The sequence below is a fragment of the Emergencia sp. 1XD21-10 genome (genome assembly GCF_009936045.1).
Lineage (GTDB): Bacteria > Bacillota > Clostridia > Peptostreptococcales > Anaerovoracaceae > Senimuribacter > Senimuribacter intestinalis.
This window is the reverse complement of record NZ_QWEQ01000005.1, coordinates 57,672-115,342: the sequence shown is the minus strand read 5'-3', so window position 1 is coordinate 115,342 and position 57,671 is coordinate 57,672. Positions and strand designations below refer to the sequence as shown.

Below are 57,671 nucleotides of genomic sequence, written 5' to 3'. Positions count from 1 at the left end.
ACATGCTGGAAAAAGAGTATTATGACAAAACCGATGAGATCATAGCGTCCCATGGGCGAACCCAAAAGGACCTAATTCCAATTATACAGGAGATACAAGAAGAGTATCGCTACCTTCCGCCGGAGCTACTCAGTTATGTTGCAGGTAAGCTGAACATACCGGAGTCCCAGGCCTACAGTGTAGCGACTTTTTATGAGAACTTCTCATTTGAGCCAAAGGGCAAATATTTGATTAAAGTCTGTGACGGAACTGCCTGTCATGTGCGCAAGTCCATTCCAATTCTGGAAGCGCTGTACAGTGAGCTAGGGCTTTTTAAGGGAAAGCAGACTACAGAAGACATGCTGTTTACCTTGGAAACCGTATCCTGCCTGGGAGCATGTGGTCTTGCGCCGGTATTGACAGTCAATGATAAGGTGTATCCGGCAATGACGCCGGAAAAGGCAATCGATTTAGTCCGCGAATTGAGAGGAGTGTAACATGAATAAAATTACAGATAGACAGTCTCTTGCTAAAGTTCGTGAGGCTTCGAAGAAAGAAATAGAAAGCAATAAGTGCAGAATTTTAATCTGTGCGGGCACCGGCTGTATCGCAGGCGGCTCTGCGGAGATTTACGATAAGATGTGTGAGCTGGTCGCACAGAACCCGGATGTGGAGGTAGTATTTGAACCGGAGGTTGCTCATGGTGATGGAGACGTTGTAGTTCGCAAGAGCGGCTGTCACGGTTTCTGCGAAATGGGTCCTCTGATGAAAATTGAGCCGCAGGATATCCTTTACACGAAGGTGAAGCTTGCTGACTGCGAAGAGATTTTCCACAGAACCATCGAAAGAGGGGAACTGATTACCAGACTGGTGTTCCAGCAGGATGGTAAGGAATGTCCAAAGCAGGATGAAATCCATTTCTACGAAAAGCAGCACAGAAGCGTACTGAAAAACTGCGGTTCCATCGATGCCGAACATATTCAGGAATACATTGCGATCGGCGGCTACACGGCTTTGGAGAAGGCTTTATTTGAAATGAGCCCGCAGCAGGTCATCGATGAGGTGCTGGCGGCAGGTCTTCGCGGCAGAGGCGGTGCAGGTTTCCCGACGGGTAAAAAGTGGACCCAGGTTGCTAGACAGGAAGAGAAGAAACGTTACGTTGTCTGTAACGGTGACGAAGGCGATCCGGGCGCATTTATGGACAGAAGTATCATGGAAGGCGACCCGCACAAGATGATCGAAGGTATGGCGCTGGCAGCTTACGCTGTAGGCTCTGATGAAGGTTATATCTACGTTCGTGCAGAATATCCTCTGGCAATCAGCCGTCTGAAAAATGCTATTGCACAGGCGGAAGAAGCAGGACTTCTGGGCGACCATATTATGGGCACAGATTTCAGCTTTACGTTACATATCAACAGAGGTGCCGGCGCTTTTGTATGTGGTGAAGGAAGTGCTTTGACCTCCTCCATCGAAGGAAACCGCGGTATGCCGAGAGTAAAACCTCCTAGAACAGTAGAACAGGGGCTCTTTGACAAGCCGACTGTTTTGAACAACGTAGAAACCTATGCCAACGTGCCGATGATTATCGCAGACGGCGCTGAGGCTTTTGCAAGCATTGGAACAGAAAATAACTCCGGAACAAAGGCGTTCGCCCTGACCGGAAGCGTAAAACATACAGGGCTGATTGAGGTGCCGATGGGAACCACTTTGCGCGAAGTTATCTTTGATATCGGCGGCGGCATTAAGGACGATAAAAAGTTTAAGGCGGTACAGATTGGCGGTCCGTCCGGCGGTTGTTTGACGGAAGAACATCTGGACATGAAGCTGGACTTTGACTCCCTGAAGAAAATCGGCGCGATGATCGGTTCCGGCGGTATGGTAGTCATGGATGAAAATACCTGTATGGTAGAGGTATCCCGTTTCTTCATGAACTTTACCCAGAACGAAAGCTGCGGTAAGTGCGTTCCATGTCGTGAAGGCACCAAGCGTATGCTGGAAATCTTAGAGAGAATCGTTGGCGGCAAGGGAACACTGGAAGATCTCGACATGCTGGAAGAACTGGCGGAAACTATTACGGATACAGCACTTTGCGGTCTTGGAAAGTGCGCGGCACAGCCTGTTATGAGTACGCTGAAATTCTTCCGTGAAGAATATGAGCAGCACGTGCTGGAAAAGAAATGTATTTCCAGAAACTGTACTGCGCTGCAGAAATTTATTATTGACCCAGATAAGTGCAAGGGCTGCAGCAAGTGTGCAAGAAACTGCCCGGCAGGTGCGATTTCCGGTCAGATTAGAAAAGCATATCATATTGACACTGAGACTTGTATCAAGTGCGGCGCATGTCTGTCTGACTGTGCGTTTGATGCAATTCATATCGAGTGGTAGGAGGAAGAAAAATCATGGGATTTATGACAATCAACAATAGAAAAGTAGAATTTACAGATGAAAAAAATGTCCTGACGGTCATTCGTAACGCAGGCATTGACATCCCTACTTTCTGTTATCACTCCGAGCTTTCTACCCACGGCGCCTGTCGTCTGTGTGTAGTGGAGGATGACAAGGGAAAAGTCTTTGCTTCTTGTTCCGAAAGACCCAGAGATGGCATGAAAATTTTTACACATACCCGTAAAATTCAGCACCACAGAAAGATGGTCATCGAGCTGTTGCTTGCTGCTCACTGCAGAGACTGCACAACTTGTGCTGCAAACGGTGTCTGCGATCTGCAGAATCTGGCAAACCGTCTGGGCGTAACTGACATTCGTTTTGAGAATTATAGAGAGCAGTATCCGATGGATACCACATCTCCTTGTGTTGTGCGGGATGCAAATAAGTGTATTCTCTGCGGTGACTGCGTGCGTATGTGCCACGAAGTAGAGGGAGTCGGTGTTCTGGGCTTCACAAACAGAGGCTCCAATATGCTGATGACAACACCGTTTATGAGAGATTTAAACGAAACCAATTGTGTTGGCTGCGGACAGTGCCGTGTGGTTTGTCCGACCGGCGCAATCACCATTAAGTCTGATACAGAACCAGTTTGGCAGTTATTGGAGGACAAGAACGTTCGCGTTGTCGCACAGATTGCGCCGGCAGTTCGTGTGGCAGTTGGCGAAGCTTTTGGCATGGAAAAAGGCGTCAATGCGCTGGGACATCTGGCAGCTGCAATGCGTTATATCGGCTTTGAAGAGGTTTACGATACAGACTTCGGTGCTGACCTGACGGTCATCGAAGAAGCAGGCGAGTTTGTAGAGCGACTGAAATCCGGCGAAAATCTGCCGTTGTTCACTTCTTGCTGTCCGGCATGGGTGAAGTTCTGTGAGGACAAATATCCGCAGTTTGCAAAACATATTTCTACCTGTCGCTCTCCGCAGCAGATGTTTGGGGCGCTGATTAAGGAAGAGGCAAGAATGAAGAAGGCGGAGGATTCCAGAAGAACTGTTGTGGTTTCTATCATGCCTTGTACTGCGAAGAAAGGTGAAATTATCCGTCCGGAACATTTCACCGATGGCGAACAGAATGTGGATTACGTTCTGACTACAACCGAGATTGCCAGCATGATTAAATCCACTGGTATCAACATGGCTGAAATCACACCGGAAGCTCTCGATATGCCGTTTGGAATGTCCTCCGGTGCAGGTGCAATCTTCGGAAACACAGGAGGCGTAACAGAAGCGGTGCTTCGTTATCTGACAAAGAGCAGCAGACCGGAAGAACTGGATGAAATCAAGTTCTCTGGCGTTCGCGGCAATGACGCTATTAAGGAAGCAACGGTGAGCCTTGATGGCAAGGATGTAAGAATTGCTATCATAAACGGTCTTGGCAATGCAAGCAAGATTCTTGATGAGATGGAAGCAGGTAATGTGAAATATGACTTCATTGAGGTTATGACTTGTCCTGGCGGCTGTGTAAACGGCGGCGGTCAGCCGGTTTCCAACGGTCAGGAAACTACCAACAGTGCGGCAAGACAGGCGGGACTTTATCGTTTTGACAGCCGTTCCCAGATTAAGTCATCAGATCAGAACCCGGTGGCATTAAGCCTGTATGACGGCATTCTCAAAGGAAAAGAACATAAACTTCTGCATAACGAGAAATAAAATGTAGAACGCTATGAAAAATGCCGGGGCGGCTGAAAAGATTTCAGCCGTTTCGGCATTTTTACGCGGCCTTTGGAGACAAAAGTGTGAAGGTGGCCAGCGCAAGCAGCATAAAACGAGTTTTTGTCTGTAATCGCAACAGAGTGCGCCGAAATTTTCGGTGCACTCCGCGATAAGACATAGTTATTTTTTAACGGTAATAGATTTTCGATTGCTGTAAGGTCCTGTTATTTTTTTGCCATCGATTATTTTATACGCGCGCACTTTATAGTAATATTTTTTTCCAGGGGCTTTTTTGGTATCTGTATAGCTAGTTTTGGAACTACTCTTGATGGTGGTTATTTTTTTGTAGCCACTGGATGGGCTGGTAGATCTGTAAATTTCATAGCCGCTGGCAGTCACGTCCTTCTTCCAGCGAATGGTTACTTTCTTTGCGGAAGAAGAGATGCTGCTGATTTTAGATTTTAAGACGCCAGTGGTTCCTGTTACCGTTTTGGAAGGAGTTCCATGGTGCAAAAATCCGACATACTTTGCAGCGGGTACTACATAGTAATAGTATGTTCTGTTAGGAAGACCTTCGTCAATCCAGTATGTGGAGACTTCCTCTCCAGGAAAAAATTCATTCACAGTTCCCATTTCGTAATATTTACCTTTTAAGCTCTTTGCGCGGTAAACGATATAATCGGATGCGCCCTCAATAGGATCCCAAGATAGAAGTACTTCTGTAGAACTTAAAGTTTTCGTTTTTACGACGGGCTTTTTCATATTCAGGTATAGACCGCCGCCGGTGACCCACTCTGTGTAGAATTCTCCTTCTTCCCAGTCGTCCCTGTAGCAGGCGCGGACTCTGAATTCGTAATACCCTCTTTTGGTAACTGGAAAGTCAAATCCGTAAGCATCCATTTCTGCCCATCCGTCTTCATCATCGCCATATTCGTCTTCAACCTCAACTGGGACCCAGTACTGATATTCTTCGTCATCACTGGCAATTTTTTTAAGAAATACAAACTCATCGCTTTCAGGATATTTGACAGAAACCTCGTAGTGGAGTACATCGTACTCGTTGAATCCGTGCTTAGGTACCCAATAAACAAATAACTGTCCTTTTTCTTCGGTTGCGTCAATAAATTCGATTTCGTAATCGTCGCCACCTAATTCATCATCATCGTAATCGTAATCGTAGGCAGGACTAAAATCAGCATAAGATAGGAGCATATTACCTGGAATGCATGCAACAATCAGTGCAAGTGAAAGAAAAATTACAAAGATTTTCTTTTTCATCATGTTGATTCCTCCATATTTATAATAATTAATCGTCTTTTTAATTGTATTATATCATGTGGCTACTTGAGTGACAATCCCTTTTCATTTATTGAGTATTTTCTATAAAAAACAGTGGGGGCTTTACAGATGTGATTGGCTGGAATATAATAATAAGTAATAAGACACAACGAAAGAAAGGAAGAATGAAATGAAACGAGCCATTGTGATTGTATTATCTTTGATGATGCTGCTTTGCAGTTTCCCTGCGGGTATTTTTGCAGAAGATGCAGGGGATGAGACACAGTCCCCTGGACAGGAAGAAGTGCAGAAGATAGATATATCCAGGGATTCATTTATGCGTACAGATCCATCGACTTTTACGTATACAGGGGAAGAGCTGGTTGCGAACAAAGTAGAAGTATGGGTGGCGAATCACAGATTGACGGAAGGTGTTGATTATACACTGGAGTATAGAAACAATGTGATGCCGGGCAAAATGGAGGTTATTGCTAAAGGAATTAATGATTACTGTGGAGAACTGCGTAGTGAGCTAGACATTTACCCGAGATCAATCGGAACTTATTGCAAGTTTAACTTTCCGGAATTCACAGAAAAGGGAGAGCGGCCGCAATTTACCATTACCTATGGGAAAATGCTTTTAGAAGAAGGAAAAGACTATACTGTTGGTAATTATACTGATGAAGAAACCTGGGGCTATATTGAAATTCGCGGTATCGGAGGATTTTCTGGAAAAGTGAATTATCGTTATGAGACACGTATCAACATCGCAAAAGCTGAAGTGCAATACGAACCTAAAAAAGTTTATAACGGTAAGCGCCAAAATGCCGAGCCAATCATTGTAACTTATCAAGGAAAGAAATTGAGCGAGCTTAGTGATTATGTTCTTAAATACTCTAATAATATAGAAGTTGGTACGGCTCGAGTAGATATTATAGGGAGAGGCAAATTTCACGGCACTATTACCAGATACTTTGAAATTGCACCGAAAGAACAGGAAATCACAATTAAAGAAAATACATTTGATTTGTTTCCGAAAAGTGATCCGGTGCAAATAAAGGCGAAGGCTTCGGGAGATGGTACAGGCTTTTCTTATACGTCGGATAATCCTGCTGTAGCGACAGTAGACGCCAACGGAGTGATTCGGGCAAAGGCGCCGGGGACTGCCATTATTACTGTAAAGACAGTCGGCTCGAAAACTTTTGGTGAGGTATCTACGACTGTAACTGTCAATGTGGGGCAGAGCAGTACGGAGTTCTTTCTTGTTATTGCAGAAAGAAAAGGAATGGGGGCATTTATCAGTAAACTCCCCGATGAGAAAATTGTAAAAGCAACAGTTACGGTAGGCGGCGAAACATACCCGTGTAAAATTATTGATGATGAAATTACTGTTGCGCTGGATGCCCCTTATCCGCAGCAAAAGTTGGGCGAAAAGATAATTATCACGGCGGAAGATGATTCCGGAAAGGTAATTACAACAGAAGGAACTGTTGAAAATGCAGAAGTTTATATTAAGGTCAATCAGATTTACGATAAAACCAGCAAGATTATCGGCGAAGCAGCTCTTGGCGCAACGGTAAAGACGGTTCTGAACGGCAAAACCTACAAAACTGTCGCTGATAAACGAAGCGGTGAGTTTGAACTAAAAATTCCAAAACAAAAATTTGGAAAGAAGATTAAAATTACTGTAACCAATGATTATGGAAGCAGTACCAGTATCACAAAGACGGTGAAAAAAAGAAAGTCTGCCAATCTTGAGATTTATAAATATGTATATAAATCATCAAAATATGCGTATGTGGAGTGTTCAAATGTTTCTGCAGGCGATATGATAAAAATAAAGATTGGTGGAAAGACATATAAGAAAAAAATTAATCAATCGAAGAAATTGCTGAAGACTAAGGTATATATCGGCACCCATGCTGCTGGCACAAAAATAAGTGCATCGTTATATAATTCGCGCGGGCAGAAATTGGATTCTTATAGCGATATGGTGTATTTTGGGAATAAATTATATGTCGGCATGACCAGTAAGCAGGCGCTCTTGACAACTTGGGGGAAGCCTGTCAGCAAAGCGACTTACTACGGCATTAAAGAGTGGGTTTACAGAAGTGGAAATCAAGTGGTGTACGTATATATCTCAGGTGGAAAAGTAATAGACTTGATACAATTTGTTTATTGAACATAGGCAGCAGTTTTGTAGAGAATTGATGCAGCACGCCGAACGGCAGGTTCGGCGTGCTGCGTTTTTTGTTATGATAAAACCCATAAAATTCGTTGCATATACATTTGGATTTTGTGGTAAATTCACAAATCTTACTTTAATGTCATAAAATCTTTTATTTTTTATCTGACGAAAAGTTGACAAATCAGAAAATTTGTTATAAAATGAAAACGATGGTAAAGGTTAAAAAATTAACCAATTCGGGTTAAAAATTTAACGGGTGGTTGCCATCTTATGGAATTATATCTATATCTATATCTATATCTATCATTTTCGAAGGAGAAAAACATGTGTAACTGCAAAGAAATGACTGCAAAGTTTGCGCAGCTTGACGAAATCATCGAAAAGCATAAAGATGAGCGAGGCGCGCTGATTCCAATCCTCCATGAGGCGCAGGAGGTCTTTGGCTATCTGCCGTATGAGGTGCAGGAGCGAATTGCCGACGGGCTGGGCGTTTCCATGGCGAAGGTTTACGGCGTCGTAACATTTTATTCCCAATTTTCCCTGAAAAAGAAGGGAAAGTACAAAATTAATGTCTGTATGGGAACGGCGTGTTACGTAAAAGGTGCTGGAGACATTTTGGGAAAATTCCTGGAACGGCTTTCCATTGATGTTGGAGAATGTACGCCGGACGGTAAATTCTCCCTGGATTCCTGCCGGTGTATTGGCGCTTGCGGTCTGGCGCCTGTCGTCACCATCAACGATGAGGTTTACGGAAGACTGACCCCGGAACAGGTAGACGAAATCATGAATCAGTATGAGTTTATGGAATAACGGGAGGAAACGATGGTTAAGACAATCAAAGATATCCAGAAGATTAAAGATACAACACTGCAGTCTTTTGGCAACAGAATCGGAAACGATGATAACAGAATTTACATAATGACCTGCTGCGGTACAGGCTGTACTTCATCAGGCGCAATTAAAAATCGGGAAAAACTCAATGAACTGATGGACAGAGACGGGCTGCATGATCGTGTGCATATCGTGCAGACGGGATGTTTTGGTCTTTGTGCGGAGGGTCCGATTTTGATGGTTTATCCGGAAAACGTCATGTACACCAATGTTACACCGGATGATATTAACGAAATCTGGGAGGCTCACATCAGAAACGGCAGAGTAGTAAAACGTTTACAGTCTGAGAATGAGCTGGATTTTTTCTCCAAGCAGATGCGTATTTCTCTGAGAAACTGCGGCAGAATCGATCCAGAAAACATCGACGAATATATCGCTTACGGCGGATATGAAGCGTTGGCAAAGGTGCTGACAGAGATGGAGCCGGAAGACGTCATCAAGACGATGAAAGATGCAGGACTGCGCGGCAGAGGCGGCGGCGGATTCCCGACCGGCGTAAAGTGGCAGTTTGCTGCAGATCAGCAGGAAAAGGAAAAGTATGTCGTATGTAATGCTGACGAGGGTGACCCGGGCGCATTCATGGATAGATCTGTTCTGGAAGGCGATCCCCATGCCGTCATTGAAGCAATGGCAATCGCAGGATATGCCATCGGCGCGTCCCAGGGCTATGTATATGTTCGTGCGGAATATCCAATTGCAGTACAGAGACTGGCCCTTGCCATCGAGCAGGCGAGAGAATATGGTCTTTTAGGAGATAATGTACTGGGTCTGAAATTTAAATTCGATTTAGATATCAGATTGGGTGCTGGCGCTTTTGTATGCGGTGAAGAAACTGCGCTTTTGACTTCCATCGAAGGAAACCGCGGCGAACCAAGACTGAAACCGCCATTCCCGGCAGTAGAAGGTCTCTTTGCAAAGCCCACCATTATCAATAACGTGGAAACGCTTTCTAATATTCCGCAGATTATCATCAAAGGCGCAGATTGGTTTGCCGGCATCGGTACGGAGAAATCCCACGGCACCAAAGTCTTTGCCCTTGGCGGAAAGATCAACAATACAGGACTTGTAGAAGTCCCGATGGGTACGACGCTGCGTGAAATCATTTACGAAATCGGCGGCGGCATTCCAAACGGAAAGAAATTTAAGGCAGTGCAGACCGGTGGACCTTCCGGTGGCTGTATTCCGGCAGAATTCCTTGATAGCCCAATCGACTATGACTCTCTGATCGAGCTGCAGTCTATGATGGGCTCAGGCGGTATGATCGTCATGGATGAGGATACCTGTATGGTTGATATTGCAAAATTTTATCTGGAATTTACCGTAGACGAATCCTGCGGAAAATGTCCTCCATGCCGGATCGGTACGAAGAGAATGCTGGAAATTCTGACGAAGATTACCGATGGAAAAGGTACGTTGGAAGATCTGGACGAACTGGAATATCTGGCGAAAAACATCAAGAAGGGTGCACTTTGCGGTCTGGGTCAGACGGCGCCGAACCCGGTACTGTCTACGCTGAAATATTTCCGCGACGAGTATGAAGCCCACGTGGTAGACAAAAAATGTCCGGCTGGCGTATGCGTATCGATGCTGCGGTTCGTGGTGCATGATGAACTTTGTAAGCATTGTGGTCTTTGCGCGAGAAATTGTCCTGCGCAGTGTATTTCTGGCAGCAAGACAACACCTTACGTCATCGACAATGAAAAATGTCTCAAATGCGGCGTCTGCATGGAAAAATGTCCGTTTAAGGCTATCATGAAGAACGCATAAACTGGAGGGCGAAGTGATGAAGAATAAGAAAAGAGTACAATTAACCATAGATGGCATGGATGTCAATGTGCCAGAGGATTACACGATATTACAGGCGGCAAAACAGGTCAACATCAAAATTCCTACCTTGTGTTTTTTGAAGGACGTCTGCGAAATCGGTTGTTGCCGTATGTGCCTTGTCGAAGTGGAAGGTGCAAAGAACTGGCAGGCTTCCTGCGTGCAGAAGGTTGCGGAGGGTATGGTGGTCAAAACCCATACGCCGGACATTCTCAACTTTAGAAAAAAGAATTTGGAGTTGATTCTGTCCAATCATCCTGCTATGTGCCAGAGCTGCAATAGAGGTTCTACGGGATGCGAACTAAAGACTTTGGCTAACACCATGGATACAGAGTTTGCCAATTATGCAAAGAATCAGGAAGTGGTGACAGCCAATCAGGTTATGGATATCGACAACGGTATTTCCATCATGCGTGACCCGAATCGGTGTATTTTATGTAGAAGATGTATCAGTGTCTGCCACAATGTACAGACAGTTGGCGCAATTGATGTCATCAACAGAGGTTTCGGCACGGTTGTTAGCACAACATTCAATCGTCCGATTGACGAATCTAAATGTGTCAACTGTGGACAGTGCATTAACGTTTGCCCAACCGGTGCGCTGCAGGAGCATTCCAGCCTTGACGAACTTTGGGAGATTATGAAAGATTCGACAAAGCATGTCGTGGTTCAGACTGCGCCAGCTGTTAGAGCGGCTCTCGGTGAAGAATTTGATATGCCGCTGGGCATAGATGTAACAGGAAAGATGGTAACTGCACTGCGCATGATCGGGTTTGATAAAGTGTTTGATACGGATACTGGCGCTGACCTTACGATTATGGAAGAAGGCACCGAACTTCTCAATCGTCTGCAGAACGGCGGAAAACTGCCATTGATTACTTCTTGCTCACCGGGCTGGATTAAGTTCTGCGAGCATTTCTTCCCGGATATGTTGGATAACCTTTCTTCGTGCAAATCTCCGCACGAAATGCTTGGTGCGATGATCAAATCTTATTATGCGGAGAAGGCTGGTATTGATCCTGCTAATATTGCAGTTGTTTCTATTATGCCTTGTACGGCGAAGAAATTTGAGGCACAGCGAGAAGAACTTGCAGCAACAGGCTATCCTGATGTAGATTTGGTGCTGACTACCAGAGAACTTGCCAAGGCAATTCAGGCATTTGGTATCGACTTTCCGGCGCTTCCTGACGGCGATTTTGACAATCCGCTGGGCGTTTCCACCGGTGCTGCTACAATCTTTGGGGCAACCGGCGGCGTAATGGAAGCTGCTCTGCGTACAGTAGCAGATATCATTACAGGGGAAAGTTCTGACTCAATCGACTATATGGATGTGCGTGGAAAAGAGAAAGGCATTAAAGAAGTGGAACTGCAGATTGGCGATATAACCATCAAAGCAGCGGCGGCTCACGGTCTTGGCAATGCAAGAGCGCTGATGGAGCGGATTCGTGCTGGAGAACATTTTGACTTTGTGGAAGTGATGGCTTGTCCTGGTGGATGCGTCAATGGAGGCGGTCAGCCTCAGCAGCCGTCTTCTGTTCGCAACTGGATGGATTTAGGAGAGGAAAGAGCCAAAGCCCTGTACAGAAGCGATCATGAAAGCTTTGTGAGAAAGTCTCATAAGAATCCGGTGATTAAGGAACTGTATAAGACATATCTGGAAAAACCGGGCAGTGAGAAAGCGCACCACCTGCTCCACACCCATTATCATGCTAGATAATAATTCTAATAAACATTCTCCTAAACGCCCCGACTTGTAAAGTTGGGGCGTTCTCCTTACAAGCGGGAACGGGATTGTGATGCAGTGCAGAGATATGCCTGCGCGCCACTTTTGAGGAATTATTTTTGAATTCTTGCGCGGGTGTCTGCAAAAACGCCATCCTTGGTTTAATTTTTGAGGATTCCTGCGGAAAGAGCAGGAAGTTGTGCCTTTTCTGGGGAGTTTTGCGCCGAAAAACATTGAAAAGGGCTTCAAGGTGGCGCTTGGCGCCGCTATGCTAAAAATTAATGCGGGAAAGTGGCGTTTTTTATTGGGCGAACGCAAGAATTGCAAAAAAATCGGGTGAAAGTGGCGAACGCCAACTCCGTGGCGAACTATTCTTGCACGTTGTTTGCGCTAGCCGAACTATGGTATGCTTTGCACCTTCTTACTTTCCAGTAAAAGTGCAAAAGAAAACCCCTCGCCAACAGAATGGCAAGGGGAAGTTTTTGCAAAAAACTTATTTTCTCTTGAAATCTTTCGGAGTTACGCAAGTACCAGTAGCTCTTGCAACTACGATTGGTTCTTCTAAGAAATCAGCAGCGGAAGCGTTGATGTCTTTTCTGGAAACGATAACTTTTCTAGCTTCGAAAGTCATCTTTCTGGAAGTGTTTCCGATTTTAGTGATTTCGCCGTAAGCTTCGATGTAGTCTCCAGCGTAAGTAGGAGCTAAGAATTCTACGTTGTCGTAAGCGCAGAACAGACCTTCATCTCCGTCTAGCTTGATTAACAGTTCAGTAGCAACATCGCCGAACAGGTGAACCATATGTGCGCCGTCAACCAGCTCTCCACCGTAGTGAGCATCTTTAGCGGACATTCTGACTCTGATTAATGATGTGATTTTCTCTTCCATTTTAATTCTCCTTATCATGTAAAAAAGTTACTTTTATTATATAACCAAAAAGATTATCTGTAAATAATAATTGCAAATTATGTGCCAATGGGTTATTATTGAAATTACAAAGGAAATGAACCGAAATGGGTTCGCATGAAAAAGGAGTGAATCGAAAATGACCCATAATTATGGAACCAATCGTGTATTGGAGCCACAGCATGTTTTGCCGACTTCGGCATGGCGACTTGACAACGGACGTAAGCTGTCGCCGGCAGAAATTAGGGTGGATATTAAGCGAATTCATATAGAGGGAACCAGCTTTAAACAAATTTGTCTGGAAGCCAATGACAACGACCAGCGAATCAAGCAGAAAATAATGGACATTGTAATCAGACGTGGCAAGCTGCACAATCCAGTGACGGATACAGGCGGACTGGTGTATGGTACAGTGTCAGAAATTGGACCTGAATACGACAACAAAAAGAATTTTGTGCCCGGGGAAGAGGTTGTCTGCAATGCATCTTTGGCATCGGTGCCAATCTATATAGATAAAATTCTGTCTATAGATAAAGCTTTTGGGCAAATAGAGGTAGAAGGCTACGCTATTTTATATGATGAAGTACCGCTGGTTCGAAGACCTGTAGGGATTCCGATTAACCTGCTGCTTTTTGCATTTAATGAGTCGGGAACCCTTTACAGAATCAGTAATACGGCGGTTGGCAAACGAAAATTTCTTATCGTAGGAAACAATCTTTTGTCTAATTTGCTCTTTGGCTATGCGGTACGTAAAGTGGCGCGCGAAGATGCAGAGGTTGTGTGTTTACTGGACAAAAAAACCGACGCAGTGCTGTGTGGAAAGTCCATTGACGATTTGATTGCAAAAGTATTTACTAAAGTTCATTATGTGGATATTTTAAAGCCGATGGAGTGTCTTTCCGGTCTGCAGGCGGATTCGCTATTTGATTTATCTATTAACTGTGCGGACATTCCGGGAGCGGAAACAATCAATATTCTTGCTACAAAAAGCGGTGGAACTGTTGTATTTGCGAACCTGATTAACAATTATAATATCGCCCTTTATATCACGGAATCTATCTCCAGACAGCTAGATATCAGATGTGCTGACGGCTATTTGGAGGCTTATGATGAATTCGATATTGAAATTGTCAAGGATTTGGTGCCGTATATCGAAAAGGCTGAAACTACGGACAGAAGTGTGGACGACGACCCATCCTATCCGATTAACAGGCAGACACGTCTAATGGAGGTCTCCGGGATGAGACAGACTTTGCTGGAGGATTTTGTATGTGAAAGCAGAGCCATGGCAAGCGTTTTGGACGAGATTCTGACCGTTTCAAAATACGACTGTAACGTGCTGATTACAGGAGATACCGGCGTTGGTAAAGAAAAAGTTGCCAATATCATTCACAAAAACAGTAACCGGAAGATGCAGCCCTTTATCAAAGTGAACTGCGCATCAATTTCCCCAACCCTGATAGAATCTGAATTCTTTGGATACGAGAAAGGGGCCTTTACTGGCGCTAACGCTGCGGGGAAAAAAGGCTTTTTTGAGCTTGCGGATAATGGGGATATTTTTCTGGATGAGATCGGCGAACTGCAGGCGGACATGCAGGCAAAGCTGCTTCGTGTCATTCAGGATGGTGAGTTTTTCAGGGTCGGTGGCACTACGCCAATTAAGACCAATGTGAGAATTCTGTCGGCGACCAACCGGGATCTTGAGGATATGATAGAAGAACAGCGCTTTCGTCGGGACCTTTACTACAGACTCAACGTAGTGCGCCTTAAAGTGCCAAATCTGAGGGAACGTTCCGGAGACATTCCGGCTTTGGTGAACCATTTTCTTAAAAAATATAGTGATAAGTTTGAAATTCAAAGAAAGATAGACGACGATGCTGTGGAATATCTGAAACAGTGCGAGTGGCCGGGTAATATCAGGGAACTGGAAAACATGGTGCAGAGGCTGATGATTTCGGCAAAAGGAGAGCAGATTACCCTTCTTGATGTCATGCGAGAACTTCACGCGGAGGTCTTTGAAACCAGCAGCTTGGACTTTGCTTCTATGCAGGAGGAGACTGGAAAGGTGATGGATTTGGAGAAGATGGTAGACAACTTTGAAAAAAACATTATCAAGCATGCCTGTGAAAAGTACGGGTCGACCAGAAAAGTTGCTAAAGCTATTGGAATTAGCCAGACACAGCTGGTGCGCAAGAAGAAAAAGTATGAGCTTTAAATGAGTTCTCACCACAAGCGAACACAAAACGGTTCGCATAAAAAGCTTATGAACACAAAACGGTTCGAAAAATAGAAAAACTAAACAGGAAAAACTGCAAACCCATTGGTAACAGTGGGTTTTTAGTTTTGGCACGACTTTTGCTTATTAGAATGATCGTTGCACAAATACGTTAATATAATGAAAAAGGAGATATATATGGAAAGCAAAACTTACAAAAAAGGCGACCTTTATGGCACCCACAGAGTCATCAGTCCGAAAGGAGCACTTCCGCAGCCGGCTGACATCATCGACAATACAATGGAGATTTATGATAACGAGGTTTTAATCGATGTTCACACACTGAACATTGACTCTGCTTCTTTTACTGAAATTGAAAAGAGAGCGGAGGGTGATGTAGAAAAAATTAAGGAAATCATTCTGGGCATTGTAGAAAAAACAGGAAAACACAAGAATCCTTGGACTGGTTCCGGCGGTATGCTAATCGGTAAAGTAAAGGAAATCGGACCGAACTACAAAGGGGATCTGCGCGTTGGCGATAAAATCGCAACACTGGTATCCCTGTCTCTGACACCGCTGAAGATTGACGAGATCAAAGAAGTGAGAGCTGACATTGACCAGGTTGATATCAAAGGTCAGGCTATTTTGTTCCAGTCTGGACTTTTCGGTATTCTGCCGAAAGATATGCCGAAAGAACTGGCATTGTCTGTTCTGGACGTAGCTGGTGCACCTGCGCAGACTGCAAAGATCTGTAAGCCTGGCGACACTGTTGTCGTAATGGGCGGCGGCGGAAAATCCGGTATCCTGTGCTGCTGGCAGGCAAAGAAGCAGGTAGGTATCAACGGCAAAGTTATCTGCGTTGACGGCTTCAAGAAATCCCTGAACAGAGCAATGTCTGTAAAATGTGCTGACGAATACATGGTAGTCAATGCAACTGACGCTGTGGAAATGTATAACGAAATCATGGAAGCAACTGACGGTGAACTGGCTGATGTTGTGATCAACGTAGTTAATATTCCTAACACAGAAATGGCTTCCATTATGGCATGCAAAGATGGCGGTATGGTATACTTCTTCTCCATGGCGACCAACTTTACAAAGGCTGCTTTAGGTGCAGAAGGTGTCGGCAAAGACGTAAACATGCTCATTGGTAACGGTTATACAAAGGGACATGCCAATGCAGCTCTTCAGGTTCTTAGAGAAGACGAAAGAATCATGAGACTGTTTGCTGAACTTTATGCATAAACGAATGAACCGAAAGTGGTTCTGTTCTTTTGAAAAACGAACACAAATCGGTTCGATTGTTAATTTAAAAATTATTTAGAAGTGAGCTAAAATTGGACTATGGACACTAAGCGGCAACAGTTTTATAATATAGATAGTCATAAATTATGCCTTGGCATAAATTTTAAAAGAGTTAATATTTTTCTAGGAGGATGATTATTATGAAAAAAGGATGCCCTTACGGAACCCACAGAGTTATTTCACCAAAAGGTGTTTTACCACAGCCAGCAGATGTGATCGATAACACTATGGAAATTTACGATAACGAAGTACTGATTGACGTTAAGACTTTAAACGTTGACTCTGCTTCTTTCACTGAAATCGTTAGAAGATCCTGCGATGGCAAGAAGCCTGCAGATATCGAAAACTCTCCTGAAGATCAGGAAAAAGTAAAGCAGACAATGATGAACATTGTTGCTAAAGCTGGTAAGCACAAGAACCCTTGGACTGGTTCCGGCGGTATGCTGCTTGGTACTGTTAAAGAAGTTGGTCCTAACTACGTTGGAGAACTGAAAGTCGGCGACAAGATTGCTACATTAGTATCCCTGTCCCTGACTCCACTGGTAATCGAAGAAATTCTGGAAATGAGACCAACCATCGACCAGGTTGATATCAAAGGTCAGGCTATCCTGTTCCAGAGCGGTATCTACGGAATCATTCCTGACGATATGCCGGAAGGACTTGCTTTATCCGCATTAGACGTAGCTGGTGCTCCTGCACAGGCTGCTAAACTGTGCCAGTCCGGTCAGAAAATTCTGGTTATCGGTGGCGGCGGAAAATCCGGCCTGCTGTGCTTATACGAAGCAAAGAAGAGAGCTGGCGTAACTGGTAAAGTTGTTTGCGCAGCTGGTTCCCAGAAGTCCGAAGACAGAGCGAGAGCATTAGATTTAGCTGACGAATATTTCCACATGGACGCTACAGATGCAGTTGGCATGTACAACAAAGCTATGGAATTAACTGACGGCGAACTGTTCGACGTAGTTATTAACTGTGTAAACATTGAAAACACAGAAATGGCCTCCATCTTAGCTACTAAGGATGACGGTGTTGTATACTTCTTCTCCATGGCTACTTCCTTCACTAAGGCAGCTCTTGGTGCAGAAGGTGTTGGTAAAGACGTGAACATGATCGTTGGTAACGGTTACACTAAGGGTCACGCAGCAATCACTCTGCAGTGCCTGAGAGAACACGAAGGACTGAGAAAGTTATTCGAAGAAATGTACGCATAATCAATCGATGATGTACATCAAATTATAAAATCAACATAACACAAACTTTACTGCCACGGCTTCCTTTTCGGAAGCTGTGGCTATCATAAGAAAAACTTCAATTTAATTTATAATCATACAAATTTAAATCACGAATTTAAGGAGATTTATTATTATGGCAATCAGAAATTGGAAAGACATTCCTCTGTTTAAGGATGTTACCGATGAACAGTGGAATGACTGGCACTGGCAGGTATCTCACAGACTTTCTACTCTGGAAGATATCGAACAGGTATTAAACCTGACTGACCAGGAAAGAGAAGAAATCCAGAAAGTTATCGGTGGATTCAGAGTAGGTATCACTCCTTACTATGCTTCCCTGATGGATCCAGATGATCCGAGAGATCCAGTTAGAATGCAGGCAGTTCCTACACTGGCTGAAATGCACAGATCTGAAGCTGACGATGCTGACCCTCTTCACGAGGACGCTGACTCCCCGGCTCCTGGTCTGACTCACAGATATCCGGACAGAGTACTGTTCCTCATCACTGACCAGTGCTCCATGTACTGCAGACACTGCACTAGAAGAAGACTTGCAGGTGAAACTGACGGTGCTAGATCCAGAGAAGATATCGATGCATGTATCGAATACATCAGAAAGACACCGGTTGTTAGAGACGTTCTGCTTTCCGGTGGTGACGCTCTGTGCGTAGAAGATGATACATTAGAATACATCATCAGCGAACTGAGAAAGATTGACCACGTGGAAATCGTAAGACTTGGTTCCAGAACTCCGGTTGTAATGCCAATGAGAATTACTGATAACCTGGTTAACATGCTGAAGAAGTATCACCCAATCTGGCTGAACACTCACTTCAACCACCCACAGGAAATCACTGAAGATGCAGCAGAAGCATGTCGTAAGCTTGCTGACGCAGGTATTCCTCTTGGTAACCAGTCCGTACTGCTCAGAGGTGTTAACGACTGTAAGCACATCATGAGAGAATTAGTACACAAGCTGGTTAAGAATAGAGTAAGACCTTACTACATCTACATTTGCGACCTGTCTGTTGGTATCGAACACTTCAGAACATCCGTTGCGAAGGGTATCGAAATCATCGAAGGTCTGAGAGGACACACTTCCGGTTATGCAGTTCCTACATTCGTAGTTGACGCTCCTGGTGGTGGTGGTAAGACTCCGGTAATGCCTCAGTACATTATTTCCGAGACACCTGATAAGGTAATTCTCAGAAACTACGAAGGCGTTATCACTACTTACACTCAGCCTCGTCTGCCGGATCTGAAGTGCACTTGCGACTACTGCACTGGTAAGAAGACTTATAAGTATCAGGGTGTATCTGCATTAGGAGAAGGATTACAGATTAAATCTATGGAACCTTCCAACCTGGCAAGACACGAAAGAAACAAACACTAATTGGTGTATGCGTATAGGGAGGCTTGGGTCTCCCTATACCTTTATAACGAGAAATACAGAAATTTTAGAACAAACAGGGATAAGAAATGGGTTTACTTTACGATTTGTCACAAAAATATAAAACGCTTTCCATCGTTGGCATGGCGAAGAATGCAGGAAAGACTACAGCGCTCAATTATCTCATTGAAGAAGCTGATGATGAGGGTATTACTCTGGGCATTACTTCTACCGGCAGAGACGGGGAAACACAGGACTTAGTAACGGGAACCGAAAAACCAAAGGTGTATCTCTACGAAGATACCATCGTGTCCGTTCCGACACAACTTTATGATTTGGCGGAAGCAGGACTTGAAATCGTAAAAAAATCAGATTACAGAACTTCTATTGGAGATTTGCTCCTTTGCAGAGTCGCTGATAGCGGCTATGTGCAGATAGCAGGACCTGTGGCGACTGCTCACACGAAGAAGATGTGTGAGGAGATGTTTGAAATGGGCTGTGAACTGATTCTCATCGACGGAGCTATCGACCGAAAGTCTATCGCTTCGCCGGAAACATCAGACGCGATTATCTTGTCCACCGGCGCAGTTTTGTCCCGCAGCATGAAGAAAGTAATCGAGGATACAGCGCACATCATCGGGCTTTACAGCCTCCCCGAATTGGAGGAATGCAAGGCAAGAGCGCTCATTGCAGAGCATATGAATCTGGACAAGATTTTGCTTATCAAAGGTGATAATATAGAAGCCTTAGACCTTGCAACGGGTCTTGGATCCAGCCGCTTTATCGATGAAGCAATTGATGATGAAACGGAATATGTATACATTCCGGGCGCATTTACAAACAGCGTAATTGCAGACATCAACCCAAGTAAGCTAAAAAGAGTCCACTTTGTTCTCAAAGACCCGACTAAGATTTTCATCAATCAGATGGATTGGGGCAAGCTTCGCAAGAAGAAGTTTAAGGTCAGTGTCATGAAGAACATCAAAGTTGCGGCGGTAACGGTCAACCCTATTGCGCCGAGCGGCTACTCTTTCGACCACAAAGCTCTGCGAGATGCTATGCAGGAAGCGCTTCCGGATATTCCGGTCATTGACGTTAGAATATAAACAGAAGGAGGATTTATGAAACACGGTTCAAACAGGCGGCTTGCCAATGTCAAGACTAAAGCAGAAACTGGTCTTGACTATGTCATGCAGCAGATTGACTTAAATACCCCTTTTGGTAAAAATATATTAAAAGAAACCAAACCTTTTTTTCCGGGTGAGGAAGAGGAACTTCGCGCAGAACTTGATAAAATCGAGGACATGATTGCCTTTGCGAAGGAAAATCAGCGCTGCGTAGAGCTGCTTTCAGAAGCCTTCATGGAAATCAAGGATACTACATATACCATCGAGCGAAGCAGTAGAAATGCACTTTCCGTCGTAGAACTCTACGAAGTAAAGACTCTGCTTCTGATGATGAGAAAAATTGAAAAGATTTGCGGGGAAACGACCACGAAAGTTCCGGTGGAGTTTACGCTGGAACCGACGGAAGCTCTTTTGGACGAGCTGGATCCAAGCAAAGACAGAATTAATACTTTTTATATCTATGATGACTTTTCTGAAAAGCTGGCGCAGCTGCGAAAGGAAAAGCACAGCATAGAGGTTTCTATCAGAAAGACGCAGAAGGCGAAAAAAGCGGAGATTCAGAGAGAATACGGTATCATTTTAACGCCGAAGTTTGACTGTGCAGTATCGAAGACCGGCGGAGAGCTGGAAAAGTATAAAGCCGTGCCGGATTTGCAGCAGGTGGATGAAGATTACATGACCGTAACCTTTGAATTAAAACCTGATGAAAAGATTTATGCACTGACAGAGCAGATGGAAAATCTGGTTACCGAAATTGAGGAAGAAGAAACCGTTGTAAGGCAGCGTCTTTCCCTAAAAATAGCAGAGTTTGCAGATGTGCTTCTGCGTAACTGTAAACGAATTGGACTTCTCGATGTGGCATTGGGCAAAGCCCTTTATGCCATCAAGCACGACTGCGTAAAGCCGGAAATCGTTGAGGCGCATATCGTTGAAATCGTAGAAGGCAGACAATCCAAAGTTGAAGACGTGCTGAAGTCCAAGGGGAAAACTTACTGTCCGGTAAGCATTTCCTTGACTGACGGAGTTACCTGTATTACAGGTGCCAATATGGGAGGAAAGACCATTTCACTGAAGCTTTCTGGACTGGTGCCGATTTTGGCGCAGTATGGATTCTTTGTTCCTTGTCAAAAGGCAAAGGTGGGCCTTTCTAACTATATGCAGATTCTCATTGGAGACAGCCAGTCGGTCGAGAGAGGTCTTTCCAGTTTCGGAAGCGAGATGGAAGAACTCAAAGAAATTTTAGATCACAGTGAAGATCGTTCGCTGCTTCTCATCGATGAGATTGCCAGCGGAACCAATCCGATTGAGGGTCTGGCGCTGACCAGAAGCCTTGTGGATTACCTCAAAGACAAACCGTATATTACCCTCATGACTACGCATTTTGAGGCGGTGACCGAGGAAAACGGGGTTAAGAATATGCAGGTGCGAGGCCTGGCAGATGTTGACTTCCGCAAACTCGACAGCGAGTTAAAATATGCGAATAGGAAAGAGCGGATTAATATAATTTCTAAGTATATGGACTATCGTTTATATACGGTAGAAAAACAAGGGCAAATACCAAAAGACGCGCTTAATATCGCGAAAATGTTAGGCATCAATAAGGAAATTATTGATGGAGCACAAAAATATATAAAATAAGGAGAGAGAAAAGGATGAAAAGCAAATTAAACCTTGACCCAAAAGTAGTTGACAGTGCTCGTCAGCATGCGGCAAACATTGCACATGACATGCAGGACTTCATTGACAGACACACTACAGTCAGCACAGAGAGAACAATTCTGAGACTTTTGGGAGTTGACGGTGTAGACGATGTTGACACACCGCTTCCAAACGTGGTAGTAGACCAGCTGAAGGATGCGGGTGCGCTGCCGACAGGTGTCGCTTATTGGATTGGTAATGCAATCGTACAGACTGGCAAGACACCGCAGGAAATCGCAGAAGAAATGGCTGCAGGCAAACTGGATATCACAAAACTTCCGACCTGCTCCCAGGCAGAAGCTGCTGAAGCATTAAAGCCTGCAATCAAAGCTACTTTCGAAAGAATTGACATGCAGAAAGCAAAGCGTCAGGAGTACTTAGACACTATCGGTGAAGGATCAGAGCCTTACATCTACGTAATCGTTGCTACTGGTAACATTTACGAAGACGTGATTCAGGCACAGGCTGCTGCCAGACAGGGTGCAGACATCATCGCTGTAATCAGAACTACTGCACAGTCCCTGCTTGACTATGTACCTTATGGCGCAACAACTGAAGGCTTTGGTGGTACTTACGCTACGCAGGAAAACTTTAGAATCATGAGAAAAGCACTGGACGAAGTTGGTGAAGAAGTTGGCAGATACATCAGACTGTGTAACTACTCCTCCGGTATGTGTATGCCTGAAATCGCTGCAATGGGCGCACTGGAAAGATTAGACGTAATGTTAAATGACGCTATCTACGGTATCCTGTTCAGAGATATCAACATGCAGAGAACACTGGTTGACCAGTTCATGAGCCGTGTTATCATCGGTTACTGCGGTATCATCTTTAACTCCGGTGAAGACAACTACCTGACAACAGACGACGCAATCGAAGCAGCTCACACTGTAACTGCTTCTCAGTTCATCAACGAACAGTTTGCAGTACTTGCTAACATTCCTGAAGAACAGATGGGTCTGGGTCACGCATTTGAAATGGATCCTGCTACTGAAGACGGCTTCCTGCTTGAACTGTCTCAGGCACAGATGGCAAGAGAAATCTTCCCTAAGGCAAGATTAAAATACATGCCTCCTACAAAGTTCATGACAGGTAACATCTTTAGAGGTCACCTGCAGGATGCGCTGTTCAACTTAGTAACAGTTTGGACGAATCAGTCCCTGCTGTTGACTGGTATGCTGACAGAAGCAATTCATACACCGCTGATGCAGGATAGATATCTGTCCATTGAAAATGCTCGTTACATTTTCAACAACTGCAGACACATCGGTGAAGAAGTTGAGTTCAAGAAGGACGGTATCATTCAGAAGAGAGCACAGGAAGTTCTGGGCAAAGCAGACGCTCTTCTTGCTGAAGTTGAAAAAGAAGGTCTCTTCTCCACAATCGAAAAGGGTATCTTCGGTGGCGTGAAACGTCCGTTTGACGGTGGTCACGGTCTGGAAGGTGTTTCCACTAAAGGTGAAAACTACTTCAATCCGTTTATTGAATTGTTTATGGATCATGAATAATAAGGAGGTGCAAGGTCATGACAACAGAATGCAAAGCAACAAGCAGTGTAGATTTAACTTGTGTTAAGCCTTACGGCGATGCACTTAACGACGGTAAAGTTCAGTTAGCCTTCACTCTTCCTGTACCTTACGGTGAAGAAGCTGAAGAATGCGCAAAGCAGTATGCTAAGAAATTAGGTTTGGCTGAGCCAAACGTAGCTTACTACTGCGAACTGACAACAGGATATACATTCTTTAACGTTTACGGCTCCGCACAGCCAACTATCGACTTTACAGCTATCAATGTTCCTAAGGTTGAAGGTACTGTAATGGATCGTGTGGAATGCGGCGAATGGATTGGCGAACACATCGGCAGAGATATCACCGTTGTAGGTGCATCCATCGAATCTGACGCGCATACTGTAGGTATCGACGCAATCATTCAGATGAAGGGCTTCCACGGTCACTTCGGTCTGGAAAGATTTAAGAATGTAGATCCGCATAACATGGGTTCCCAGGTTCCTTGTGAACAGTTAATTGCAAAAGCAAAAGAACTGAACGCTGATGCAATTCTGGTATCCCAGACAGTAACACAGAAGGACATTCACATCCAGCAGCTGACCAAAATGGTTGAACTGATGGAAGCGGAAGGTCTGCGTGACAAAATTATCCTGACTTGCGGCGGTCCTAGAATTTCCCACGAATTAGCACAGGAACTGGGCTACGACGCAGGTTTTGGTCCTGGAAAGTATGCAGAACACGTTATGTCCTACATCATGCAGGAAGTAGAAAAGAGAGGCTGGCAGGATAAGAAAAATATCGCTGATCGCTAATCTCATATGATAATATGACATGAGTTGCGGGCGCCTGAACTTTAAGTTCAGCGCCCATTATCACATGCGGAGGGTACAGATTTTGGACAAGAATCCTCTTGCAAGATGTATCCGTTTGGTGTATGATTTTCTCATGAACACTTATTGCCTTAGGACAACAAGGTTCCCGGGCACCCGCCCGAAGCTTTGCTTCGTGGAAGGGTGGGGTTGTTATTGTTTAAACTAATATGATATAGAAAGGTGATTGTAAAATGATTAACAAAATTATGACTGCTGATGAAGCAGTTGCAGGCGTTAAAGACGGCATGACCATTATGGTCGGCGGTTTCCTGGGCACAGGTTCCCCGGAAGTTATCATGGACGCACTTGTAAGAAAAGGCGTTAAGCATTTGACAGTAATCGGTAACGACGGCGGTCTGCCAGTAGGAACTTACGGCGCTAAGACTGCAAGAGGTATCGGTAAACTGCTCGAAGCTGGTATGGTTGACCACATCATCGCTTCCCACGTAGGTATGAACCCGCTGATTGGCGATGGCATGGTAGCAGGCACACTGAAGTGCACACTGGTTCCACAGGGTACTTTAGCAGAAAAGATCAGAGCAGCAGCTTACGGTCTTGGTGGTGTTCTGACTCCGACTGGTGTTGGTACACCGGTGCAGGAAGAGCTGGACGAATTAGGAAGAGAAAAGAAAGTTGTAGAACTGGAAGGCAAGAAGTACTTATTCGAAATGCCGCTGCGCGCTGACTATGCGTTCATCAGACCTACTGTAGCTGATAAATTTGGTAACTACTATTGTTCCAAGACAACGAAAAACTTTAACTATGTAATGGCTGGTGCTGCAGAGCACACCATCATTGCACCGGAAAAGATTGTTGAAATTAAAGAGATTGACCCTGACTACTTTGCAGTTGCAGGCGTTCTCGTAGATGCTATTGTGGAAGGAGAAAAGAGATGGCAGATTTAAAACAGAGAATTGCGAAGAGATGCGCAAAGGAATTTAAAGACGGCGATTTTATTAACCTGGGAATCGGCCTTCCTACCATGGTAGCAGACTATATTCCAGATGACATTGCAGTAACCTGCCACTCCGAAAATGGATTTGCAGGTATTGATGCTGTTGCAGACGAAACCAATACAGATGTTGATATCATCAACTCTGGTGGTGTATATGTAACTGCACTGCCAAGAGCAAAGTTCTTTGATACTGCAGAATCTTTCGGTCTTGTAAGAGGCGGACACGTAAAAGCTACAGTCCTTGGCGCTATGGAAGTTGCTGAAAACGGCGATTTGGCAAACTGGATTGTTCCAGGCAAGAAAGTTGCTGGTATGGGCGGTGCTATGGACCTTTGTGCAGGCTGTCCGGAGGTTATCATCGTAATGCTGCACACCCAGAAGGGTAATCACAAAATCTTAGAAAAGTGCACATTACCTTTGACCGCTGAAAAGTGCGTCAGCAAAATCATTACTGAAATGGGCGTAATGGAAGTCAGAGAAGATGGCATCTGGGTAACAGAATTACATCCGGATTACAGCAAAGAAGATATTCAGACAGCAACTGGCTGCAAACTTCACTTCGATCCAGAAATGAAACCGATGGAAGAAGAATAATCTTCAAACAGGACGAAAAATCTGATTAAGAATTACGGAGGAGACCCGCATGCGGATCTCCTCTTTGTTACGGGGAAAGTTATGAAAAATCATTCAAACAAAGGATATATCTATGTATTCGTTTCCGGCTGCCTTTGGGGAACCATGGGACTTTTCATTAACTTGCTTGGAAGTTACGGTGCATCGGGAGCAACGATCGTATTTTTTCGTATGGCATCAGCTGCCCTTTGGATTATACCGGTAATGCTTTTTCTTGGCGGAACGAAGCTATTTCGCATCGATGGAAAAGGGCTGCTGCTCTGTGCAGTTCTAGGTGTTGTATGTCAGGCGATGTTTAACTACGCCTATACCGAGGCAATCGGCAGTATTGGTGCTGCAACTGCTGCCGTACTGCTTTATACATCACCGATTTTTGTCTGCATTATGAGCAGAATCATTTTTAAAGAGAAGATAGGTGCAAATAAGATTGCAGGACTTGCTGTAAATATTGCAGGCTGTGCACTGACGGTAACCGGCGGTAATTTTGATACAGTTGATTTTCTAGGATATGGCGTTCTAATCGGTATTGCAGCCGGTTTTTTGTACTCGTTGATGACAATCTTTGGAACCATTGCGAAGGACTATGATACAACGACGGTGACTTTTTACAGTTTTCTCTTTGCATCTCTTACTATGGCGGTGATTGCAAAGCCATGGCTGGAGATAGGAGATTTGTGTTCTGCTGGCTTTATGGCGAGCGCTTTTGCATATGGACTGATTACAGCGGTGGTGGCATACTTTATCTATATGAAAGGGCTTTCCATGAATCTGGAAACCTCAAAGGTACCAGTCATCGCATCGGTAGAGACAGTAGTTGCTGCAATCATCGGATTTGTTATTTTACAGGAAGATTTTAGCTTGTGGAAGCTTGCCGGAATTGTTCTGGTGCTAGCGTCCATCGCCATTATGAACCTAGGTGGACAGAGACAGAAGTAAATCTAAATTATATAGAAAAAACACCTGTTAGCGCAGGTGTTTTTCTATTAGGTCGATAAAAGTATCTACATATTCGGTTTTAGGGAAGATGGCTCTGGCAGAACTTTGGTTGCCGCCGCCTTTGCCGCCGTAGATAGGGGCATTTTCTTTTACCAGTTTACCGCAGTCGTGCTGATCGGAGAACAGGAGAATGGTGTTCGTCGGCTGATGGACAAGAAAAGCGATGGTGGGGATGCAGCCGGAGAGACTGCGTCCAATCTCCAGTATATCGTCAATAGACAATTTATCGTAATATCTGACAAAAGCCGGGGAAATCTGCGCTTTTATATCTTCTATTTCTCGTGCAACGACCCATTTCTTCAAATGATAAAGTTCATCCCGGATACCCTTGTTTTTTGCGTTCTGAGCGTTATATTTGTCCAGCAGGTCGTCTGTACCTGCGGAAAGTTTATGTTCCAGATTCGTAAGGATATCGTAACGGTTCTGATAGTGGAGAAAGGCACGCTTGCCGGCTTCAAAGTAAATGCGGAACATGCCTTTATTCGGCTCTACCTTGTAGAGTTTTACTATGCCGACCTGACCGGAAGCAGCAGGGTGGGTGCCGCAGCAGGCGACACAGTCGGCAGGATTTTCTATACTTCCCACGCAGACGATGGAAATATCTTCGTCAAAGGCAAGGGCTTTGCGCAGCGGAAGGTGTTCGGCTTCTTGTCTGTTGTCATAGTGGCGGGTAATGACCGGAAGATTTGCCCAGATTGCTTCGTTGGCAGCAAGCTCTGCCTCCTTTGCCATTTCCCAAGTGATTATATTATATGCTGGATTTTCTTCCAGACTGATGTCGATGGTCATATAATCTTCACCCATGTGAAATCCACGGTTGACGCCGCCGAAGAGTTCATAGAATTTGCCGGATAAGATGTGCTCCCCGCAGTGTCTTTGCATATTATCAAATCTATGCTTCCAATCGATTGCAATATCTACTTCATCGCCTATCGACAATTCGCTTTCTTTTTCGACACAGCGGTGATAGATGTAGTCTTTATCTTCATACACGTGTGTTACAGTAAGGTCAGAAATGGTGCCGATATCACTGCTCTGACCGCCGCCTTCGGGAAAGAAAATCGTCTGATCGAGAATCAGCACGAGATTTTCTTCCTCCCTTTGTATATCGGTGATTACTGCCTTGGCAGTTTTTAAGTATACATCTTCTTTAAATAGTCTTCTTGTATCCATTTTGTGCTCCTTTTCTTCCTTTCAGTATAACACAGCTTTGGTCTTAAAACATCTACATGATTTTAGTTTTTACTTCATATATTGAAAAAAGAAGGAAGGAGAGAGAATTTGAGAGTAAAAAAAGGAGTGATGGTTCTTTTGCTGCTTGCATTTGTGTGTTTCAGTCCGAGCTACAGTAAGGTGGTCGAAACGGCAGGGAAGATGGAACCCCAGGTGATCCTGGTGCTGGATGCCGGCCATGGAGGAACACAGTTGCGCAAGTAAGGCTGATAACGATATTACTGAAAGAAAGGCAACTGTTGTACCTATCAAAATTAAATATGTGTGAGAGGACAAGCCTTTCAAGTTGTAGACGTTCAGAAATGAGCGTCTATTTTTTTACCCAAAAATCGAAAGGAGAATCAAATATTATGAAAAAGATTATGAAGCGATTACTTACGGGGGTTCTCACCCTTGCAACCGTTTTTACTGCATTACCCACTACTGCTGTTCATGCAGCGGAAACGCAATACTGGACAGAATCAGAGGAACGTGTCGGAATTGTTGAACGTGTCAATAATGATGGCTCAATCAGTGAAACATTCAACGAAGGACACATGACTGTTGATGGCGAGGACGCTTACTGCATTGACATCAATACTGGCTTTAAAAATGGTTACAAGACCAGAGCTGACGCAAGTACACGCATGAGTGACGACCAGATAGCCGACGTTGCCTTATCTATTGAATACGTTAAACAGTATGCGAAAAGCCACAGCGGACTTGGTAGCAAACACGCTTACTTGTTAAGACAGTTAGTTGTCTGGCAGAGATTGAGTGTTCACCTAGGCTGGAAATGTGATAATGTCCGAGCTTCTTATGATGAAATTTCAAAATCCGTACAAGATGAAGTATTCGCAGGAGCAAAAGCCTTTGTCAAAGAAAATAAAGGACGCTATGACTGTGGCGGTTATATCTACGTCGGTGAGGGGCAGGACTTAGGACAGTTCTGGGCGAAGTTGGCTGTCGGAAATGGCAAGATTCAGAAATCGTCCAGTAATACAGCGGTTACACAATCTAATGACTGCTATTCTTTATCTGGTGCGACTTATGGTGTCTATTCTGATAAGGGCTGCACGAAATCTGTTGCCACACTTACGACAGATAGTAATGGAAACACTGATACAGTGGAATTAAGGGCAGCAACATACTTTGTGAAAGAAACAAAAGCTCCAAAGGGATTCCAGTTAGATAAGAACGTCTATACCCTTACGGTCAAAGCTGGTGAAACTGCTACCTTAAAAGTCAGCGATACACCAAAGGTCACAGACACATTGGTTGAGCTTTTCAAGATTGATATGGAAACTTCCAAATCAACCGCACAAGGTAACGCTTCTTTGGAGGGTGCGGAGTTCGTCTGGAAATATTATGACGGATATTACACAAAAGACAATCTCCCATCAGAGCCGACACGCACATGGACGACAAAGACAATCGTTGAAAAAGACAGCAAGAATGAAGTCCATTACATTACACGTTTAGCTGACGCTTACAAAGTATCTGGTGACAGCTTCTATACACAGAATGGTACTATCTGCTTGCCGCTTGGTACTATCACTGTGGAAGAAAAGACAGCTCCAAAGGGTTACTTGTTAGAGGGTGCTTATATGCAAGCCGCTGGAAGTTCTGAACAGATAAAAGGCGTGTATGTGGCACAGATTACAGAGAACGGTGAACTTGCAGCGTTAAGCGGCAGCAACCAGTATTCCGTATCAGACAAGGTTATCCGTGGCGGTGTGAAAATCCAGAAGCGTGACCTTGAAACAAAAGATACAAAAGCACAAGGCGGTGCAACTTTGAAAGATACTGCCTTTGAGATTGTTTCCTTGAATGATAAAGCTGTCTTGGTAGGTGGCAAGTTATATAGCAAGAATGAAGTTGTCAAAACAATCCATACAGGCATTGACGGTATCGCTACGACTGACGCAGATACGTTACCATACGGAAAATACCGTATCGAAGAAAGTAAAGCTCCAGAGGGATATTTGACTGACGGTGCAAAACCGATTGAGTTTGCAATCACAGAGAATGGAAAAATCGTTGATTTAACTGACGAAGTACACTCTGTTTACAATCAGATTAAACGTGGTGATATTGAGGGTGTCAAAATCGGTGACGGTACTCACAAGCGACTTGCGAATGTTTCGTTTAGGATCACAAGCAAGACGACTGGTGAAAGCCACATCATTGTGACTGATAAAAACGGTCAGTTCTCTACTGCTGCTGACTGGGTATCTCATAAGCAGAATACAAACGCTGGTAAATCCAGTGAGGACGGTATCTGGTTTGGAACATCTGAACCAGACGACAGCAAAGGTGCTTTACTCTATGATACTTATGAGATTGAGGAATTACGCTGTGATTCCAACAAAGGAATGACCTTGATTCCTGCCTTTGATGTGGTGGTATCACGCAATAAGACTGTCGTTGACTTGGGAACATTGACAGATGATTACGAACCAGAAATCTCTATCCATACCACAGCTACCGACAAGGTAACAGGCGAAAAGTCAATCATTGCTGGTAAGAGTGTGACTATCGTTGATACGGTCACTTTAGACGGATTGAAAAAGGGAACAAAATACCAGCTCAAAGGCTGGCAGATGGTGAAATCTGAAAATGCACAACTTCTTATTGATGGTAAACCTGTGGAAAGTGATTACTCATTCACTGCAAAAGATTCCAAAATGGAAGTTGAAGTTTCCTATACATTCAATGCCAGTGCTTTAGGTGGCAAAGGCCTTGTGACGTTTGAAGAATTGTACGACCTTTCCAATCCAGACGAGCCTATCAAGGTGGCTGAACACAAGGACATTGAGGACGACGGGCAGACTGTAAAAATCGAGGAAAGAATCATTACCATTCATACCACAGCTACCAACAAGGCAACAGGTGAAAAGATGATTGTTGCTGGTAAGAGCGTGACTATCGTTGATACGGTCACTTTAGATGGGCTTGAAAAAGGCGTGAAATACGCCCTTAAAGGTTGGGAAATGGTGAAGTCTGAAAATGCACAGCTTCTTATAGACGGTAAACCTGTGGAAAATGACCTTAACTTTACCGCAGACGATTCCAAAATGGAAGTCGAGATTGCATTTACTTTCAATGCCAGTGAGCTTGCAGGTAAGGAGCTTGTCACTTTTGAAGAATTATACGATATGACAAATCCAGACGAGTCTACCAAAGTAGCTGAACACAAGGACATCAAAGACGACGAACAGACGGTGACAATCACAGAGCGTATCATCACTATGCACACAACCGCTACCGACAAGGCAACAGGTAAAAAGACAATCGAAGCTGGTAAGGACGTAACTATCGTTGATACTGTTACCTTAGATGGTCTTGAAAAAGACGTGAAATATACCCTTAAAGGTTGGGAAATGGTGAAATCGGAAAATACAGAACTTATCGTTAATGGTAAGCGTGTGAAAAATGACCTTACTTTCACCGCTACAGATACTAAGATGGAGGTTCAGATTGAATTTACATTCAATGCCAGTGAGCTAGGTGGTAAAGAGCTTGTCACTTTTGAAGAATTGTACGACGTGACAAATCCAGACAAGCCTATCAAAGTAGCGGAACATAAGGACATCAAGGACGAGGGGCAGACGGTGACAATCAAGGAAAAACCAGAATCCCCTACTACACCAGAAGAACCTATCACACCAACGAAGCCAAGCGATTCACCAAAAACTGGTGACAATACGCCATTCGCCGCATTACTCGCTATGATGGGAATTTCTGCTGCTGGTCTTATCTTTGCAGGTTATAAGAGATTCCGCAGAGTAAAGAAATCTGACTAATGCAGGAGGTAGCAGCTCATGAAAGCACTCCCCCGACCACCGCCCATCATAGAAACGCCAGTCTTTGGCTGACAGTTTAACTAAATTCTGCTTGATTGCCATTTATCTTTCTGAATGGGGATTGTCAAGGGTGCGAAGCACAACGCTTGCCCTTGATGATTCACAGGCAGACAGATACAATCCAGACAGCAGAATGATACTATATGAAATCAATCAAAATCAGAAAGAAAAGAGGTAAATACATTTATGGAATTAAAACACGTTATCCCGAACATGGAAAAGACATTCGGAAATTTGGAGTTTGCAGGTGAGAATAAGGTTGAACAGCGTAGGATCAACGGACGTATGACGGTAGTTTCCCGTAGCTTCAACCTTTATTCGGACGTACAGAGGGCAGATGATATTATCGTCGTGCTGCCTGCTTCTGCTGGTGAGAAAAATTTTGAATCAGAGGAAAAAGTAAAACTTATCAATCCAAAAATCACCGCAGAGGGTTACAAAATCGGCACAAGAGGATTCACAAACTATATCCTGTCAGCAGACGATATGGTGAAAGCATAAGGAGGTAGAAAGATTATGAGATTAGCAAACGGAATCATCATTGATAAGGAAAAGACATTCGGAGTATTGAAGTTCTCGGCGTTGCGTCGTGAGGTACATATCCAGAATGAGGACGGTACGGTTTCTGAAGAAATCAAAGAACGTACCTACGATTTGAAGTGCAAGGAACAGGGGCGCATGATACAGGTAAGTATTCCTGCTTCTGTTCCGTTAAAAGAATATGATTATAACGCAGAGGTGGAAATCATCAATCCTGTGGCTGATACGGTGGCAACTGCTACGTTTCAAGGGGCAGACGTTGACTGGTATATCAAGGCAGATGATATTGTCTTGAAAAATAAGAACGGTCAACCAGCAGGAAATCCGCAGAACCACAACCATAGCCAGCAACCACAAAATAAGAAATAAAGAAAGGATTTAGCCTATGCCACAATTCAATAAACGTGGAAACCGTATCAGAGCCAGTGACAAGTCGCTGGTTTTTCGTTTCTCGGCTGGTTCGCTGCTTTTGCTGTTCCTTACTGTGGTTATGTTGCTGAACCTAAAAGCAATCCTAACAACGGACTGGAAATCGGTTCGTCTTATGCAAAATGGCAGCGTCCATCTTACCGTTACGACATACATGATAGTAACAATCATTGTGGCAGCTCTGGTCTGTGTGATTGCTGCTCTTTTGTACCGCAGATTCCAGTATGACAGGGTAAAGCAGCTCTTTCACCGTCAAAAGCTGGCTAGAATGATACTCGAAAATGGGTGGTATGAATCGGAAACCATGCAGGACAGCGGATTCTTCAAGGATTTACCAGCGACCAGCAAAAAAGAGAAAATCAACTATTTTCCAAAGCTGTATTATCGTATGGATAACGGACTATTGTATATCCGTACAGAAATCACACTGGGAAAATATCAAGACCAGCTCCTACATTTGGAAAAGAAGCTGGAAACAGGCTTGTACTGTGAGCTGGTTTCCAAAGAATTAAAGGACAGCTACGTTGAATATGTGCTGCTCTATGACACTATCGCAAACAGAATTACCATTGACGAAGTACAAGCGGAACATGGCAGCTTGCGTCTGATGAAAAATGTCTGGTGGGAATATGACAAGCTCCCTCACATGCTGATTGCTGGCGGCACTGGTGGCGGTAAAACTTACTTTATCCTCACTATCATTGAAGCTCTGCTCCGCTGCAATGCGGTCATGTATGTGTTAGACCCGAAGAACGCTGACCTTGCGGATTTATCCGTCGTCATGCCAGAAGTCTACTACAAAAAGGAAGATATAACTGCTTGTATTGATAGGTTCTATGACGGTATGATGGCAAGAAGTGAAGCTATGAAGCTCATGGAAAACTACAAGACAGGTGAAAACTATGCCTATCTCGGTCTTGCTCCGCACTTTTTAATCTTTGATGAATATGTAGCATTTATGGAAATGCTGACGACAAAGGAAAACGCTGCTGTGCTGAATAAGCTCAAACAGATAGTCATGCTCGGACGACAGGCAGGTTACTTTCTTATCCTCGCCTGTCAGCGACCAGACGCAAAATATTTAGGTGACGGAATCCGTGACCAGTTCAATTTCCGTGTCGCATTGGGGCGTATGTCAGAGCTTGGCTATTCCATGATGTTCGGAGAGGTAGACAAGGACTTTTTTCTGAAACAGATCAAAGGACGTGGCTACGTCGATACAGGAACAAGTGTCATATCAGAGTTTTACACTCCCCTTGTACCAAAAGGACACGATTTTCTAAGAGAAATAGGCAGATTGACACAAAACAGGCAGGACGGACAGGCGGCGTGCGGAGCGGAAGCCGCAGGTACGGACTAGCCTGTGTTGGTGTGGCTTGCCACACCAACCATTCGCCCCCATTATCTAACAGGGGGGCACAAATTATCTGGAAACAGTCATAATAATATCTGAAAGTCCCCTAAAACAGCGGACTTTTCAAACATTCAAGGGAGTGTGACAAAATCGGTAAATGTCACATTCCTTTTTCGATTGGAGGGATTTTTACTGAATGATACCGACTGGATAAACAAACTCAAAGAACAACGGACGCAGTACGGCGTTTCCCAGAATCAGCTTGCGGTCATGGCTGGTGTCAGCCGAGAGTATGTCAGCAGGCTTGAATCTGGAAAAGTAGCCTTGACGGAAGAAATCAAGGTGAAACTCACGGACGCTCTGGATAAACTGAATCCAGAAAATCCGCTGGAAATGGTCTTGGATTATGTCAGAATCCGATTCCCCACACAGGACGTAAAACACGTTGTTGAAGATATTCTCAAATTAAGGCTTGATGTGATGATACATGAGGATTTTGGCTTCTACTCCTATGCGGAACATTACGTCTTGGGTGATGTGTTCGTGCTGACTTCACCCGATAAGGAAAAAGGCACATTACTAGAGCTGAAAGGCAAAGGCTGCCGCCAGATGGAAAGCTACCTCTTGGCACAGCATAGGAGCTGGTATGACTTTCTCATGGACGCTCTGATAGAGGGAGGTGTGATGAAACGTCTTGACCTTGCCATCAACGATATGGCAGGAATCTTAGACATTCCAGAGCTGACAGAGAAATGCAACCATGAGGAATGTATTTCCGTATTTCGCAGCTTCAAGAGCTACCGCAGCGGTGAGCTTGTAAGAAGCATGGAACAGGACAGATACGGTATGGGAAATACATTGTATATTGGTTCGCTCAAATCGGAAGTCTATTTCTGTATCTACGAAAAGGACTATGAACAGTACGCAAAGTATGACATAGCCATTGAAGATACAAAAATCAAGAACCGTTTTGAAATAAGACTAAAGAATGAGCGAGCCTATTATGCGGTGCGTGACCTGCTGACCTACCATGACGCAGAACGTACCGCTTTTGATATTATCAACCGTTATATGCGGTTCGCTGACAAGGAGGTGGATAAGCGACGCAGCGAATGGAAAACCAATGAGAAATGGGCGTACTTTATCGGTTCTGATCGTGGGCGTCTGAAACTGACGACCAAACCAGAACCGTACACGCTCACAAGGACGCTGAACTGGATAAGCAGACAGGTAGCTCCTACATGGAAAGTCTTACAGCAGATAGATCGTACCAACGGCACGACTTATCTCAAAGATATTTTAGACCATGCGAAGCTCACCGAGCGTCATAAAAAACTGATTGAACAACAGACGACTTCCACAGAGGAAATCATCAGTAAGGAGGAATGACAACATGAAGCATATCTTATTTGACTTCTTCCTGTTCTCACTTGGGGCAGGATTCGGAGTAGTTACTATGTGTCTTATGCAGTCTGCAAAAGCCGCAGACAGAGAAATTGAAGTGATGGAAAGGAGAAAGAGATAATGAATTTCGGACAGAACTTATACAACTGGTTTTTATCTAACGCACAATCCCTTGTGCTTATGGCAATCGCTGTTATCGGGGTGTATCTCGGATTCAAGCGTGAGTTTTCCAAACTTATCGGATTCTTGGTGATTGCCTTAATCGCTGTTGGCTTGGTATTCAATGCCGCTGGCGTGAAAGACGTACTGTTGCAGTTATTCAATAAGATTATCGGTGCATAAGTAATTATTGAAACACCACAAATCACTTGATATAATAATCTAAAGAATTGGAGGTGTTTTCTATGATGAAATTAAATTTGCGTGATTTACATATAGATATTTTAAAACATAGCAGGACTTATGATGTATTTGATTATTCTCATAATGGAATACAATTTAGTGTCATGTTTGATGTAGATTGTATTCCATTTAAATTAATTCTTGTAAAAAAGAGAAGTACACAATATCTTATTTTAGATGTTATGGCAGGTTATCAGATAAACACATATTTAGGAGAAAAATTACAAGTATTAAAAGATATGTTGGAATTAAAAAACGGGAAAACTAAATTTTCTACGAATCAGTTTTTTGAAGAGTTCAATAAAAAGATACCTCATGTCATACAAAACAAAAAAATATCCAAATCAACAATTAGTCGTGTATATCATTGTGAAGAAAGTGAAAAAATCTATATTCGTGAATTGCGTAATTGGGATAAATACCCTGAATTAGGGAAACACGCTACTAAAGAAAATAGAGAAAAAACAAGATTGTTATATCCAGAAATCTATGAAAAAATCAAAGATAAAAATATTAGTGTATTTTATACTGATAAAGAGAAGTAGAAAAAGCAGTAAATCTTAATGGTTTGCTGCTTTTTTTATGCAAAATTTTAAGATTGGAGGACAATATGAAAACAGATATTTTTGAGGATATGACAGAGCTGGTCGGCTGTAAAGATGTTTCAGACCTGCCCTATAGAAAACGTGAGGTATGGGAAGAAATCAAACGACAGTCACCGCTTGCCTATCCAAAAGAACAGTTAGAAAAATTTTCCCATTATGTATTCGGTGTAGATTATGCTGTTATAATGGGAATACTGGATATGATGAAAGGAAGTGACAGACCATGCAGGAAATGCGAATCTACCTGTTAAACAATACAAAGCCTTACCATGACGAGGACGACGGTTACTCTGGCGACTGGTTCAACTGCCCGATAAATTTTGATGAAGTCAGAGAAAAGTTAGGTGTAGAGAATGAGGAACAGGTCGAGATTGCAGACTATGAGCTGCCATTCCATATCAACACTGACACACCGATATGGGAAATCAATGCCCTTTGCCGCTTCGTACTGGAAATAGACGGTACGCCTATTGGTAACGAAATGAAAGCCATTCAGCAGAAATGGTTTGACAGCTTCGAGGACTTTATCGACCATAAGGACGAGATACGTTACTATGATGTGGGTGACGGTGCAGCACTGGCAGAATACCTTGTCTGTGAGGAAAATATTTTCGGTGAGATTCCCCATGAATTACAGAAGCATATCGACTATCATTCCTACGGAAAAGAGTTGGAAATGGACGACAGATACCTTTTCACAACAAGCGGTGTATTCCGTTATCAGTAAAGGGGTGATGTTGTATCGAAGAAATGCGAATCTATATCGCCAATCTTGGGAAATACAACGAGGGTGAGCTTGTGGGTGCGTGGTTCACACCGCCTGTCGATTATGACGAAATGGCGGAACGTATCGGCTTGAACGACGAATACGAGGAATACGCAATCCATGATTATGAGCTGCCCTTTGAGATTGACGAATACACACCCATTGAGGAAGTCAACCGCTTTTGTGAAATGGTGGAGGACTTACCAGAGGACATACAAGACGAGCTTTCAGAGCTGCTCTGCTATTACAGCAGCTTGGAGGAATTGTGCGAACACGCAGACGATATTATCCATTATCCCGATTGTGACGATATGACAGACGTTGCCTATTACTTCATAGATGAATGTCAAAGCCTTGGTGAGATACCAGACAGGATAAGAAACTACATAGATTATGAAGCCTATGGTCGTGACCTTGATTTAGAGGGACGTTTTGTCGTCACCAATCATGGCGTGTTTGAATGTCCGTATTAACAATTATAACTGAATATTTTTTATCAGCCAGTTACCAATGAACTGGTATTTTTTATGCAGCAGCTTGTGAAAACAGGCTGCTGTTTCCATTTAAAGAGAAATCTTCAAAGAAAGGAGCTGTGAAAAATGAAGAAAATCAAAAGCTATACAAGCATTTGGAGCGTGGAAAAAGTCATTTATGCCATCAATGACTTCCAACTCCCGTTCCCTCTCACGTTCAGTCAGATGGCGTGGTTTGTGGTATCGCTGTTTATCGTGATTCTCTTTGGGGAACTGCCGCCCTTTAGCATGATTGACGGTGCGTTCCTCAAATATTTTGGAATCCCTATCGCTTTTACATGGTTCGTATCACAAAAGACCTTTGACGGGAAAAAGCCTTTTGGATTCTTAAAGTCCTGTATCTCGTTCTTCCTGCGACCCAAAGTGACCTATGCAGGAAAAGCCATCAAGCTGAAAAACGAAAAATTCAATACCGCTGTTACAGCAGTTAGGAGTGTGATGTATGTTCCCGATTAAATATATTGAAAACAATCTGGTGTTCAACCATGACGGTGAGTGCTTCGCCTACTATGAGCTGACACCTTACAATTATTCGTTCCTGTCGCCAGAGGAAAAGTACATGGTGCATGACAACTTCCGTCAGCTTATCGCCCAGAACCGTGACGGAAAAATCCATGCCTTACAGATTGCCACAGAGGACAGCTTACGTGCAGTACAGGAGCGTTCAAAGAAAGGAATCACAGGCAGACTTCGTGAAATCGCCTGTAAAAAGGTAGACGAACAGACAGAAGCGTTGGTTGAGATGATTGGGGAAAATCAGATTGACTACCGCTTTTTTCTTGGCTTCAAGTTGCTGGTGAATGAGGAAGAAATCAGCCTAAAGGGAATGAAAAAATCAGCGGCTATGACCTTTACCGATTTTATCTATGAGGTCAATCACAAGCTCATGGGTGACTTCGTTTCCATAAGCAATGATGAAATCAACCGATTCATGAAGATGGAAAAGCTGCTGGAAAGCAAAATCTCAAGACGTTTCCAGTTCCGCAGGCTGGATAAGAACGACTTCGGTTATCTCTTGGAGCATATCTACGGGAACACAGGTGTTGCGTACAGTGATTATATCTATGAGCTACCAGTAAAGAAATTAAAGCGTGAAACGCTGGTAAAGCGATATGACCTTATCCGTCCGACACGCTGCATGATAGAGGAAAACCAGCGATACCTAAAGATTGAGCGTGAAGATCAGACAACGTATGTTGCCTACTTCACGATTAACAATATCGTGGGCGAGCTGGACTTCCCGTCAAGTGAGATATTTTATTACCAACAGCAGCAATTCACATTCCCTGTTTCCACTTCCATGAATGTAGAGATTGTGACAAATAAGAAAGCCTTAACCACAGTCCGCAACAAGAAAAAAGAATTGAAAGACTTGGATAATCACGCTTGGGAATCCAACAATGAAACAGGAAGTAACGTCATTGAAGCTCTGGATTCGGTGAATGAGCTGGAAACCAGCTTAGGCCAGTCAAAGGAATCCATGTATAAATTATCTTATGTTATCCGTGTGGCGGCTGACAGTCTGGACGAACTCAAACGCCGCTGTGATGAAGTCAAGGACTTCTACGACGATTTGAACGTGAAGCTGGTTCGCCCATTCGGGGATATGCTCGGCTTACATGGTGAATTTATCCCATCAAGCAAGCGTTACATCAATGACTATATCCAGTATGTCACTTCTGACTTTCTCGCTGGTCTTGGGTTCGGAGCGACACAGCAGCTTGGGGAAACGGACGGAATCTATATCGGCTATAACCTTGACACAGGTAAAAATGTGTACCTAAAGCCTAGCCTTGCAGCACAGGGCGTGAAAGGTTCCGTGACTAATGCGTTGGCTGCCGCCTTTCTTGGTTCACTCGGCGGTGGCAAGTCATTCTGTAACAATCTTATCATCTATTATGCAGTGCTGTTTGGAGGGAAAGCGGTCATTGTAGACCCGAAATCAGAGCGTGGCGACTGGCAGGAAACACTACCCGATATTGCACATGAAATCAAGATAGTAAACCTTACCAGTGAGGACAGGAACAAAGGGCTACTTGACCCGTATGTGATTATGAAGCGTACAAAAGACGCTGAAAGCCTTGCGATTGATATACTTACATTCCTTACAGGAATTTCTTCCCGTGATGGTGAAAAATTCCCTGTCCTTAGACGTGCAATCCGTTCTGTGACGCAAAGTAAGCAACAAGGACTACTCCGTGTCATTGATGAATTAAGGAAAGACGGTTCTCCTGTGGCAGAGAATATCGCAGACCATATCGAAAGCATGACGGACTATGACTTTGCACACCTCTTGTTCTCGGACGGTGATGTGACACAATCTATCAGTTTAGATCGTCAGCTTAACATCATACAGGTAGCAGACCTTGTACTACCCGATAAAGACACAAAATTTGAAGAATACACCACTATGGAATTACTGTCAGTGGCTATGCTTATCGTTATCAGTACCTTTGCTTTAGACTTTATCCATTCAGACCGCAGCATTTTCAAAATGGTGGATTTGGACGAAGCGTGGACGTTCTTACAGGTGGCACAGGGAAAAGCACTCTCTAACAAGCTGATTCGTGCTGGTCGTTCCATGAACGCCGCTGTTTACTTCGTCACACAAAACTCTGGTGATGTGGACGACGAAAAGATGAAGAACAATATCGGCTTGAAGTTTGCCTTTCGGAGTACGGATATAAAAGAAATCAAGAATACCCTTGAATTTTTCGGTGTGGATAAGGAGGACGAAAGCAACCAGAAGCGACTTAGGGATTTGGAAAACGGACAATGCCTGTTTCAAGATTTATACGGACGAGTGGGCGTTATCCAGATACACCCTGTATTCGCTGATTTGTTCCATGCCTTTGATACCAGACCGCCCGTACAGACGGAAGAATCGAGGTGAAGCCTATGCGTAAACGAAAAATCCTAAGATTCTTCGGTATCGCTCTGCTGGTGATTCTCGGTGTGCTGGTGTTCTTATCCATCACAGGTACGGTAGCTCATGCGGCTGGTCTGGTTGACAGTACGGTGAGTGACGCTAACGCCTATTCAAAATATCCGCTGGAAAACTACCAGCTTGATTTTTATGTTGATTCAAGTTGGGACTGGCTGCCTTGGAACTGGCTTGATGGTATCGGGAAAAGTATCCAGTATGGCTTGTACGCTATCACAAACTTTGTCTGGACGGTGAGCTTATACATTTCCAATGCAACGGGATATGTGGTACAGGAAGCCTACAAGCTGGACTTTATCTCTGATACCGCAAGTTCTATCGGAAAGAACATTCAGACGTTGGCTGGTGTGACGCAAAGCGGCTTTTCCAGTGAGGGATTTTATGTGGGATTCCTGCTTATCCTCATTCTGGTAATGGGTATCTATGTCGCCTACACAGGACTTATCAAAAGGGAAACGACAAAGGCGGTTCATGCGGTCGTCAACTTCCTTGTGGTCTTTATCCTGTCCGCGTCATTTATCGCCTACGCTCCAAACTATATCAGCAAAATCAACGATTTTTCCGCTGATATAAGCAGCTCGGCGTTATCGCTTGGCACAAAGATTGTGCTGCCCGATTCCAGCAGCAAGGGAAAAGACAGCGTGGACTTGATAAGGGACAGCCTGTTTTCCATACAGGTGAAACAACCTTGGCTACTCTTGCAGTATGGAGAATCCGATATTGACAAGCTAGGCTCTGACCGTGTGGAAAGCCTGTTAGAAGCAAGCCCAGATACGGACGACAGAGAGGATATAGTAGTTGAAGAAATCGAGGATAAGGACAATGCAAATCTAAGCGTTACTAAGACTATGAGCCGCTTGGGAACGGTGGTATTTTTGTTCATCTTCAATATCGGAATCTCTATCTTTGTATTCCTGCTTACCGGCATGATGATTTTCTCACAGGTGCTATTTATTATTTACGCTATGTTTTTGCCTGTCAGTTTCATTTTATCCATGATACCGACCTATGAGGGCATGGCAAAAAAGGCACTCACGAAGCTGTTCAACACCATCATGTTAAGGGCAGGTATTACGCTGATTATCACGACAGCTTTCAGCATATCCACTATGTTTTATTCCATTTCCAGTGGTTATCCGTTCTTCATGGTGGCATTTTTACAGATAGTCACCTTTGCAGGAATTTACTTCAAGCTCGGTGACTTGATGGCAATGTTCAGTCTGCAATCTTCCGATACACAGCAGGTCGGCAGACGTATCATGCGGCGACCTTATATGTTCTTAGGCAGAAGTGCAAGACGCTTGGAACGTAAAATCGGCAGGACGGTTGCGGCTGGTGCTGCTGGCGGTGTCGCTGGTGCGGTAGTCGCTTCAAATAGCCGCAAGGCTGATACAGCAAAAGGAAACGGTCATACACGACCAAACCATGACACTGCTTCTGATACGTCCAGTTTTGGAAAACGTGCTGGTGCGAAAGTCGGTGCGGTGCTTGACGGTAAAGACCGCTTGAAAGATAAGGCAAAATCCGTCAGACAACAGGTAAAGGATATGCCGACACAGGCACAGTATGCAGTACATAGCGGCGTGAACCAGATACAGGAAAATGTATCAGACTTCAAGCGTGGCATTGTGGAAGAAAAAGCGACCAGAAAACAAGGTCGTGTAGAGAAGCAGGATAAGCACCGACAGACGGTTGCGGAAAAACGTATGGAACTGGACAAGGCAAAACAAAGCACAGGATCAGTGACAAAAGGAACTGCCCCTGTGCATGAGCGACCAGTGACAACGCCTGTATCTGCAAAAGCAGCTCCACAGGCGGCAGCTTCTAAGCAGGGGCAAACGGTCAAGGAGTGTCCTGCCACTGTTACAAGGGAGCAATCTTCTGTAAAGAAAGAGCCTGTTACGAAGCAACAGGATAATGTGAGGACGCAGGTTTTTAGAGAATCCTCTCCAGCCGTGAAACAGGCTTCAACAGCAGCTACGAAACAATCCGTCCGTCAGACCGTGCAACATCAGAAGCAGACAAATACCGTACAGAAAAAGACCACAAATCCATCAACCGTGAAGAAAACGACCAGCAGGAAAGGTGGTAAGAAATGAAGCTAAGACACTTCGCTGTGTTCGGTGGGATTTTCACGGTGATTATCAGTCTGCTTTTGTTCATGTTTATCGTGACCGCAGATGATGAAGAAAGCAGCACTTCCCACTTTGATTTTTCTGGACTGAATCTGTCAGAGGAAGTGCTGAAACATCAACCGACGGTAGAAAAATATGCGAAAGAATACGGAATTTCGGACTACGTGAACTATCTGCTTGCCATCATGCAGGTGGAATCTGGCGGTACAGCTACTGACGTTATGCAGTCGTCAGAATCACTGGGGTTGCCGCCTAATTCCCTCTCAACAGAGGAATCCATCAAACAGGGGTGCAAATACTTCTCGGAGCTTTTAAAATCCGCAGAAGCGAAAGGCTGTGACATTGACACAGTGGTACAAGCCTATAACTATGGTGGCGGCTTCATTGACTATGTGGCGAGGCATGGGAAAAAGTACAGCTTTGAATTAGCTGTCAGCTTTGCTAAGGATAAATCGGGCGGTGTTAAAGTCACCTATAAGAATGAAATTTCCATTAAGGAAAATGGCGGCTGGCGTTATAAGTATGGAAATATGTTCTATGTCCGTCTGGTGAACCAGTATTTAGCTGTTCCCAGTTTCAGTGACGCTACCGCACGGGCAATTTTCAAAGAAGCATTGAAGTATCAAGGCTGGAAATATGTCTTTGGCGGCAGCAATCCAAACACCAGCTTTGACTGTTCTGGTCTTACGTCTTGGTGCTATGGGAAAGCTGGTATCAGCCTACCTCGTACCGCACAGGCACAGTATGACGCTACGCAGCACATACCGCTGTCACAGGCGAAAGCTGGTGACTTGGTATTCTTTCACTCCACTTATAACTCTGGAACGTATGTCACCCATGTGGGAATCTATGCAGGAAACAACAGAATGTATCACGCTGGCGACCCTATCGGATATGCAGATTTAACAAGCCCGTACTGGCAGAAACACTTGATTGGTGCTGGTCGGGTAAAATCAAAATAGAAAGGAAATGGTACTATGATATTTAAGAAAAAGGACAAGGAATCAAAACCGAAAAAAGAAAAACGAGTGCCTGTGATGAAAGTCGGCACACACAAGAAAACCGTGATTGCCTTATGGCTGGTGCTGATTGCAAGCGTCAGTTTTGGGGTGTATAAGAATTTCACCGCCATTGATATGCACACGGTACATGAAAAAGAAGTCATTGAACAAAGAATTGTTGACACTAACAGGATAGAGAACTTTGTCAAAGCCTTTGCTTTAGACTACTATTCTTGGAGCAATACGCAAGAATCCATTGATAAAAGAACCGCAGCAATCAGCAACTATCTGACTAAGAGCTTGCAGGATTTGAATGTCGATACCATAAGGCAGGATATACCCACAAGTGTGGCGGTTACAGACGTAAAAATATGGGATATAGAACAGGCTGGAACAGACGACTTTACCGTTGTCTACTCGGTAGATCAGACGGTAACGGAGGGCGAAACATCAATCGGCTACACTTCCGCTTACATGGTAGTGGTTCATGTAGATGGTGACGGAAACATGGTTATCACACAGAATCCAACCATCAGCAGTATACCAACAAAATCCAGCTATGAACCAAAAACAAAGGAATCTGACGGAGCGGTGGACGCTGCCACTACGGAGGAAGTAACAGAGTTTTTGGAAACATTCTTTAAGCTGTACCCTACTGCTACGGAAAAAGAGCTTGCCTATTATGTATCTGGAAATGTGCTTGAACCTGTAAACTGTGATTATCTGTTTTCAGAGTTGGTAAATCCTATCTTCATTAAAGATGGGGAACAGGTCAAAGTGTCGGTATCGGTGAAGTATCTCGACCAGAGAACGAAAGCAACACAGATTTCACAGTTTGATTTGACGCTGCAAAAAGATAGTAACTGGAAGATTGTAGAATAGCTGCACGAATTGATTCTTGATTCAATTTGGAATCAATGGTATAATTTATCATACAAGTTATACTTTTGAGAAAAAATGAAAGGACGTGATATATATTATGGCAGCCAGTAAAGAAAAATCTAAAAACGATAAATTTGTGGGTTCTGTGAAAGTTGGTCCTAAAGGACAAATAGTAATACCAAAAGAAGCTAGAGAAATGCTCGGTATTAATACAGGTGATACATTGGTACTTTTAGCAGACGCACAACAAGGTATTGCAGTTCAAAAATATGAAGTTTATGAGAGTTTTTTTGAACAAGTTTTCAAGGCAAAAGAAAAACCAACTGAATAAACCTATTTGTTAAAGCAGCTCTGATTGCAGGGCTGCTTTTTTAATGGTTATTTTTCCTACAAAATACAACAAGTAAGAAAAGTTATACTTTTCTCTTGACTTTGTAAGTTGTTGGGTGTATCATTTCAGTATAACAAGTATTACTTGTTATACTGAGAATCGGAGGTGAAGAGTATTGAATAATGATTCAGTAAACGAAAGTTTCTATCACAACGGACGCTATTTGGGAACACTTAAAGTTGGCTCAAAAGGGCAGATTATTGTACCTAAAGATGTTCGTGACTTATTTCACATTCGTATTGGTGAGTTGCTATTGCTTTTGGCAGATAAAGACAGGGGGATAGCAATTCAAAAAATGGAGGGTTGTGATGAAGCCTTCAAAATGGCATTTCAAATTAAGGAGGAAACAAAATGAATGCAATACAAATTAGGGATTTGACAAAAAAATATGGCAATCGAACTGCTGTAAAGTCCTTAAACCTTGACATTAAACAAGGCGAATTCTTTGCAATGTTGGGTTCAAATGGTGCTGGAAAAACAACTACTATCAGAATGCTTAGCTGTTTAGTTGTTCCAACAAGCGGCGACGCACTAATGCTCGGCAATAGCATTACAAAATCATCAGAAAATGTAAAAGAAATAATTAATCTTTCTCCACAGGAAACCGCAGTAGCTCCTAAATTAACGGTGAAAGAAAACCTTGTAATGATTGCAAGATTATATGGGAGTTCAAAGCAGCAAGCAGAGCAAAAAGCTGAAAGAATGATGGCAACCTTTGATTTAAAGGAACGCCAGAATGACAGAGCAAAATCCTTATCTGGTGGTTGGCAACGAAAATTAAGCATTTCAATGGCTTTAATTAGTAATCCTAAAATCCTTTTTCTTGATGAACCTGGATTAGGACTTGATGTCAGAGCTAGGCATGATTTGTTTAAAACTATCGAGAAATTAAAAGGTAAAGTGACTTTGATTCTTACAACACATTACTTAGACGAAGCAGAAACATTAGCAGACCGTATTTGTATCATGGATAAAGGTGTCATTCAAGCTTTAGGAACTGCTGAAGAAATTGTAAAGGCTTCTGGAAGTAGAAATTTGGAGGAAGCATTTCTTATGTATACAGAGGGAGGAAAAAACTAATGAAATTTTCAATTTTTGCAGGACGCAACTTTAAAGAAATAACCAGAGACCCTACAAGTATTTTGATGGGAATAGGATTTCCTGTACTTCTCATTGTTGCATTATCGCTTATGAAAAAAAGTATTGGTGGAATGGCAGATATTTTTGAGGTTCAAAATTTTGCTCCTAGTATGACTATCTTTGGATTGGCATTTTTAGGAATGTTTGTAGGTACTCTAATGTCTACCGATAGAGATAGTTCATTTTTATCAAGATTATTTGCGTCACCATTAAAAAGCATTGATTATATTTTGGGATATTCTATTCCTGTTATCCCATTGGCAGTTTTACAGGCTATTTGCTGTTTCGCAGTAGCAATGATATTCGGCTTAGAATTAAATAAAAATGTTTTGGTGGCTATCATCACTTTATTGCCCGTTGCAGTTTTATTTATAGCCTTTGGGTTGTTTATGGGAAGTATGTTCACATCAAATAATTCAGTCAATGGATTTGGAACAATTTTGGTTAACGCTGCTGTCTTTTTAAGTGGTGCTGTTCTTCCATTAGATAGTATAGGTGGAACATTTCAAAAAGTGTGCAATCTTTTACCCTTTTCTCATGCAGTTGATGCAGTGCGCTGTGCTATTAGTGGTAGCTATTCAGATATATTACTGCATTTAGTTTGGATATTAGGCTATGCCATAGTGCTTGTAATTCCAGCAGTAATTGTATTTAAACGAAAGATGAAAGGATAATGTACAAATATATTGATACAGAATATGGACAAGTGGTCTTAATAACAAATAAAAAAGACATTATTTTATGGGAAGATTCACAACATGAAGAGATTTTGTCCGACAACATAATATTGCTATTAGATATTGACATTAGTTCTAATAAAATAAAGCATTATATCAAAAAATACAGCACAGATAATGTTATATTCTTTGCGGAAAAATGGAATTTAATAAAATGCTTTAAAGCATTAAATATCGGAGGAAGTGGACTTATAAAAAAAGAGCAAATTATTTCTGTTCCAAATACATTACAATTAGTTTCTCAAGGACAATGTGTAATAGATAGTGAAGTAACCAATTTATTAGGCAAATTAATAAAGAATTTTTGAAAAGGTGGAGGGTTACTTTTCCTCCACTCTTTTCGATTTAAGTATTCCATCAGCAACGCTTTCTATGATAATCAAATCCTTTTCGGACAAGCTATCAAGCTGTTTTTCCAACTGCATTCTTCTGGTGCTTTTTTCCAGATCAGAAGCAGGTAGGAAAAAAGCGTCTGCTGATACATTTAACAAATGAACAAGGTCATAAAACACCTGTAAACTTGGGTGCTGACCTTTATTCTCAATATTCGTCAAATAACGTGGGTCAATCTCAATCATTGCTCCCACTTGTTCACGGGTTAAACCTTGTTTTTTACGAGCTTCTTTGATGGCAAGACCAAAGGCTCTGAAATCATACTTATCTTCTTTTTTACGCATATTTAATCACCTCACTACATTTTACTGTTCCTGTTGATTTTCTAACAGGTATAAAAAAACGTATAGTATGGTTTAATAGTTCCTGTTATGCGTATAAAAGTGAAAATGTACTGCCTAGCGGTAAATAAAAAAAACCGCTATCAACAGTACCGTTTTTGCGTGTCAAAAAATATCTTTTTTCAGATGGCGGTTGAAAAGCCGCTTTTTTCTTTTTCCATCAATAGGAAAACAGCATAATGGTTTTGGTTTAGCGGCTCTGGGAGGTAGCCGCATTGAAAGACCTGTATAATCGACAATCTTCAATATATCCGTTATTGTCAAAAAAATCCTAGCTTTCACAGCGGCACAACATACCTTTGAATGTGGTTTTTTACATTACATAGCAGGAACAATTTTCAAAGCACAAGAACAGCATTTCTTTTATGCCCTTGTGCTTTTTTGCTGTTTAAAAATATTTTTCAAATTCTTTTCTGAAAACGCAACAAATAGCTGCTGCGTGGGTAGCTACTGTGCGGAAAGGGGGATAGAGGGAAAACAACTCTCATTCACTCTCACGCAGAAAGGAGGTGAAAAATATGAAGTCATCTTCTTTCGAGCAGGCTATTCAAGCACAGTTTGATTGCCTTACGAAAAAAGTCATTAAGAGAGCAGCAATGAAGTATAAGCGTGATATTTCAAGACGCTTGCAGCATGAAGTTCCATTCTCTGAAATATCAGATTTGGAATTGAATAAGGCTGGCGTTTATGACAAATATTCCAGCGATTATACAGCATTCAATGTTCTTGGCATGGAAGTACAGGTATCTGACGACCAGTTAAGCAAAGCACTCAAATGTTTACCAGAGAGAAAACGCAATATCATTTTGTTGTCATACTTTATGGATATGTCTGACGCAGAAATCGGAGAGCTTATGAACGTGGTTCGCTCCACTGTTTACCGTCACAGGACAAGCACTCTGGAAGAAATAAGAAAAATGATGGAGGAGGAATAATTGTGGATAATAACGCAAAACACATACCGTTTGCTGTGATTGTGGCGGCTACCAATGGTGATGAAGCTGCAATACAGGAAATCTTGAATTTCTATGACGGTTACATATCAAAGTTGAGCTTACGCAAATTGTACGACGAATACGGAAATGTCTACATGGTAGTGGATTCTGAATTGAAAGGCAGAATACAGGCGGCGGTCATGGATATGATTGCAAACTTTGAGATTATCGTAATTTAACTATTCCGACGAGCGGAGCTTTTCTCCCTTTCCCTCTGCTCCGCTTGTCAATCTATGAAAGTCTATTATTTCAGATAATGGATTTTCACAGACTGACAAATACAGTCGAGCGTTCTTTGACAACTGAATAAAGCAATCAGATACGTTTGATATGCAGCGAGCCGACGGATATTGTACGCCATGACCTTTCAAAACAAAGTGAGCGATTCATGTAATGATCTGTGAGCGACTTTTGGAATGGTCGCTTAGCCATGACCTGTATATCTGAATAATGATACACTCGCATGGTGCGATTCTGCCCATAGGAATGGGAATGGTGAAAGTCCAGTGGAGCTTGCTAAAGCCATCTGATTGCTGAGAAAAAGAAGTGTGAACAGGCATATTGGATAAGCCTATTTGCGTATGTTGAGAATAGATAGCTGAAACAAGGAGGACGATAAAGTTTGGAAAAGAAAGAACCAATCCAATATACTGTGGAGAGAGAATTTTTATCAAAGTTTTCAGTAGAAGAATTGCTTATCCGTATCATCAAATCTCACCTTAACGAAAAGGTTCAAAATGGGTAGTCTGATATGAGAAAACAATGGGAAAATACCGTGTTTTATGGTATAATATTATTGATAGGGCAACAGTTGAATAGGTGAACGTATGAAACTTCAAAAAGTATTGAGCTTATTTAATGTTGCAATCTATATCAGATTATCAAGAGAAGATGGTGATAAGGAAGAAAGCGATAGTGTAGGAAATCAGAGAAAACTCTTAACAGAGTACGTTGCTAAAAAAGAAGATTTTATTGTGTATGACACATACATTGACGACGGTTATTCGGGAACGAATTTCAACCGACCTAGTTTCCAGAGAATGATTGCGGATATTGAAGATGGAAAAGTAAATTGTGTTGTTGTAAAGGATTTGTCAAGATTCGGGCGTGATTACATTGATACTGGAAGATACTTGGAGCGATACTTTCCAGAATTGGGAGTGCGTTTCATATCAGTAACAGATAGTATTGATAGCATGAAACAGGCGTATGATATGCTGCTCCCAATCAAAAACATTTTCAATGAACAGTATGCAAGGGATATTTCCAAAAAGATACAGGCAACCGTGAAATCAAAACAAAAAGCTGGTGAGTTTATCGGGGCGTTTACAAGTTATGGCTATAAGAAATCCCCAGTAAATAAAAACAAGCTGGTGATTGATGATTACGCTGCTGATGTTGTCCGCAGAATCTTTTCCCTATATATACAGGGATATGGGAAACAGAAAATCGCAAAGTTGCTGAACGCAGAAGGTATCCTTTGTCCGGCAGAGTATAAAAAGGTAAACGGTGAGAATTACAAGAATTGTAACCGTCTGGAAAGTACAACGTATTGGTCTTATTCCACAATCAATAGTATTCTTCACAGAGAAATGTATGTGGGGAACATGGTACAGGGAACAAAGCACCAGCGCATGAGAAGCAAGCAGAAGAAAATGCCGAAAGAAGATTGGATAATCGTTGAAAATACCCATGAGCCGATTATAGATAAGGAAACTTGGGATAAAGCGCAATCCCTTTTGTCAAAAAGGACAAGGGAGCTGGATTTGGAAACGAATAAAAACATCTTTGCTGGTTTTGTGAAATGTGGTGATTGCGGCAGGGCAATGGCAAAGAATATGTGGCGACGTGCAGATGGGAGTAAAACATATAGTCTTTATTGTGGAACATATAAGAGGAATGGTAAGCAGTATTGCACGCCGCATACACTTCCAATGGCTGTTTTGGAAGATATTGTACTGAATGATTTGAAAGCAATCGTCCACAGTGTAGATGATTTGAAAGAATTGGTACAGTCACAGAGTTTCACAGCTTCAAAGGTCAAAAAGATTACTGATACGGAACTTAGCAAAGTAAAAGCAGAATTGGAACGTGTGAAAAAACTCAAAAAATCCATATACGAAGATTACAGAGATGAACTGATTTCCAAAGAAGAATTTCTTTCTTACCGAGAGGATTATCTAAAAAAAGAAGAACTTTACTCCAAACAGATTGAAGCACTGGAAGAAAAGAAGAAAGACAATGTGACGGAAGATGTTTTTGAAACACCTTGGTTGAAAAGACTATTGGAATTAAAAGACATTGAAGCACTGGATAGAGATATTGTGGTGGAAATGATAAGTGAAATAAAGGTCTATGAAAACCGCAAAATCAAAATCACTTATAACTTCGGAAATGAGCTGGAGCATTTGTTTTCCAGCGTTTACAGTGTGGAATTGGAGGAAAAGGCTATCTAATCTCACACATTTCTAAATCCCCTAATCAGTCTGGGGGAAGATACATATATAATTTGCGCAATTAACACCCAGCACATGGAGGTATGGACGGCGGTGCGATAGGCGGTGACGGAACAAAAGAGCAGAAGATAAATTTAGATATTGTAAAGGCTTTGCAGGAAGAGGCGGAGAATTATGGTATGCAGATTATTTTAACCAGAGCAACAGAGGACGGTCTTATTGCTGAAGGGACAGAAAAATGGACAAAGGTTGGAGATTTAAAAGCGCGAAAAGAGGTAATAGAGGCGGCATCACCCACCTTGACTATCAGCATACATCTCAATAGTTTTCCATCGGATAGCAGTGTTCATGGGGCACAGGTGTTTTATCCGAAAGAAGTGGAAACGTCGCTTATGGAGGATAGCAAGGAAATTGCAGAGAAGATACAGGAGAGTCTAAAAGAGCAGCTGGGAGATGGTGCTGACAGAATTGTACTTCCTAAGAGCGGGATGTATCTGTTTCGAAATGCAGATCATCCGATGATTTTAGTGGAATGCGGTTTTTTATCTAACCCGGAGGACCTTGGAAATCTGAAAAATCCGACATATCAGCAAAAGATTGCAGAAGGAATAATCAGTGCAGTGGCAGAATATTATAATTTATCTTTGCCAAAAAATGGGCGAACAAAGATTGTAGACAGTCGAACAAATCCATGAGGATAATTTATACAAAAAATGTGGATAACTTCCTATTGACAAATTTGTAATATACGAAGTAGTATTGAAAAATGAACGTTTATGCTTTGTAAAGTTATCCATATCGTAATGTGCAGAAAAATGTATACAATCCGACTTATCCTTGTGGATAAGTCGCTGAAATGTCTAAATTCAAGGAATTCTCCCTTGTTGAAAAATCTTCGTTAAAAAAGAACACAGGTTGACATAAAACGACAACTTGTGTTCTTTTTGAGTGTAAATTTGGGATTAGATTTCATCACCAGGATTGTTCTGAATAATATCTACAAAAGTTTCAAAACGATCCATAGTACTTTGGATAAATTCATAAAGAACTGGCTCCTGAAATTCGTAACGCTGAGTTGGAATCAGACTTTTGGAAATGGTAGAGCCTGCCAGGTCTTTTTCCAAGAGATAGATATCTTCAAGCGTATAAGCAGCAGCAATTACCTGCCCCGCATCGGAAACGAAATACATGCCCAGGACATCTTCATTGAGACGATATTCCTTTCGTGCGACATGTTTATTATCGGAATGAAAAATCATGTAAAGTTTTCCGGTATCGTGAGGTGTTACCATTGCAGTCATGGCTTTTGGAGTCGTTTCTGAGGAGAAGGAATCTGGCTCCTCCAGCATTTCATAGACGGTAACAAACTCCGAACGAGATAGCAGCATAGCGGCTTCAATCGGAGAAATTTTCATGATGCTGTTTCTTTCAAAGCTGCAAACAGTCAGACCAGACAATGTGATTTCCGTCAGTACGATATAATAGGAATTGCGAAATTCAACCAGGGACTGACACAGAAAAGTGTTCGGTGCGTCTGTGGGCTCGATCGTATTTTTGCAGAAGGTTCCTGCGTCATATTCTGGAAAAACATCCAGCAAAATGTCTCTATCAGAGAGAAATGCAGCGGCTTTGAAATCTCTGCCAAAAATACGCATGAGAAAATAGTTGATTGATTCGTAAGCATTTTCGGGTCTGACACACTGTTTTTGCATCAAAATGTAAAGCTCGGGCTCTGAAAGAGTAGCCTTTTCGTTAAGAAGGAATTCATATTCGGAAAGGCCCTCCGGCAAAGGGATATTGTGAGCACGGTTAAATTCGGCATATTCCTGCAGCAGATACTGTGCCTGTTTTTCCGTTAGGGGAATTTTTTTGCCGCCAAGACCGCCAATCAGAGAGTTTTCAATTTCAAAGATGCGTGTTCTGTTTTCTCCCAGAACGCTGTGATAGGTTTCAAAGCCGTATTCTTCGGCATCAAAGTAAAAGAATTGATGTAAATCTCGCTGGACGAGGTTATCTGGGAGTTTAAAATGCATATACATGCCCAGTACGCCCATCAATCGGGTGTTTGTTATATAAGCTGATACAAATTCTTTTCTGCTGGTAGCGGCACTGTCAAGCAAGCCGCCGCGTAAAACTGTAAATTGATTCTTTTCCAAACGTCTACCTCAATAAGCTAAAAATTTTTAAATGGTTCAATAAATAGAGTATATCCTATTTTGACAAAAATACAATATGTCATTGACAAAGAATTTAAAAAGAGTATAATTTATATGATAATCCTTATCAAGAGTGGCTGAGGGAATAGGCCCTGCGAAGCCCGGCAACCTAGGTGTCAGCTAGTACTGACAGAAAAGGTGCTAAATCCTACAGAATTATCTTATTCTGAAAGATGAGGAATGATGACCGATAATCAGACCTTTTCTTCCATATGAGAGAAAAGGTTTTTTGTTTGGTAATATTTGGGAGGAAATAAAACATGAAGAAATTATTTACATCAGAATCCGTGACAGAAGGACATCCTGACAAAATCTGTGACCAGATTTCTGACGCTGTTCTGGACGCAATTATGGAGCAGGATCTTTATGGACGCGTTGCCTGCGAGACGACAACTACCACAGGCTATGCAATGGTTATGGGAGAAATCAGCACCAAGTGCTATATCGACATTCCGAAAATTGTGAGAAACGTCATCACGGATATCGGCTATAACAAAGGGGAGTATGGCTTTGACGGAAATACCTGTGCAGTGCTGACTGCCATCGATGAACAGTCAGGCGATATCGCTATGGGTGTTGACAAGGCGCTGGAATATAAGGAAGGTACCCTCGATGATCAGATCGATACCATCGGAGCGGGCGATCAGGGCATCATGTTTGGCTATGCCTGCAACGAAACATCGGAATATATGCCGATGCCGATTCAGATGGCACACGAGCTGGCACTGCAGTTGACTAAGGTCAGAAAAGACGGTACACTTGCATATCTTCGTCCTGACGGAAAAACCCAGGTTACTGTGGAATACGATGGAAATCAGGTAAAGAGAATCGATACCGTTTTGATTTCCACGCAGCACGATCCGGAAGCGACCCAGGAGCAGATTAGAAATGATCTGATTGAGCACGTGATTAAACCGGTGATTCCTGCAGAACTTTTGGATGATGAAACCAAGTACTATGTCAATCCGACTGGCAGATTTGTCATCGGCGGACCTCATGGCGATTCCGGTCTGACCGGCAGAAAAATTATTGTCGATACTTACGGCGGCTATGCGCGTCATGGCGGCGGCGCATTTTCCGGTAAAGACCCTACAAAGGTAGACCGTTCCGCTTCCTATGCGGCAAGACACGCTGCGAAGAATGTGGTAGCAGCAGGACTTGCGGACAAGTGTGAAATTCAGCTGGCTTACGCAATCGGCGTGGCAAAACCGGTTTCCATCATGGTGGATACCTTCGGTACCGGCAAGCTTTCCGATGAGGAAATTGCTGACATTGTCGACAAGCATTTTGATATGCGCCCTGCAGCAATTATCCGCGATCTTAACTTGCGCAGACCGATTTACAGACAGACTGCCGCTTACGGACATTTCGGCAGAAAGGACGTCCAGCTGCCTTGGGAAGAACTGGATAAAGTGGATGAGTTGAAAGGTTATTTGAAATAAGCGTAAGCAGAATAATAGAGCAATACAAAATCCCCAGCGAAGGTAAACGCCGGGGATTTTTTGTGACTTTGAGGAGAAAACTGGTGAAAAAAATTTTTTAAAATAAAAAAGCGTTTTCATTTTGTTTTCATTTTTCTTCAGTATAGTAAGAGCATATCAAACAGAAATCTAATTTAGGAGGATAGAAAAATGACAAAGAAAAGAACTGGAAAAGTAATGTTAAGCATATTGCTGGCTTTATCGCTGGTAGTGACCGCCTTTGCATATGCAGGTGCAGCGGGAGGTGCTGATGCCGCCGCGGCTTCTAAGATTTCGTGGAGCAAAGCTAAAGCGATTTTTAAGGAAGAACTGCCAAAGGGTGCAACTGTAAAATATGTGCATTTGACCAGAGATGACGGGCGCAGCGTTTATAAAGGTAAAGCGGTAAAGAGCAAGTATGTGTACTCTATAGAAATAGCGGCGTCTGACGGCAGAATTTTAGATAAGGATAAGGACAACGAAGGTTCCAGATACACAGCTTCCAAGGTGGGTGCTGTAAGCAAAACCACCATTCGCAACAAAATTAAAAACAAAGTGCCTGGCGCTATCATCATCTATGTAAAATTGACTAGAGATGATGGAAGATACGTCTATGAGGCAGAGGCGTATAAGGATGGTTACGAATATGATTTTGAATTCTCAAAGAGAGGCGCAATCCTTGAGTATGAGAGAGATAAAGTGTAAAAGATGAAAAGAAAGAGGCTGTTTCAATAAGCTACTGAGCAATAGATTGCACCATTTTAGGCAAAAATGCTGGTAATGGTGCAATTCGTGTTTTTGTACCATTTGACGCTGAAGCAAGAGAAATAGTGCAGTATGGCGGATTGTTCTTTCTGATTAGTGCTGAGAAGTTTCGATTACTTTTGGCTTGTATGTCATCTTGCAATAATAATTACAAATGGAAGAAAAAAATAGAAGATTAATTGTACATCTCATGGTATACTAGGAGAAGAGAATGACATTATAAATTTGACATATTGATTTGAGGCTAGGATTCAAGATTTTCATCATCGAATAGCGATGAGCGAAAATCGCATAATGTGTAAGCATCGTTAACCACATTTCCATTGTGGTACTCTTGTGCACAACGCTTTTAGTAAAAAGCTGATACTGCATAATATTTCGCACTGCAAGCAGTCCCAATAGTCGTTTGCTAATAGCTTTGTTTAGTTGCATTTGTCTTTTTGTCAATTCCTGTAACAGCACTAACGCCTATGCCCATATATAATGGAACTTTAGACATGACATTCTTTGTTGGCTTAATATTTGTTTAATAGGGAGTTGCAGTATGAAAAAAGAAGTTAATTACATTGAAGAACATCAGTGGGACAAATCAGTTTTTGAGAAAGGGGAGGCTATGCCTTTGACAAATGAGCAAAAAGCGCATTTTGATTTGCTTCGATCACTAATAGAAACGAAAGAGTCTCAATATGAAAGAAGAAGAAATGAGCAGAAGTGGGATAATTTTGTAGAGGTACTTTACCCATCCCTTTGCCATATTGCAGAGATTCAGGGCGGATATGTTAAAATGAATGCGTGTGAAGATACCTATTTTGCAGAACTCATCTATATCGGAGAGAATCTCATATTGGATATTGACGGCGTTGAAGGTTTGGCAGACTTTAATGAGATTTTGTCTGCCGCGGATAGTTTTTCGATTGTTCCAGAAAAGGAAGGTTTTAAAATGCGTTTTACTTTTTCACTATACGATAGAGTTAAAATAGCGGACATGTCAGAGCGTATTGCGGTGATAGAGAAAAAAATGAAACAGCTGGCTACCCGAGAAGAGTAGAAAAATTCAGCTTGTGCGGTAACTGAACGACAGCCGGCATTTGGTAGATAATGACCAAATGCCGGCTGCATAGATACAAGGAAGAAATTTATAGAGGAACGGATTCTCCCTTTTTAAATACCAGAGCTATCTGCCTCAAGGCTTCGATGTCTTCGTCAGGTTTTCCGTCAAAGGCTGCCAGATTTGCGCGCTTTCCACAGGCGATAGTGCCGACCGTATCGCTGATATTTAGGATTTCAGCGTTGTTTTTCGTTGCCTGAATTAAGCATTCCAGCGGAGTGAAACCAGCAAGGTTGACTCTGGCGCGGAATTCATACAGCCCGTTTCCATGGCTGCCGGAATAAACGCCCGCATCAGTGCCCCAACCGATTTTTACCTTTGATTTTCGCAGTGCCCGCAGACCTTCAAACATGACCTCCGCCATCTGCTTCGATTTTTCGACGTAATGTGCAGGCTTTCCTTCTGGATTTTCTATAAAGTTTACCAAAGGTGAGAGTGTTGGAACCGGAAAAGAACGGTCAGCATTCTGATACATTCTGATACATTCATCGTCCATAATGGTGGAATGTTCCACGGTGCGTACGCCGCAGCGAATACACATTTTGATACCTTCTGTGCCGTGACAGTGCACAGCAACAGGAAGACCAACATAATCTGCGGCTCGGCAGGCAGCAGCAAGTTCTTCCTCGTAGAGAACAGGACTTCCCGGCACACCGCCCGGATTCATGACAGATCCGGTCCCCATGATTTTAATCCAGTCAGCGCCAAGCTGGTATTGACGGCGAACCGCTTTGGTATAAGCGTCGTTAGAATCACACTCTGCGTACATATCTCCGAAATAGTCGTT

The 57,671-nt window shown here is 43.0% G+C and carries 54 protein-coding genes, 1 pseudogene and 1 riboswitch (1 of these 56 only partly in view); of the genes and pseudogenes, 49 read left to right on the top strand and 6 right to left on the bottom strand.

Going from position 1 to position 57,671, the window contains the following annotated elements; genetic code table 11:
• Positions 1–2 precede the first annotated feature (2 nt).
• From D1151_RS04260 to D1151_RS04250, 3 genes are read left to right on the top strand one after another with little or no spacing between them, the layout of a single operon-like run.
• Complete coding sequence (locus D1151_RS04260) at positions 3–476, top strand: NAD(P)H-dependent oxidoreductase subunit E (RefSeq protein WP_160202128.1); 474 nt, start codon at positions 3–5, stop codon at positions 474–476.
• Between the two features lies 1 nt (position 477).
• The gene (locus tag D1151_RS04255; RefSeq protein ID WP_161908074.1) at positions 478–2,364 is read left to right on the top strand and encodes an NADH-quinone oxidoreductase subunit NuoF; all 1,887 of its coding nucleotides are present in this window, start codon (positions 478–480) and stop codon (positions 2,362–2,364) included.
• A 14-nt stretch (positions 2,365–2,378) separates the two neighbouring features.
• Positions 2,379–4,070 carry a [FeFe] hydrogenase, group A gene (locus tag D1151_RS04250; protein ID WP_160202130.1) on the top strand — a complete coding sequence of 564 codons (1,692 nt, stop codon included), beginning with the start codon at positions 2,379–2,381 and terminating at the stop codon, positions 4,068–4,070.
• 183 nt (positions 4,071–4,253) lie between these two features.
• Here D1151_RS04250 and D1151_RS04245 read toward each other — a convergent pair whose 3' ends face one another.
• Positions 4,254–5,354, bottom strand: a complete 1,101-nt coding sequence (locus tag D1151_RS04245) for a fibronectin type III domain-containing protein (protein WP_161908073.1) — start codon at positions 5,352–5,354, stop codon at positions 4,254–4,256.
• 187 nt (positions 5,355–5,541) lie between these two features.
• Between D1151_RS04245 and D1151_RS04240 the strand changes: the two genes are divergently transcribed.
• The 4 genes from D1151_RS04240 (at position 5,542) to D1151_RS04225 (ending at position 11,971) form a co-directional block, all read left to right on the top strand.
• Entirely contained in the window at positions 5,542–7,533 is a 1,992-nt protein-coding gene (locus D1151_RS04240; protein WP_161908072.1) for an Ig domain-containing protein, read from the top strand.
• 330 nt (positions 7,534–7,863) lie between these two features.
• On the top strand, positions 7,864–8,349 hold the full coding sequence (gene nuoE, locus D1151_RS04235; protein ID WP_160202133.1) for an NAD(P)H-dependent oxidoreductase subunit E: 486 nt from the start codon (positions 7,864–7,866) through the stop codon (positions 8,347–8,349).
• A gap of 108 nt (positions 8,350–8,457) precedes the next feature.
• Positions 8,458–10,197, top strand: a complete 1,740-nt coding sequence (gene nuoF / locus D1151_RS04230; protein WP_243151164.1) for an NADH-quinone oxidoreductase subunit NuoF — start codon at positions 8,458–8,460, stop codon at positions 10,195–10,197.
• 16 nt (positions 10,198–10,213) lie between these two features.
• Positions 10,214–11,971 carry an NADH-dependent [FeFe] hydrogenase, group A6 gene (locus tag D1151_RS04225; protein WP_161908070.1) on the top strand — a complete coding sequence of 586 codons (1,758 nt, stop codon included), beginning with the start codon at positions 10,214–10,216 and terminating at the stop codon, positions 11,969–11,971.
• Between the two features lie 499 nt (positions 11,972–12,470).
• Here the strand turns inward: D1151_RS04225 and D1151_RS04220 are convergent, their stop codons facing one another.
• Positions 12,471–12,863, bottom strand: coding sequence for a hotdog fold domain-containing protein (locus tag D1151_RS04220; RefSeq protein ID WP_160202136.1), 393 nt, complete (start codon positions 12,861–12,863; stop codon positions 12,471–12,473).
• A gap of 157 nt (positions 12,864–13,020) precedes the next feature.
• Here D1151_RS04220 and D1151_RS04215 point away from each other — a divergent pair, with 157 nt between their 5' ends.
• From D1151_RS04215 to D1151_RS04165, 11 genes are all read left to right on the top strand, one after another.
• The gene (locus D1151_RS04215) at positions 13,021–15,096 is read left to right on the top strand and encodes a sigma-54-dependent Fis family transcriptional regulator (protein ID WP_161908069.1); all 2,076 of its coding nucleotides are present in this window, start codon (positions 13,021–13,023) and stop codon (positions 15,094–15,096) included.
• A gap of 198 nt (positions 15,097–15,294) precedes the next feature.
• On the top strand, positions 15,295–16,341 hold the full coding sequence (locus D1151_RS04210) for a zinc-binding dehydrogenase (RefSeq protein ID WP_160202138.1): 1,047 nt from the start codon (positions 15,295–15,297) through the stop codon (positions 16,339–16,341).
• A gap of 200 nt (positions 16,342–16,541) precedes the next feature.
• Positions 16,542–17,609: a zinc-binding dehydrogenase gene (locus D1151_RS04205; RefSeq protein ID WP_160202139.1), complete on the top strand. Its 1,068-nt coding sequence runs from the start codon at positions 16,542–16,544 to the stop codon at positions 17,607–17,609.
• Between the two features lie 154 nt (positions 17,610–17,763).
• Positions 17,764–19,023: a lysine 2,3-aminomutase gene (gene ablA, locus D1151_RS04200; RefSeq protein ID WP_160202140.1), complete on the top strand. Its 1,260-nt coding sequence runs from the start codon at positions 17,764–17,766 to the stop codon at positions 19,021–19,023.
• An 86-nt stretch (positions 19,024–19,109) separates the two neighbouring features.
• Positions 19,110–20,126: a hypothetical protein gene (locus D1151_RS04195; RefSeq protein ID WP_160202141.1), complete on the top strand. Its 1,017-nt coding sequence runs from the start codon at positions 19,110–19,112 to the stop codon at positions 20,124–20,126.
• 15 nt (positions 20,127–20,141) lie between these two features.
• On the top strand, positions 20,142–21,785 hold the full coding sequence (locus D1151_RS04190; RefSeq protein ID WP_161908068.1) for a DNA mismatch repair protein MutS: 1,644 nt from the start codon (positions 20,142–20,144) through the stop codon (positions 21,783–21,785).
• A gap of 14 nt (positions 21,786–21,799) precedes the next feature.
• Positions 21,800–23,353, top strand: coding sequence for a lysine 5,6-aminomutase subunit alpha (locus D1151_RS04185; protein WP_160202143.1), 1,554 nt, complete (start codon positions 21,800–21,802; stop codon positions 23,351–23,353).
• A 17-nt stretch (positions 23,354–23,370) separates the two neighbouring features.
• On the top strand, positions 23,371–24,165 hold the full coding sequence (locus D1151_RS04180) for an OAM dimerization domain-containing protein (RefSeq protein ID WP_160202144.1): 795 nt from the start codon (positions 23,371–23,373) through the stop codon (positions 24,163–24,165).
• 251 nt (positions 24,166–24,416) lie between these two features.
• Positions 24,417–25,130: a CoA transferase subunit A gene (locus D1151_RS04175; protein WP_161908067.1), complete on the top strand. Its 714-nt coding sequence runs from the start codon at positions 24,417–24,419 to the stop codon at positions 25,128–25,130.
• Entirely contained in the window at positions 25,118–25,774 is a 657-nt protein-coding gene (locus tag D1151_RS04170) for a 3-oxoacid CoA-transferase subunit B (protein ID WP_161908066.1), read from the top strand. The genes D1151_RS04175 and D1151_RS04170 overlap by 13 nt, the downstream gene beginning before the upstream one ends.
• Positions 25,775–25,855: 81 nt before the next feature.
• Positions 25,856–26,749 (top strand): DMT family transporter, encoded by an 894-nt coding sequence (locus D1151_RS04165; protein WP_161908065.1) that lies wholly within the window; start codon positions 25,856–25,858, stop codon positions 26,747–26,749.
• Positions 26,750–26,776: 27 nt separating this feature from the next.
• Here the strand turns inward: D1151_RS04165 and D1151_RS04160 are convergent, their stop codons facing one another.
• Positions 26,777–27,982: an alanyl-tRNA editing protein gene (locus tag D1151_RS04160; RefSeq protein ID WP_161908064.1), complete on the bottom strand. Its 1,206-nt coding sequence runs from the start codon at positions 27,980–27,982 to the stop codon at positions 26,777–26,779.
• Between the two features lie 108 nt (positions 27,983–28,090).
• Between D1151_RS04160 and D1151_RS04155 the strand changes: the two genes are divergently transcribed.
• From D1151_RS04155 to D1151_RS04045, 23 genes are all read left to right on the top strand, one after another.
• Positions 28,091–28,246, top strand: coding sequence for a hypothetical protein (locus D1151_RS04155; protein WP_161908063.1), 156 nt, complete (start codon positions 28,091–28,093; stop codon positions 28,244–28,246).
• A 146-nt stretch (positions 28,247–28,392) separates the two neighbouring features.
• On the top strand, positions 28,393–31,827 hold the full coding sequence (locus D1151_RS04150; RefSeq protein ID WP_161908062.1) for a VaFE repeat-containing surface-anchored protein: 3,435 nt from the start codon (positions 28,393–28,395) through the stop codon (positions 31,825–31,827).
• 64 nt (positions 31,828–31,891) lie between these two features.
• Positions 31,892–32,065, top strand: coding sequence for a hypothetical protein (locus D1151_RS04145; protein WP_161908061.1), 174 nt, complete (start codon positions 31,892–31,894; stop codon positions 32,063–32,065).
• 8 nt (positions 32,066–32,073) lie between these two features.
• Positions 32,074–32,388 (top strand): YdcP family protein, encoded by a 315-nt coding sequence (locus tag D1151_RS04140; protein WP_005363246.1) that lies wholly within the window; start codon positions 32,074–32,076, stop codon positions 32,386–32,388.
• A gap of 15 nt (positions 32,389–32,403) precedes the next feature.
• Positions 32,404–32,796: a YdcP family protein gene (locus D1151_RS04135; protein ID WP_161908060.1), complete on the top strand. Its 393-nt coding sequence runs from the start codon at positions 32,404–32,406 to the stop codon at positions 32,794–32,796.
• A gap of 16 nt (positions 32,797–32,812) precedes the next feature.
• Entirely contained in the window at positions 32,813–34,216 is a 1,404-nt protein-coding gene (locus D1151_RS04130) for a DUF87 domain-containing protein (protein WP_161908059.1), read from the top strand.
• Positions 34,217–34,387: 171 nt separating this feature from the next.
• Positions 34,388–35,599, top strand: coding sequence for a MobT family relaxase (gene mobT, locus D1151_RS04125; protein WP_202620379.1), 1,212 nt, complete (start codon positions 34,388–34,390; stop codon positions 35,597–35,599).
• Between the two features lie 4 nt (positions 35,600–35,603).
• Positions 35,604–35,735, top strand: coding sequence for a DUF3789 domain-containing protein (locus D1151_RS04120; RefSeq protein ID WP_161908057.1), 132 nt, complete (start codon positions 35,604–35,606; stop codon positions 35,733–35,735).
• Entirely contained in the window at positions 35,735–35,956 is a 222-nt protein-coding gene (locus D1151_RS04115; RefSeq protein ID WP_005363222.1) for a hypothetical protein, read from the top strand. The genes D1151_RS04120 and D1151_RS04115 overlap by 1 nt, the downstream gene beginning before the upstream one ends.
• Before the next feature lie 62 nt (positions 35,957–36,018).
• Positions 36,019–36,561, top strand: coding sequence for a DUF6037 family protein (locus D1151_RS04110; RefSeq protein WP_161908056.1), 543 nt, complete (start codon positions 36,019–36,021; stop codon positions 36,559–36,561).
• Positions 36,562–36,626: 65 nt separating this feature from the next.
• Positions 36,627–36,872, top strand: coding sequence for a hypothetical protein (locus tag D1151_RS04105; RefSeq protein ID WP_161908055.1), 246 nt, complete (start codon positions 36,627–36,629; stop codon positions 36,870–36,872).
• Positions 36,845–37,348: an antirestriction protein ArdA gene (locus D1151_RS04100; protein ID WP_243151158.1), complete on the top strand. Its 504-nt coding sequence runs from the start codon at positions 36,845–36,847 to the stop codon at positions 37,346–37,348. Before D1151_RS04105 ends, D1151_RS04100 begins: the two co-directional genes overlap by 28 nt.
• Before the next feature lie 14 nt (positions 37,349–37,362).
• The gene (locus D1151_RS04095; protein WP_330588285.1) at positions 37,363–37,860 is read left to right on the top strand and encodes an antirestriction protein ArdA; all 498 of its coding nucleotides are present in this window, start codon (positions 37,363–37,365) and stop codon (positions 37,858–37,860) included.
• Positions 37,861–37,986: 126 nt separating this feature from the next.
• The gene (locus D1151_RS04090) at positions 37,987–38,376 is read left to right on the top strand and encodes a conjugal transfer protein (RefSeq protein WP_161908053.1); all 390 of its coding nucleotides are present in this window, start codon (positions 37,987–37,989) and stop codon (positions 38,374–38,376) included.
• The gene (locus D1151_RS04085; protein WP_161908052.1) at positions 38,363–40,813 is read left to right on the top strand and encodes an ATP-binding protein; all 2,451 of its coding nucleotides are present in this window, start codon (positions 38,363–38,365) and stop codon (positions 40,811–40,813) included. The genes D1151_RS04090 and D1151_RS04085 overlap by 14 nt, the downstream gene beginning before the upstream one ends.
• A gap of 5 nt (positions 40,814–40,818) precedes the next feature.
• Positions 40,819–42,963 carry a CD3337/EF1877 family mobilome membrane protein gene (locus D1151_RS04080; protein WP_161908051.1) on the top strand — a complete coding sequence of 715 codons (2,145 nt, stop codon included), beginning with the start codon at positions 40,819–40,821 and terminating at the stop codon, positions 42,961–42,963.
• Positions 42,960–43,961, top strand: coding sequence for a bifunctional lytic transglycosylase/C40 family peptidase (locus D1151_RS04075; RefSeq protein WP_161908050.1), 1,002 nt, complete (start codon positions 42,960–42,962; stop codon positions 43,959–43,961). The genes D1151_RS04080 and D1151_RS04075 overlap by 4 nt, the downstream gene beginning before the upstream one ends.
• A gap of 18 nt (positions 43,962–43,979) precedes the next feature.
• Positions 43,980–44,882, top strand: coding sequence for a conjugal transfer protein (locus D1151_RS04070; protein WP_330588284.1), 903 nt, complete (start codon positions 43,980–43,982; stop codon positions 44,880–44,882).
• Positions 44,883–44,979: 97 nt separating this feature from the next.
• Positions 44,980–45,213 carry an AbrB/MazE/SpoVT family DNA-binding domain-containing protein gene (locus D1151_RS04065; protein ID WP_161908048.1) on the top strand — a complete coding sequence of 78 codons (234 nt, stop codon included), beginning with the start codon at positions 44,980–44,982 and terminating at the stop codon, positions 45,211–45,213.
• Between the two features lie 175 nt (positions 45,214–45,388).
• On the top strand, positions 45,389–45,628 hold the full coding sequence (locus tag D1151_RS04060) for an AbrB/MazE/SpoVT family DNA-binding domain-containing protein (RefSeq protein WP_161908047.1): 240 nt from the start codon (positions 45,389–45,391) through the stop codon (positions 45,626–45,628).
• The gene (locus tag D1151_RS04055) at positions 45,625–46,353 is read left to right on the top strand and encodes an ABC transporter ATP-binding protein (protein ID WP_161908046.1); all 729 of its coding nucleotides are present in this window, start codon (positions 45,625–45,627) and stop codon (positions 46,351–46,353) included. Before D1151_RS04060 ends, D1151_RS04055 begins: the two co-directional genes overlap by 4 nt.
• Positions 46,353–47,087 (top strand): ABC transporter permease, encoded by a 735-nt coding sequence (locus D1151_RS04050; RefSeq protein WP_161908045.1) that lies wholly within the window; start codon positions 46,353–46,355, stop codon positions 47,085–47,087. Before D1151_RS04055 ends, D1151_RS04050 begins: the two co-directional genes overlap by 1 nt.
• Positions 47,087–47,458 (top strand): hypothetical protein, encoded by a 372-nt coding sequence (locus D1151_RS04045; RefSeq protein ID WP_161908044.1) that lies wholly within the window; start codon positions 47,087–47,089, stop codon positions 47,456–47,458. The genes D1151_RS04050 and D1151_RS04045 overlap by 1 nt, the downstream gene beginning before the upstream one ends.
• A 12-nt stretch (positions 47,459–47,470) precedes the next feature.
• Here D1151_RS04045 and D1151_RS04040 read toward each other — a convergent pair whose 3' ends face one another.
• Positions 47,471–47,827, bottom strand: a complete 357-nt coding sequence (locus tag D1151_RS04040) for a helix-turn-helix domain-containing protein (RefSeq protein ID WP_161908043.1) — start codon at positions 47,825–47,827, stop codon at positions 47,471–47,473.
• Between the two features lie 575 nt (positions 47,828–48,402).
• Here D1151_RS04040 and D1151_RS04035 point away from each other — a divergent pair.
• From D1151_RS04035 to D1151_RS04020, 5 genes and pseudogenes are all read left to right on the top strand, one after another.
• Positions 48,403–48,819: an RNA polymerase sigma factor gene (locus D1151_RS04035; protein ID WP_161908042.1), complete on the top strand. Its 417-nt coding sequence runs from the start codon at positions 48,403–48,405 to the stop codon at positions 48,817–48,819.
• A gap of 2 nt (positions 48,820–48,821) precedes the next feature.
• Complete coding sequence (locus D1151_RS04030; RefSeq protein ID WP_161908041.1) at positions 48,822–49,058, top strand: helix-turn-helix domain-containing protein; 237 nt, start codon at positions 48,822–48,824, stop codon at positions 49,056–49,058.
• Positions 49,059–49,501: 443 nt separating this feature from the next.
• Positions 49,502–49,624, top strand: a complete 123-nt coding sequence (locus D1151_RS17020; RefSeq protein WP_256192548.1) for a hypothetical protein — start codon at positions 49,502–49,504, stop codon at positions 49,622–49,624.
• A gap of 82 nt (positions 49,625–49,706) precedes the next feature.
• Complete coding sequence (locus D1151_RS04025; RefSeq protein ID WP_161908040.1) at positions 49,707–51,335, top strand: recombinase family protein; 1,629 nt, start codon at positions 49,707–49,709, stop codon at positions 51,333–51,335.
• An 80-nt stretch (positions 51,336–51,415) separates the two neighbouring features.
• A pseudogene (locus tag D1151_RS04020) lies at positions 51,416–52,030 on the top strand (N-acetylmuramoyl-L-alanine amidase); the annotation flags it as partial.
• Between the two features lie 267 nt (positions 52,031–52,297).
• Here the strand turns inward: D1151_RS04020 and D1151_RS04015 are convergent.
• Positions 52,298–53,491: a hypothetical protein gene (locus tag D1151_RS04015; protein WP_161908038.1), complete on the bottom strand. Its 1,194-nt coding sequence runs from the start codon at positions 53,489–53,491 to the stop codon at positions 52,298–52,300.
• Between the two features lie 121 nt (positions 53,492–53,612).
• Positions 53,613–53,731, top strand: a riboswitch (SAM riboswitch).
• Positions 53,732–53,811: 80 nt separating this feature from the next.
• On the opposite strand from D1151_RS04015, the gene metK reads away from it, so the two are divergent.
• From metK to D1151_RS04000, 3 genes are all read left to right on the top strand, one after another.
• Positions 53,812–54,993 carry a methionine adenosyltransferase gene (gene metK / locus D1151_RS04010; protein WP_161908037.1) on the top strand — a complete coding sequence of 394 codons (1,182 nt, stop codon included), beginning with the start codon at positions 53,812–53,814 and terminating at the stop codon, positions 54,991–54,993.
• A gap of 189 nt (positions 54,994–55,182) precedes the next feature.
• On the top strand, positions 55,183–55,716 hold the full coding sequence (locus D1151_RS04005) for a PepSY domain-containing protein (RefSeq protein ID WP_160202152.1): 534 nt from the start codon (positions 55,183–55,185) through the stop codon (positions 55,714–55,716).
• 604 nt (positions 55,717–56,320) lie between these two features.
• On the top strand, positions 56,321–56,824 hold the full coding sequence (locus D1151_RS04000) for a hypothetical protein (RefSeq protein WP_161908036.1): 504 nt from the start codon (positions 56,321–56,323) through the stop codon (positions 56,822–56,824).
• A gap of 88 nt (positions 56,825–56,912) precedes the next feature.
• On the opposite strand, the gene D1151_RS03995 is transcribed toward D1151_RS04000, so the two are convergent.
• Positions 56,913–57,671 carry the 3' portion of an amidohydrolase family protein gene (locus D1151_RS03995; protein ID WP_161908035.1) on the bottom strand. The gene runs 429 nt beyond the window's last position, so only the last 759 of its 1,188 coding nucleotides appear in the window; its start codon lies off the right edge, out of view; its stop codon occupies positions 56,913–56,915.

Excerpts from the sequence above, each read along its gene's own strand:
- D1151_RS04005 (WP_160202152.1), top strand. The coding sequence starts at position 55,183 with ATGACAAAGAAAAGAACTGGAAAAGTAATGTTAAGCATATTGCTGGCT.
- D1151_RS04215 (WP_161908069.1), top strand. The coding sequence starts at position 13,021 with ATGACCCATAATTATGGAACCAATCGTGTATTGGAGCCACAGCATGTT.
- D1151_RS04170 (WP_161908066.1), top strand. The coding sequence starts at position 25,118 with ATGGCAGATTTAAAACAGAGAATTGCGAAGAGATGCGCAAAGGAATTT.
- D1151_RS04065 (WP_161908048.1), top strand. The coding sequence starts at position 44,980 with ATGGCAGCCAGTAAAGAAAAATCTAAAAACGATAAATTTGTGGGTTCT.
- D1151_RS04120 (WP_161908057.1), top strand. The coding sequence starts at position 35,604 with ATGAAGCATATCTTATTTGACTTCTTCCTGTTCTCACTTGGGGCAGGA.
- D1151_RS04220 (WP_160202136.1), bottom strand. The coding sequence starts at position 12,863 with ATGGAAGAGAAAATCACATCATTAATCAGAGTCAGAATGTCCGCTAAA.
- D1151_RS04250 (WP_160202130.1), top strand. The coding sequence starts at position 2,379 with ATGGGATTTATGACAATCAACAATAGAAAAGTAGAATTTACAGATGAA.
- D1151_RS04245 (WP_161908073.1), bottom strand. The coding sequence starts at position 5,354 with ATGATGAAAAAGAAAATCTTTGTAATTTTTCTTTCACTTGCACTGATT.
- nuoE (WP_160202133.1), top strand. The coding sequence starts at position 7,864 with ATGTGTAACTGCAAAGAAATGACTGCAAAGTTTGCGCAGCTTGACGAA.
- D1151_RS04205 (WP_160202139.1), top strand. The coding sequence starts at position 16,542 with ATGAAAAAAGGATGCCCTTACGGAACCCACAGAGTTATTTCACCAAAA.
- D1151_RS04035 (WP_161908042.1), top strand. The coding sequence starts at position 48,403 with ATGAAGTCATCTTCTTTCGAGCAGGCTATTCAAGCACAGTTTGATTGC.
- D1151_RS04225 (WP_161908070.1), top strand. The coding sequence starts at position 10,214 with ATGAAGAATAAGAAAAGAGTACAATTAACCATAGATGGCATGGATGTC.
- D1151_RS04175 (WP_161908067.1), top strand. The coding sequence starts at position 24,417 with ATGATTAACAAAATTATGACTGCTGATGAAGCAGTTGCAGGCGTTAAA.
- D1151_RS04050 (WP_161908045.1), top strand. The coding sequence starts at position 46,353 with ATGAAATTTTCAATTTTTGCAGGACGCAACTTTAAAGAAATAACCAGA.
- nuoF (WP_243151164.1), top strand. The coding sequence starts at position 8,458 with ATGACCTGCTGCGGTACAGGCTGTACTTCATCAGGCGCAATTAAAAAT.
- D1151_RS04045 (WP_161908044.1), top strand. The coding sequence starts at position 47,087 with ATGTACAAATATATTGATACAGAATATGGACAAGTGGTCTTAATAACA.
- D1151_RS04185 (WP_160202143.1), top strand. The coding sequence starts at position 21,800 with ATGAAAAGCAAATTAAACCTTGACCCAAAAGTAGTTGACAGTGCTCGT.
- D1151_RS04150 (WP_161908062.1), top strand. The coding sequence starts at position 28,393 with ATGAAAAAGATTATGAAGCGATTACTTACGGGGGTTCTCACCCTTGCA.
- D1151_RS04130 (WP_161908059.1), top strand. The coding sequence starts at position 32,813 with ATGCCACAATTCAATAAACGTGGAAACCGTATCAGAGCCAGTGACAAG.
- D1151_RS04180 (WP_160202144.1), top strand. The coding sequence starts at position 23,371 with ATGACAACAGAATGCAAAGCAACAAGCAGTGTAGATTTAACTTGTGTT.
- D1151_RS04055 (WP_161908046.1), top strand. The coding sequence starts at position 45,625 with ATGAATGCAATACAAATTAGGGATTTGACAAAAAAATATGGCAATCGA.
- D1151_RS04190 (WP_161908068.1), top strand. The coding sequence starts at position 20,142 with ATGAAACACGGTTCAAACAGGCGGCTTGCCAATGTCAAGACTAAAGCA.
- D1151_RS04000 (WP_161908036.1), top strand. The coding sequence starts at position 56,321 with ATGAAAAAAGAAGTTAATTACATTGAAGAACATCAGTGGGACAAATCA.
- D1151_RS04165 (WP_161908065.1), top strand. The coding sequence starts at position 25,856 with ATGAAAAATCATTCAAACAAAGGATATATCTATGTATTCGTTTCCGGC.
- D1151_RS04140 (WP_005363246.1), top strand. The coding sequence starts at position 32,074 with ATGGAATTAAAACACGTTATCCCGAACATGGAAAAGACATTCGGAAAT.
- D1151_RS04080 (WP_161908051.1), top strand. The coding sequence starts at position 40,819 with ATGCGTAAACGAAAAATCCTAAGATTCTTCGGTATCGCTCTGCTGGTG.
- D1151_RS04110 (WP_161908056.1), top strand. The coding sequence starts at position 36,019 with ATGATGAAATTAAATTTGCGTGATTTACATATAGATATTTTAAAACAT.
- ablA (WP_160202140.1), top strand. The coding sequence starts at position 17,764 with ATGGCAATCAGAAATTGGAAAGACATTCCTCTGTTTAAGGATGTTACC.
- D1151_RS04085 (WP_161908052.1), top strand. The coding sequence starts at position 38,363 with ATGTTCCCGATTAAATATATTGAAAACAATCTGGTGTTCAACCATGAC.
- D1151_RS04040 (WP_161908043.1), bottom strand. The coding sequence starts at position 47,827 with ATGCGTAAAAAAGAAGATAAGTATGATTTCAGAGCCTTTGGTCTTGCC.
- D1151_RS04255 (WP_161908074.1), top strand. The coding sequence starts at position 478 with ATGAATAAAATTACAGATAGACAGTCTCTTGCTAAAGTTCGTGAGGCT.
- D1151_RS04135 (WP_161908060.1), top strand. The coding sequence starts at position 32,404 with ATGAGATTAGCAAACGGAATCATCATTGATAAGGAAAAGACATTCGGA.
- D1151_RS04195 (WP_160202141.1), top strand. The coding sequence starts at position 19,110 with ATGGGTTTACTTTACGATTTGTCACAAAAATATAAAACGCTTTCCATC.
- D1151_RS04105 (WP_161908055.1), top strand. The coding sequence starts at position 36,627 with ATGAAAACAGATATTTTTGAGGATATGACAGAGCTGGTCGGCTGTAAA.
- D1151_RS04160 (WP_161908064.1), bottom strand. The coding sequence starts at position 27,982 with ATGGATACAAGAAGACTATTTAAAGAAGATGTATACTTAAAAACTGCC.
- D1151_RS04260 (WP_160202128.1), top strand. The coding sequence starts at position 3 with ATGCTGGAAAAAGAGTATTATGACAAAACCGATGAGATCATAGCGTCC.
- D1151_RS04210 (WP_160202138.1), top strand. The coding sequence starts at position 15,295 with ATGGAAAGCAAAACTTACAAAAAAGGCGACCTTTATGGCACCCACAGA.
- D1151_RS04090 (WP_161908053.1), top strand. The coding sequence starts at position 37,987 with ATGAAGAAAATCAAAAGCTATACAAGCATTTGGAGCGTGGAAAAAGTC.
- D1151_RS04240 (WP_161908072.1), top strand. The coding sequence starts at position 5,542 with ATGAAACGAGCCATTGTGATTGTATTATCTTTGATGATGCTGCTTTGC.
- D1151_RS04075 (WP_161908050.1), top strand. The coding sequence starts at position 42,960 with ATGAAGCTAAGACACTTCGCTGTGTTCGGTGGGATTTTCACGGTGATT.
- D1151_RS04100 (WP_243151158.1), top strand. The coding sequence starts at position 36,845 with ATGCAGGAAATGCGAATCTACCTGTTAAACAATACAAAGCCTTACCAT.
- D1151_RS04025 (WP_161908040.1), top strand. The coding sequence starts at position 49,707 with ATGAAACTTCAAAAAGTATTGAGCTTATTTAATGTTGCAATCTATATC.
- metK (WP_161908037.1), top strand. The coding sequence starts at position 53,812 with ATGAAGAAATTATTTACATCAGAATCCGTGACAGAAGGACATCCTGAC.
- D1151_RS04115 (WP_005363222.1), top strand. The coding sequence starts at position 35,735 with ATGAATTTCGGACAGAACTTATACAACTGGTTTTTATCTAACGCACAA.